General features: G+C 40.0%; 50 protein-coding genes, 1 pseudogene and 1 riboswitch (2 of these 52 running past the window's edge). Of the genes and pseudogenes, 44 read left to right on the top strand and 7 right to left on the bottom strand.

Going from position 1 to position 57671, the window contains the following annotated elements:
* The 7 genes from LIR34_RS01055 to LIR34_RS01025 form a co-directional block, all read left to right on the top strand.
* On the top strand, window positions 1-777 hold the 3' portion of the coding sequence (locus LIR34_RS01055) for an NAD(P)/FAD-dependent oxidoreductase (RefSeq protein ID WP_161286271.1). The gene continues 591 nt to the left of window position 1, outside the view; 777 of the gene's 1368 nt are visible here — the last part of the coding sequence; the start codon falls outside the window, past its left edge; its stop codon occupies window positions 775-777.
* Window positions 778-902: 125 nt separating this feature from the next.
* A complete protein-coding gene (gene recD2, locus LIR34_RS01050; RefSeq protein ID WP_173901527.1) occupies window positions 903-3557 on the top strand; it encodes an SF1B family DNA helicase RecD2 in 2655 nt (884 codons plus the stop codon).
* A gap of 103 nt (window positions 3558-3660) precedes the next feature.
* A riboswitch (FMN riboswitch) is annotated at window positions 3661-3775 on the top strand.
* Window positions 3776-4029: 254 nt separating this feature from the next.
* Complete coding sequence (ribD, locus tag LIR34_RS01045; RefSeq protein WP_173901528.1) at window positions 4030-5157, top strand: bifunctional diaminohydroxyphosphoribosylaminopyrimidine deaminase/5-amino-6-(5-phosphoribosylamino)uracil reductase RibD; 1128 nt, start codon at window positions 4030-4032, stop codon at window positions 5155-5157.
* Window positions 5139-5792 carry a riboflavin synthase gene (ribE, locus tag LIR34_RS01040; protein WP_173901529.1) on the top strand — a complete coding sequence of 218 codons (654 nt, stop codon included), beginning with the start codon at window positions 5139-5141 and terminating at the stop codon, window positions 5790-5792. The genes ribD and ribE overlap by 19 nt, the downstream gene beginning before the upstream one ends.
* Before the next feature lie 18 nt (window positions 5793-5810).
* Window positions 5811-7028: a bifunctional 3,4-dihydroxy-2-butanone-4-phosphate synthase/GTP cyclohydrolase II gene (locus LIR34_RS01035; protein ID WP_161286267.1), complete on the top strand. Its 1218-nt coding sequence runs from the start codon at window positions 5811-5813 to the stop codon at window positions 7026-7028.
* 26 nt (window positions 7029-7054) lie between these two features.
* Complete coding sequence (gene ribH / locus LIR34_RS01030; RefSeq protein WP_161286266.1) at window positions 7055-7528, top strand: 6,7-dimethyl-8-ribityllumazine synthase; 474 nt, start codon at window positions 7055-7057, stop codon at window positions 7526-7528.
* 188 nt (window positions 7529-7716) lie between these two features.
* Window positions 7717-7974 carry a hypothetical protein gene (locus LIR34_RS01025; RefSeq protein ID WP_173901506.1) on the top strand — a complete coding sequence of 86 codons (258 nt, stop codon included), beginning with the start codon at window positions 7717-7719 and terminating at the stop codon, window positions 7972-7974.
* Window positions 7975-8094: 120 nt separating this feature from the next.
* Here the strand turns inward: LIR34_RS01025 and LIR34_RS01020 are convergent.
* Window positions 8095-8625 (bottom strand): annotated as a pseudogene (locus LIR34_RS01020) (transposase); the annotation flags it as partial.
* 602 nt (window positions 8626-9227) lie between these two features.
* Between LIR34_RS01020 and LIR34_RS01015 the strand changes: the two are divergent.
* The 8 genes from LIR34_RS01015 to crcB all read left to right on the top strand — a co-directional run bounded on the left by LIR34_RS01015 (window position 9228) and on the right by crcB (window position 19796).
* Complete coding sequence (locus tag LIR34_RS01015; protein ID WP_161284990.1) at window positions 9228-11009, top strand: cache domain-containing sensor histidine kinase; 1782 nt, start codon at window positions 9228-9230, stop codon at window positions 11007-11009.
* Complete coding sequence (locus LIR34_RS01010) at window positions 10990-12525, top strand: response regulator (RefSeq protein WP_173901530.1); 1536 nt, start codon at window positions 10990-10992, stop codon at window positions 12523-12525. Before LIR34_RS01015 ends, LIR34_RS01010 begins: the two co-directional genes overlap by 20 nt.
* A 98-nt stretch (window positions 12526-12623) precedes the next feature.
* Complete coding sequence (locus tag LIR34_RS01005) at window positions 12624-14633, top strand: alpha-amylase family protein (protein ID WP_161284992.1); 2010 nt, start codon at window positions 12624-12626, stop codon at window positions 14631-14633.
* 27 nt (window positions 14634-14660) lie between these two features.
* Window positions 14661-15965, top strand: a complete 1305-nt coding sequence (locus LIR34_RS01000; protein ID WP_161284993.1) for an extracellular solute-binding protein — start codon at window positions 14661-14663, stop codon at window positions 15963-15965.
* A gap of 74 nt (window positions 15966-16039) precedes the next feature.
* Window positions 16040-16936 (top strand): carbohydrate ABC transporter permease, encoded by an 897-nt coding sequence (locus LIR34_RS00995; protein WP_161284994.1) that lies wholly within the window; start codon window positions 16040-16042, stop codon window positions 16934-16936.
* Between the two features lie 12 nt (window positions 16937-16948).
* The gene (locus tag LIR34_RS00990) at window positions 16949-17782 is read left to right on the top strand and encodes a carbohydrate ABC transporter permease (RefSeq protein WP_161284995.1); all 834 of its coding nucleotides are present in this window, start codon (window positions 16949-16951) and stop codon (window positions 17780-17782) included.
* Window positions 17783-17985: 203 nt separating this feature from the next.
* A complete protein-coding gene (locus LIR34_RS00985) occupies window positions 17986-19341 on the top strand; it encodes an MATE family efflux transporter (RefSeq protein ID WP_161284996.1) in 1356 nt (451 codons plus the stop codon).
* 89 nt (window positions 19342-19430) lie between these two features.
* Entirely contained in the window at window positions 19431-19796 is a 366-nt protein-coding gene (gene crcB, locus LIR34_RS00980) for a fluoride efflux transporter CrcB (RefSeq protein WP_161284997.1), read from the top strand.
* Window positions 19797-19900: 104 nt separating this feature from the next.
* On the opposite strand, the gene LIR34_RS00975 is transcribed toward crcB, so the two are convergent.
* Window positions 19901-21604: a carbon starvation CstA family protein gene (locus LIR34_RS00975; protein ID WP_161284998.1), complete on the bottom strand. Its 1704-nt coding sequence runs from the start codon at window positions 21602-21604 to the stop codon at window positions 19901-19903.
* A gap of 294 nt (window positions 21605-21898) precedes the next feature.
* Between LIR34_RS00975 and LIR34_RS00970 the strand changes: the two genes are divergently transcribed.
* The 9 genes from LIR34_RS00970 (at window position 21899) to LIR34_RS00930 (ending at window position 28978) form a co-directional block, all read left to right on the top strand.
* Window positions 21899-22369 carry a GNAT family N-acetyltransferase gene (locus LIR34_RS00970; protein WP_173901531.1) on the top strand — a complete coding sequence of 157 codons (471 nt, stop codon included), beginning with the start codon at window positions 21899-21901 and terminating at the stop codon, window positions 22367-22369.
* 154 nt (window positions 22370-22523) lie between these two features.
* Window positions 22524-23912 (top strand): alanine/glycine:cation symporter family protein, encoded by a 1389-nt coding sequence (locus LIR34_RS00965; RefSeq protein ID WP_161285000.1) that lies wholly within the window; start codon window positions 22524-22526, stop codon window positions 23910-23912.
* A 254-nt stretch (window positions 23913-24166) separates the two neighbouring features.
* A complete protein-coding gene (gene queD, locus LIR34_RS00960) occupies window positions 24167-24589 on the top strand; it encodes a 6-carboxytetrahydropterin synthase QueD (RefSeq protein WP_173901532.1) in 423 nt (140 codons plus the stop codon).
* On the top strand, window positions 24590-25240 hold the full coding sequence (gene queE, locus LIR34_RS00955) for a putative 7-carboxy-7-deazaguanine synthase QueE (protein WP_161285002.1): 651 nt from the start codon (window positions 24590-24592) through the stop codon (window positions 25238-25240).
* A 21-nt stretch (window positions 25241-25261) separates the two neighbouring features.
* Window positions 25262-25945 carry a 7-cyano-7-deazaguanine synthase QueC gene (gene queC, locus LIR34_RS00950; protein ID WP_173901533.1) on the top strand — a complete coding sequence of 228 codons (684 nt, stop codon included), beginning with the start codon at window positions 25262-25264 and terminating at the stop codon, window positions 25943-25945.
* A 15-nt stretch (window positions 25946-25960) separates the two neighbouring features.
* Window positions 25961-26443, top strand: a complete 483-nt coding sequence (gene queF, locus LIR34_RS00945) for a preQ(1) synthase (protein WP_173901534.1) — start codon at window positions 25961-25963, stop codon at window positions 26441-26443.
* 191 nt (window positions 26444-26634) lie between these two features.
* The gene (locus LIR34_RS00940) at window positions 26635-27534 is read left to right on the top strand and encodes a hypothetical protein (protein WP_173901638.1); all 900 of its coding nucleotides are present in this window, start codon (window positions 26635-26637) and stop codon (window positions 27532-27534) included.
* Between the two features lie 82 nt (window positions 27535-27616).
* On the top strand, window positions 27617-28552 hold the full coding sequence (locus tag LIR34_RS00935) for a D-2-hydroxyacid dehydrogenase (protein ID WP_173901535.1): 936 nt from the start codon (window positions 27617-27619) through the stop codon (window positions 28550-28552).
* Between the two features lie 237 nt (window positions 28553-28789).
* Window positions 28790-28978, top strand: a complete 189-nt coding sequence (locus LIR34_RS00930; RefSeq protein WP_330603573.1) for a hypothetical protein — start codon at window positions 28790-28792, stop codon at window positions 28976-28978.
* A 167-nt stretch (window positions 28979-29145) separates the two neighbouring features.
* Here the strand turns inward: LIR34_RS00930 and LIR34_RS00925 are convergent, their stop codons facing one another.
* Window positions 29146-29661, bottom strand: coding sequence for an XRE family transcriptional regulator (locus tag LIR34_RS00925; protein ID WP_173901537.1), 516 nt, complete (start codon window positions 29659-29661; stop codon window positions 29146-29148).
* Between the two features lie 310 nt (window positions 29662-29971).
* Here LIR34_RS00925 and LIR34_RS00920 point away from each other — a divergent pair, with 310 nt between their 5' ends.
* The 3 genes from LIR34_RS00920 to LIR34_RS00910 all read left to right on the top strand — a co-directional run bounded on the left by LIR34_RS00920 (window position 29972) and on the right by LIR34_RS00910 (window position 32176).
* On the top strand, window positions 29972-30991 hold the full coding sequence (locus LIR34_RS00920) for a DHH family phosphoesterase (protein WP_173901538.1): 1020 nt from the start codon (window positions 29972-29974) through the stop codon (window positions 30989-30991).
* A gap of 46 nt (window positions 30992-31037) precedes the next feature.
* On the top strand, window positions 31038-31634 hold the full coding sequence (locus LIR34_RS00915; protein WP_173901539.1) for an SAM-dependent methyltransferase: 597 nt from the start codon (window positions 31038-31040) through the stop codon (window positions 31632-31634).
* Window positions 31635-31834: 200 nt separating this feature from the next.
* Window positions 31835-32176 (top strand): hypothetical protein, encoded by a 342-nt coding sequence (locus tag LIR34_RS00910; RefSeq protein WP_173901540.1) that lies wholly within the window; start codon window positions 31835-31837, stop codon window positions 32174-32176.
* Window positions 32177-32292: 116 nt separating this feature from the next.
* Here the strand turns inward: LIR34_RS00910 and LIR34_RS00905 are convergent, their stop codons facing one another.
* Window positions 32293-33573 carry an O-acetylhomoserine aminocarboxypropyltransferase/cysteine synthase family protein gene (locus LIR34_RS00905; protein WP_161285011.1) on the bottom strand — a complete coding sequence of 427 codons (1281 nt, stop codon included), beginning with the start codon at window positions 33571-33573 and terminating at the stop codon, window positions 32293-32295.
* A 293-nt stretch (window positions 33574-33866) separates the two neighbouring features.
* Between LIR34_RS00905 and LIR34_RS00900 the strand changes: the two genes are divergently transcribed.
* From LIR34_RS00900 to LIR34_RS00865, 8 genes are all read left to right on the top strand, one after another.
* Window positions 33867-34088 (top strand): hypothetical protein, encoded by a 222-nt coding sequence (locus LIR34_RS00900; RefSeq protein ID WP_161285012.1) that lies wholly within the window; start codon window positions 33867-33869, stop codon window positions 34086-34088.
* A gap of 8 nt (window positions 34089-34096) precedes the next feature.
* Window positions 34097-34651 carry a hypothetical protein gene (locus LIR34_RS00895; protein ID WP_161285013.1) on the top strand — a complete coding sequence of 185 codons (555 nt, stop codon included), beginning with the start codon at window positions 34097-34099 and terminating at the stop codon, window positions 34649-34651.
* A gap of 704 nt (window positions 34652-35355) precedes the next feature.
* Complete coding sequence (locus tag LIR34_RS18090; protein ID WP_330659925.1) at window positions 35356-35583, top strand: MarR family transcriptional regulator; 228 nt, start codon at window positions 35356-35358, stop codon at window positions 35581-35583.
* 102 nt (window positions 35584-35685) lie between these two features.
* Window positions 35686-36219, top strand: coding sequence for a GNAT family N-acetyltransferase (locus LIR34_RS00885; RefSeq protein ID WP_173901541.1), 534 nt, complete (start codon window positions 35686-35688; stop codon window positions 36217-36219).
* An 81-nt stretch (window positions 36220-36300) separates the two neighbouring features.
* Complete coding sequence (locus LIR34_RS00880) at window positions 36301-36777, top strand: DUF2284 domain-containing protein (RefSeq protein WP_173901542.1); 477 nt, start codon at window positions 36301-36303, stop codon at window positions 36775-36777.
* A gap of 91 nt (window positions 36778-36868) precedes the next feature.
* A complete protein-coding gene (locus tag LIR34_RS00875; protein ID WP_173901543.1) occupies window positions 36869-37516 on the top strand; it encodes an L-rhamnose mutarotase in 648 nt (215 codons plus the stop codon).
* Window positions 37517-37850: 334 nt separating this feature from the next.
* Window positions 37851-39344, top strand: a complete 1494-nt coding sequence (locus tag LIR34_RS00870) for a S1C family serine protease (protein WP_173901544.1) — start codon at window positions 37851-37853, stop codon at window positions 39342-39344.
* Window positions 39345-39494: 150 nt separating this feature from the next.
* Window positions 39495-40454 (top strand): 3'-5' exonuclease, encoded by a 960-nt coding sequence (locus LIR34_RS00865; RefSeq protein WP_173901545.1) that lies wholly within the window; start codon window positions 39495-39497, stop codon window positions 40452-40454.
* Here the strand turns inward: LIR34_RS00865 and LIR34_RS00860 are convergent.
* Window positions 40437-41675, bottom strand: coding sequence for a D-alanyl-D-alanine carboxypeptidase family protein (locus LIR34_RS00860; RefSeq protein ID WP_173901546.1), 1239 nt, complete (start codon window positions 41673-41675; stop codon window positions 40437-40439). The two genes, LIR34_RS00865 and LIR34_RS00860, sit on opposite strands and share 18 nt — an antisense overlap.
* 550 nt (window positions 41676-42225) lie before the next feature.
* Here LIR34_RS00860 and ileS point away from each other — a divergent pair.
* Entirely contained in the window at window positions 42226-45378 is a 3153-nt protein-coding gene (gene ileS, locus LIR34_RS00855) for an isoleucine--tRNA ligase (protein WP_173901547.1), read from the top strand.
* Between the two features lie 115 nt (window positions 45379-45493).
* Window positions 45494-47950, top strand: coding sequence for a glycogen/starch/alpha-glucan phosphorylase (locus LIR34_RS00850; RefSeq protein ID WP_161285020.1), 2457 nt, complete (start codon window positions 45494-45496; stop codon window positions 47948-47950).
* Between the two features lie 106 nt (window positions 47951-48056).
* Here the strand turns inward: LIR34_RS00850 and LIR34_RS00845 are convergent, their stop codons facing one another.
* Window positions 48057-48941, bottom strand: a complete 885-nt coding sequence (locus LIR34_RS00845) for an AraC family transcriptional regulator (RefSeq protein WP_173901548.1) — start codon at window positions 48939-48941, stop codon at window positions 48057-48059.
* Between the two features lie 271 nt (window positions 48942-49212).
* Between LIR34_RS00845 and LIR34_RS00840 the strand changes: the two genes are divergently transcribed.
* Window positions 49213-50448 (top strand): galactokinase, encoded by a 1236-nt coding sequence (locus LIR34_RS00840; protein ID WP_173901549.1) that lies wholly within the window; start codon window positions 49213-49215, stop codon window positions 50446-50448.
* Window positions 50449-50498: 50 nt separating this feature from the next.
* Here the strand turns inward: LIR34_RS00840 and LIR34_RS00835 are convergent, their stop codons facing one another.
* Window positions 50499-51239: a lysophospholipid acyltransferase family protein gene (locus LIR34_RS00835; protein WP_173901550.1), complete on the bottom strand. Its 741-nt coding sequence runs from the start codon at window positions 51237-51239 to the stop codon at window positions 50499-50501.
* A 151-nt stretch (window positions 51240-51390) separates the two neighbouring features.
* On the opposite strand from LIR34_RS00835, the gene LIR34_RS00830 reads away from it, so the two are divergent.
* From LIR34_RS00830 to LIR34_RS00805, 6 genes are all read left to right on the top strand, one after another.
* Complete coding sequence (locus tag LIR34_RS00830; RefSeq protein ID WP_243149072.1) at window positions 51391-51840, top strand: protease complex subunit PrcB family protein; 450 nt, start codon at window positions 51391-51393, stop codon at window positions 51838-51840.
* 21 nt (window positions 51841-51861) lie between these two features.
* Complete coding sequence (locus LIR34_RS00825) at window positions 51862-53418, top strand: DUF3794 and LysM peptidoglycan-binding domain-containing protein (protein ID WP_173901551.1); 1557 nt, start codon at window positions 51862-51864, stop codon at window positions 53416-53418.
* A 98-nt stretch (window positions 53419-53516) separates the two neighbouring features.
* Complete coding sequence (ispE, locus tag LIR34_RS00820; RefSeq protein ID WP_161285025.1) at window positions 53517-54380, top strand: 4-(cytidine 5'-diphospho)-2-C-methyl-D-erythritol kinase; 864 nt, start codon at window positions 53517-53519, stop codon at window positions 54378-54380.
* 24 nt (window positions 54381-54404) lie between these two features.
* Window positions 54405-55088, top strand: coding sequence for a GntR family transcriptional regulator (locus tag LIR34_RS00815; RefSeq protein ID WP_173901552.1), 684 nt, complete (start codon window positions 54405-54407; stop codon window positions 55086-55088).
* Window positions 55089-55199: 111 nt separating this feature from the next.
* Complete coding sequence (locus LIR34_RS00810; protein ID WP_173901553.1) at window positions 55200-56744, top strand: spore germination protein; 1545 nt, start codon at window positions 55200-55202, stop codon at window positions 56742-56744.
* Window positions 56741-57671, top strand: the 5' portion of a protein-coding gene (locus LIR34_RS00805; RefSeq protein ID WP_173901554.1) for a GerAB/ArcD/ProY family transporter. It continues 731 nt past the right edge of the window; the window shows 931 of its 1662 coding nt (coding positions 1-931); the start codon lies at window positions 56741-56743; its stop codon lies off the right edge, out of view. Before LIR34_RS00810 ends, LIR34_RS00805 begins: the two co-directional genes overlap by 4 nt.

The following is a 57671-nucleotide window of genomic DNA, read 5'->3' as shown; positions in this document are numbered from 1 at the left end:
TCTGCAGGACGCAGCGGAAGTAAATGGATGGAAAAAATCTGTCAGGATCTGGATATTAATACGAATTCAAATCGCGTGGATATCGGAGTTCGAGTGGAGCTGCCAGCAGGTATTTTTGCTCATCTGACCGATGAATTATATGAAAGCAAGATTGTGTACAGAACCTCAAAATATGAAGATATGGTGCGTACATTCTGCATGAATCCAAAAGGTGAAGTCGTAAACGAAAATACAAATGGAATTGTTACTGTTAATGGCCACAGCTATGAGGATCCGGCTAAACAGACAAATAATACAAACTTTGCGTTACTGGTTGCAAAGCATTTTTCAGAACCTTTCAAAGATTCTAATGGATATGGTGAAAGTATTGCACGATTGAGCAATATGCTGGGTGGCGGCGTGATTGTCCAGCGTTTTGGAGATCTGATCAGAGGACGTAGAAGTACCGAAGAAAGAATCAGCGAATCTTTTACCGTTCCAACTTTAAATGCAGCAGCAGGTGACCTGAGTCTTGTACTTCCGAAACGTTTATTAGATGGCATTATTGAAATGATCTATGCCCTGGATAAAATTGCACCGGGAACTGCCAGTGATGATACCTTGCTGTATGGTGTAGAGGTAAAATTCTACAATATGGAAGTGGAACTGGACCATAATCTGATGACTCGTCATGAGGGACTTTATATCATCGGTGATGGCAGCGGTATTACCCATTCTCTGTCTCATGCTTCGGCAAGCGGAGTATATGTTGCGAGACAGATTGTCTCAAAAATGTAGGGGATTACCATGGTAAGAATATTTACCTCAGAAAGCTAATTTCAAGGGAGTGTTTCGCAATATTCTGAAAAAGGATATGATGTCGGACCAGAGTCAGGAATATTAAATCAGTAAAGGAGACGAACATGGAACATTTGCGTTGTGTAATTGAGAGAATTACATATCAGAATGCAGAAAATGGCTACACGGTTCTGAAATGTGCGGTAAAGAACTATAGTGATCTTGTCACGGTAGTTGGCACAATGCCGGATACCCATGTTGGCTCCGTGCTGTCCCTGGAAGGCATGTGGAAAATGGATGCCAAATATGGTCGGCAGTTTTCTGTAGAGAAGTTTGAAGAGACACTTCCTGCTACAGTATATGGAATTGAAAAATATCTTGGGTCTGGTTTGATCAAGGGTGTTGGTCCAAAGTTTGCGAAAAGGATTGTAGAAAAGTTTGGGAAGGATACGCTGGATGTAATCGAAGACACACCGGATGAACTGTTAAAAGTACCGGGGATAGGAAAGGTTCGTGTGGACCGTATAAAGACAAGCTGGCAGGAACAGAAAGAGATCAAAAATATCATGCTTTTTCTGCAGAGTCATGAGGTCAGTACTTCGCATGCGACAAAGATTTTTAAAACATATGGCAGTGAAAGCATTGCGATTGTAAAGGAGAATCCATACCGTCTTGCAGATGATATCTGGGGTATTGGATTTAAGACAGCGGATTCCATTGCGCAGAAGATGGGGATTGATAAAGGTAAATTCGTCCGTCTGCGCAGTGGTATTTTTTATACATTGAATAAGCTGGCGGAAGCAGGTCATTGTTATGCAACAAGAGAGCAGCTGATCGGAAAGGCAGGGGAACTTCTGGAAGTGGAAGAACCGGAGCTTAAGATCACACTGGATGAGATGATCCGTACAAATGATGTGATCCGGGATGTGGCCGGTGAGCAGGAAGCAATTTATCTTCCATCCTATTATTTTTCAGAAAGTGGTTGTGCAAAACGGCTGCTCCGGCTGATGACCTATGGAAAGAAAAAATCTGAGAATATAGAGGAAATATTAAAGAAAGTAGCTGCTTCGTCAGAAATTACCTATGATGAGATACAGTGGCAGGCGGTAAAAACTGCTATTTCTTCTAAGGTTATGGTGTTGACCGGTGGACCCGGAACCGGAAAGACCACAACAACTCTGGGGATTATTTCTGCATATAAGCAGGCGGGATGTCAGATTATTCTTGCCGCACCGACCGGAAGAGCAGCGAAGAGAATGTCCGAAGCAACTGGAATGGAGGCAAAAACAATTCACCGGTTATTAGAATATAAACCGCCGGAAGGTTATCAGAAGAATGAAGAACATTCGTTGGAAGGAGATGTGCTGATTCTGGATGAATGTTCCATGATCGATATCATGCTGATGTATAATCTTTTGAAAGCATTGCCGGAGCAGATGACCCTGATCCTGGTGGGTGATATTGATCAGCTTCCAAGTGTCGGGGCGGGTAATGTACTCAGAGATATTATCGATTCAGGATGTGTTCCTGTAGTACGCCTGACCAGGATTTTCCGCCAGGCACAGGGAAGTCGGATCATTATGAATGCACACCGGATCAATAAAGGGGAAGGCATTGATATCAGAGGCGGAAAAGATTCTGATTTTTTCTTTGCCACCAAAGAGAGCAATCAGGAAGTGGTGAATACCATCGTCCAGTATTGCAAGACGAACCTGCCGAGATATTATCATGTGGATCCACTGCGGGATATTCAGGTGCTGACTCCGATGCAGAGAGGTGAATGCGGTGCAGTAAATCTGAATCAGGTGCTGCAGGAAGCCATGAATCAGTCAAAGATCTTTTTGCGGAGAGGTGGGACACAGTACCGGCTGAAGGATAAGGTGATGCAGATCCGGAATGATTATGATAAGGAAGTATTCAATGGAGACATTGGAACCATCACGAAAGTAGATATGGAAGAGCGGGAACTGACAGTTTTGTTTGATGAACGGGAAGTGGTTTACGATGTGACGGAATTGGATGAGCTGACACTTGCCTATGCGGTGACGATTCACAAATCACAGGGAAGTGAATATCCAATCGTTGTCATGCCATTTACTATGAGTCATTTTGTCATGCTGCAGAGAAATCTCCTTTATACGGGTGTAACCAGGGCAAAAAAGATCCTGGTACTTGTCGGGGAGAAGAAAGCGGTGTATTATGCAATAAAAAATGAGATGACTACTGGAAGAAATACATGTCTGGCAAGACGTTTGCAGCCCGGCAGTAAAGAAGCACAGGAAGTGACGGCGCAGCTTTTAAAAGAGGCAGGGGATGAAAACAACAGCAATGCCTCGTTGAGTCAGCAGCAGAAGAAAGAGAAAATGATTGTCTACAAGGGCAGTATTCAGCCTTCTATGGTGTGTGAAACACCAGCCGTTTATGAAGGAAATCTATGGAAACGCCTGTCTCAGTCAAAGTTCAGAAGCAGCTTTTCCCTAAAAGCAAATGACAGGAGTTATGTATCAGAAAAGGGAATGGAGAAAGTGCGGGAGCATGCCTGTGATTTTATCAGAAAACGTCTTGCACCTGCAGAGATATCAAATGATGGAAAACAGACACCGATGAGAGGACATCCTGTTTTTGTGGCACAGCATGCTACAGCTACCTGTTGCAGAGGTTGTTTAGAAAAATGGCATCATATTCCGAAAGGACGGGAACTCACAGAAACAGAACAGGAATATGTTGTCGACGTGATCATGGAATGGATTAATCGTGAAATGAAAGGAAATGCATTTTGACCAAGTTACTGCGAACGGAGTGGACAGTAATGCTTGGACTGCCACAGGAAGAAGAAAAATTTCTGCTTTACAAATTACAGATAAAGTATTAGTATAAAGAAAAAGAAATCTTCAGGGCAGGGTGAGATTCCCTACCGGCGGTAAAGCCCGCGAGCCGAAAGGCATGATCCGGTGAGATTCCGGGGCCGACAGTACAGTCTGGATGAAAGAAGATGATAGTACAGTTGATTTTTGTATGAATGAATGTAGTATCAAAGCTCTGAGATGGTGATCCATTTCAGAGTTTTTTTTACTTTATAACAGTATGAAAAATAAGAAAATTCATTTATTAATCATATGTAACAGATCAAATTCCCTGCAGATATTTCTGCAGGTTTTTTTGTGTAACAGGATATTACTTTGTAAGGTTCTTATTACACAAAAACGCTTTGCGGGGATGTGTTCTAACAGGAATAAGAAAGAAGGGATAAAAGTGACAGATCAGGAATATATGCTTCGGGCGATTCAACTGGCAAAAAAAGGAGAAGGCTGGACGAATCCCAATCCGATGGTAGGGGCAGTGATTGTAAAGGATGGGCAGATCATCGGAGAAGGTTATCATAAAAAGTATGGAGAACTTCATGCAGAACGTAATGCGATTGCTTCACTTACCGAATCAGCAGAAGGTGCGGTACTTTATGTTACATTGGAACCTTGCTGCCATCATGGAAAGACGCCCCCATGTACGGAAGCAATTCTTGAACAAAAGATTCAAAAAGTGGTAATCGGTTCCAGAGATCCGAATCCGAAAGTGGCAGGAAAAGGTGCACAGATATTGAGGGAAGCAGGCATTACAGTGATTGAAGATTTTATGAGGGAAGAATGCGATCAGCTGAATCCGGTGTTTTTCCATTACATTACAACGAAGATGCCTTATGTAGTGATGAAGTATGCCATGACACTGGATGGGAAGATCGCAACGAAGACAGGAGCATCAAAATGGATTACCGGAGAAGCGGCAAGAAGAGAAGTGCAGCATATGAGGCATCAGTACATGGGAATTATGGCTGGCATTGGAACCGTGCTTGCAGATGATCCGATGTTAAATGTCCGGGTAGAAGGATGGAGAAGTCCTGTCAGGATTCTGTGTGACAGTAAGCTCAGAATTCCGCTGGACAGCCAGATTGTAAAAAGTGCAGAAAAATACCGGACAATCGTGGTTTATGCAGATCAGAAAAATACGGAAGAGAAAATAAAAATATTACATACCATGGGAGTTGAGACCATCTGCTGTCCGGATGAAAAAAACCAGATAGATCTTAAGAAACTGATGGTAAATCTTGGAAACAGAGGTATTGACAGTATTCTTCTGGAAGGCGGAGGTACGTTAAATGACAGTGCTCTGAAAGCGGGAATCGTACAAGAAGTACAGGTGTTCATGGCACCAAAGCTGTTTGGCGGTGTGGGCAGCAAGACACCGGTAGAAGGTATCGGAGTTGAATTTCCATCTGAAGCAGTGGAACTGAAATATACAGAGATCTGTCAGATCGGTGATGACATCAGGATAAGATGCCAGATATGCAAAAAGGAACAGGAGGAATTATGTTTACGGGAATCGTAGAAGAGAAAGGAAAAGTCCGTTATATACAGTTGACTGGAGAATCGGGGATGCTGGCAGTGAAAGCCAGGAAAGTGCTGGAAGGAACAAAGATTGGTGACAGCATTGCCGTGAATGGTGTGTGTCTGACAGTTACGTCGATCCAGCCGGACGGATTTACTGCAGATGTGATGGCAGAGACGATCAGAAGGAGTAGTCTTGGCAGCTGCAAAACAGGAAGTCAGGTGAACCTGGAACGTGCAATGGCTGCGGATGGCAGATTCGGAGGTCATATAGTAAGTGGACATATTGATGGAACTGGAGTGATTCGTTCCATGCTCCGCGAAGAGAATGCCATCTGGGTATCGATTGCGACATCACCGCAGATTTTGCATTTGATTGTGGAAAAGGGTTCTGTCTGCATTGATGGAATCAGCCTGACGGTTGCAAAGGTTGACGAAGCTGGTTTTCAGGTGTCAGTCATTCCACATACGGGAGAAGAAACCACACTTTTGAAAAAGGTACCGGGTGATCTTGTTAATCTGGAAAATGATGTGGTTGGAAAGTACATAGAAAAACTGCTTGGTATCAGAAAAAATGAAGAAGAGAAAACAGAATCCGGAATTACGATGGAGTTTCTTGAGGAATTCGGGTTTTAGAATAGGAGGATATACATTATGCCACAAAACTATCAGTACAACACAATTGAAGAGGCACTGAGGGATTTAAGAGAAGGAAAGATAGTTCTGGTTACGGATGATCCGGACAGAGAAAATGAGGGAGATCTGATATGTGCGGCAGAGTTTGCAACCCAGAAAAATATTAATTTTATGGCGACTTATGCAAAGGGACTCATCTGTACGCCGATGAGTGCGGAAATTGCAGCCAAATTGAATTTTCCGCCGATGGTCGCTGAAAACACGGATAATCACAGTACAGCATTTACTGTGGCAGTGGATCACAAAGATACAACGACCGGTATTTCAGCAGCAGAGCGCTCCTATACCATTATGAAGTGCGTGGATGATGAGGCAAAACCAGAGGATTTCAGAAGACCGGGACATGTATTTCCGCTTATAGCCAGAAAAGGAGGAGTTCTGGTGCGGAATGGTCATACAGAGGCAACCACGGACCTTATGAGACTGGCCGGACTGAAAGAATGTGGTGTGTGCTGTGAGGTTATGAAAGACGATGGAACCATGATGCGTACATCACAGTTATGGGAACTGGCAAAAGAGCATGGGCTTACATTTATTACGATCCGTGATCTGCAGGATTATATAAGAATACATGAAAAACATGTAAAAGAGGAAGCAGTCGCAGATCTTCCAACGCAATACGGCGATTTTAAAATGTATGGATATATCAATGACATTACAGGAGAGCATCATCTGGCACTGGTGAAAGGTGATATAGGAGATGGGGAAGATGTGCTTTGCCGGGTACATTCGGAGTGTCTGACCGGAGATGCATTTGGATCGCTCAGATGCGACTGTGGTCTGCAGCTGCAGACAGCAATGCGCCAGGTTGAAGCAGAAGGTAGAGGAATTATTCTTTATATGAGACAGGAAGGCAGAGGAATTGGCCTGATCAATAAGATTAAAGCATATGCACTTCAGGAGCAGGGATACGATACTGTGGAGGCTAATGTGAAGTTAGGATTTGCACCGGATCTCAGAGAGTACTGGATTGGGGCACAGATACTGGCAGATCTTGGTGTGAAATCATTAAGATTATTGACAAATAATCCGGACAAAATTTATGGACTTGGCGAATTTGGGCTGAAAATCAATAAGAGAGTGCCGTTGGAGATTCCACCACAAAAGTATGACCGAAAATATATGAAGACAAAACAGGAAAAGATGGGACATATTTTCCGGGAAATAAATGTCTGAAAAACAATCAATAAAAGGAGAAAAAAATGAGACAGATTAATTTAGTAGAAGGAAAAGTAGTAGCACCAGAGGGAATGAAAGTTGGTATTGTGGCAGCGAGATTCAACGAAATCATTGTAAATAAACTATTGGGAGGGGCAGTTGACGGATTAGTAAGACACGGGGTAGAAGAAGAAAATATTACTGCGGCATGGGTACCGGGAGCATTTGAGATTCCATTGGCAGCACAAAAAATGGCGCAGTCAGGCAAATATGATGCAGTTATCTGCGTGGGAGCGGTTATTCGTGGAGATACCTCACATTATGATCTGGTGTGCAACGAGTCTGCCAAAGGAATTGCACAGGTTGAACTTGCAACAGGAATCCCGGTCTTATTCGGTGTAATCACGACTGAGAATATTGAGCAGGCTATTGCACGCGCGGGAAGCAAAGCAGGGAACAAAGGTTATGACTGTGCATTATCAGCGATTGAGATGGTCAATCTCATGAAGCAGTTCTAAATAAATATATACTGAAAACGTTTTCAAAAAAAGGCTGATTTAGTTTCAAAATCAGTCTTTTTTGTGCCAAAATATACGTGAAACAGGGAAAAATATGGATTGTATGAGAACGTTTTCAAATGTATGGATGGTAATTCAGGGACTGTTTATGTAATATGATACCAAGATCAAAAATCCAGTAGAAAGGAATGAAAAATATGGAAGCAGTTGTTCTTGAAATCATAAAAAAAGAAGCAGCAGTTCTTGCAAAGAATGGACGGATTATAAAGCTTCAGCGGTCTGACTTGTGGCCGGGTGATATAATTGAAATTTCTGAGGCAGATTTACAGAAAAACGGGAGCAACAGAATCGACAGAACCAATCATTTCTACGAAAAAATAACACATTATGCAACAGCTGCAGTACGTGCACTGGTGCCCTGCAGTGCAATCGGATATAAAAAATAAAATTAAGAAATCGAATAAAACATCTTCAGGATATAACAGACAAAATAGTTTTCCAAGATGAAAAAACAGTCTAAAAGGGATATATTTATCATACAGGATTGTGATATAATGTGCCATTGACATCAGCAGCCAGTATCTTTGGATCCCTTTTGAGGAACGTATCTGGTAGGTATCCAGTGCCAGCCGGGTCTTACATTGTCTGAAAAAGACCTCAATCGGCCATCTGCACACATAGCAGGAAAGGATCTTCAGCGTTGATAATGCCACGTTTGTGCTGATAAAAGCCCGCAGTGCTTTGGGATTTCCAAATGCCTTTTCAGGATAACTTAAAAGAACAACCGCATTTTCGATACCATTCAGGTTTTCTTCATACCGGTACACATAATATTTTCGGTTTTTGACTGTCACAAGGTCAAATCCCTTCTCTGTTACCGATAATTCAGCAGCAAGTTCGCTGAGCTTCTTTTTCATTCCTGACGGGTACAGCAGGCGGTTTGTTTTTAAAGCTCCAATGGTATGGAACCTCTTCTGTACAAATGTGTTAATTAATTTTTCAGAAACATACCAGCAGCCACAAAGGAGATACGCATCTTCAATTGGATGCAGAGCCTGTGACGAAGGCTTTGTCTTTGAAGCTATGGTATCATCCACAATACAGAAAACAGGCTTTCCGGTGCGCTGTGCTTCTGAATAAATAATTTCAACTACGGAGGATTTTAAAGTATTTTCAAGTAAGGTATCATCCTATTTCCCGGAATTGAGGAAATGTGCGATGGTAGTTCTGTGACAGGAACTGTTTTGTGCAAAGTCGGTAGTCTTTCCATGGTAACCCGAGATAAAGATACTGCTCAGGATACTCATGAGATGACCGATCACTCTGTTCGAAAAAGATTTGCATAAACTTAATTTCTTAAACTGGTTGTATAAGAATATAGAATGATGTATAGTATTTGCGAGAGGCACCTTCTTTCGTAAATGTTGCAATGTTTATTTCGTCACTTTCATTATACAACACGAACGATTTAAGGTGTCTTTCTTTTTATGCAAAATCACGAACTTGCTCATTTATAGCATAAAAATTAAATAAGATATTGTATTTTGAAGAGAATTCTATTATTATGTTTATGTGAATTTAAAATGTGAATAAAATAATGCCTCAGATGTATTTGTATAGACACGAAAAGAGATATTTTTCGGTCTTTATAAGTGTAGCTGAGGCATTTTCTTTTATAAAACTAGGGGGAAACAATCAAATGAAGAAAAAATATCATGAAATATCACTTGCAAAAAAATTCTCTTTTACAAGTATAATTATTATATTTTTTACAATTTTATCATTAACGATTTTGATTCGCGTAATATATGAAAAATCGGTTTTGAATATTACAAGCGAAAGTTATAAAGAAAAATTTCAAATCATATCGGATAATAGCCAAAATGTTTTGGAAAATGCAGAGAAAATAGCGAAAGCTTTATTAACAGATGATGCGATTCAGAATTGGTTTTTGCTGGATTCAGAAGAGAATGCAGATCAGATAAAATACAAAATGCAAGTAGAAAGACGGTTGGACTATCTGGATGCTTTGTATTCAGATAAAGAATATAGCAGTATTTCGCTGTTTGATTCATATGGACATATTGTGAATTCTAACAGTATTCGTTCAGAGTCGCAAAAATATGAAAAATTTTTCTCTTTGGTTAAAGAGAATTATAATGTTAAATGGATTGATTTGTATAACCAGTGTATTGAAGGATATGAAAAAAAAGGGATTGGATACATAAGATATTACAGGGACTACGATACAGGTATTATAAAAGGGTATTTGATGATAGAATATCAGTCTCCGTTACTGATAAACAATTTTACCCATATTAAAAACGGAGAGCAAGGTAAATATATAATTGCGGATTTGGAAGGAAATACAAAGATTGAAAATGATAAAGATATATTTGAAAATATCGGTGATAAAGATTATTTTAAATGGGCAATTACAAATCAAAAAGGTGGAAAAGTATTTAATATAGATGAGGAGCGGTATCTTGTTACGACTTCAGAGATCCCTACCCTAAATTGGATAATGCTTGGCTTGACACCGGTCAGAGAATTAACCCGTGCAGGTAGAAATATTATACAAATCATATATATGGTCGGAATTATCGCAGTGTTGTTAAACATCATTTTTAGTCTGAGAGTTGCTTACAGTGTAACAAAACCATTAACAGAGCTGACTCGCACTATGTCGAGCTTTGGAAAAGGAAATCTGTCTGTAAAAGTACCAGTTTTGTATATGGATGAGATTGGTACTTTATCAGAGGCATTTAATAAAATGGCAGAAAAAATCCGACAATTGATAGAGCAGGTTTATCAGGAACAAAAGGCCAAAAGAAAACTTGAGTTGGCTGCATTACAGGCACAGATTAATCCACACTTTCTTTATAATACATTAAATAGTGTAAGCTCACTAATTCAAATGGAATGTCTGGATGATGCATTTGTAATGATACAGTCTATTGGCACTTTTTATAGAACGTCATTAAGCGATGGCAAAACCTTGATATCCATACAACAGGAAATGATTAATATTGAAAATTATATAAAAATACAAGAGTTCCGCTATGGTAATAAAATTATTTATAAAACTGATATAGAAGAAGAAATTCTGAAAGAATGGATTGTAAAATTAACATTGCAGCCATTAGTGGAAAATGCAATTTATCATGGCGTAAAAGAAAAACGTGGACAGGGTATCATTGAAATAAAAGGGTGGAAAGAAAATAATAAAGTATATATCACAGTATCAGATAATGGAACAGGTATTCCCAAAGAAAAACTAATAGATCTGTTTAGTATGGATACAAGAGAAAAAGAATCAGCATTTGGACTGTTTAATATTCAGCAAAGACTGCAGATTTATTTTGGAAAAGAATATGGACTTCATTTAGAAAGTAAGGAAGGACAGGGTACGATAGCAACAGTATGTTTGCCTGTAGGATTTAAGAAGGAGATTGAAAAAAATGAAAGCATTTCTGGTTGATGATGAGTTTCTCCAAAGAAAACTAGTTAAAAAATCTGTTGATTGGCAGAGTATCGGTATAGAACTCTGTGGAGAAGCAGAGGATGGAGAAGAAGCACTGGAAAAGATATTTATGCTGAAACCGGATATATTGATTATGGATATCAATATTCCTTATGTGAATGGTATTGAAGTGTCAAAAAAGGTAAAGAAAGTATTTCCGGAAACACAAGTGATTATTCTGAGTGCATATGGAGAATTTGAATATGCAAAAGAAGCGTTATCCTTTGGAGCATTAAGTTTCGTTCTGAAACCACTTAATCCGAAAGAACTGACCAGTGAGTTAATGAAATGTAAAGAAAAGATTCAAAAAATTCAACAACAGAAGCTCTCAGTAAAAAAAATGCAGGAAGCGATTACCCAGAATCAGAAAGAAAAAATCTTATTGGAACAGATTTCGGGAATAAATATATATGAAGACTCAAATGAAATATGGAATCAGTTGGGCATCTCTACAAAAAAACAAATTGTGGTACTCATTGCCAGATTTCAAGGGGGAAATAATGATAAAAGAGTCTTTGAAATAGAAGAAATGATACAGGATTATTATCCGGAATATGAAATGATAATAATAAATCAAAGGTATACGTTTGTTTTGTTTGGAGAAGCAGATATGGCTTATAAAACTCAAATGCTCTGCACTTACTTACAAGAGGTGATGAACAAAAACAGAACGTGGAATGGTGGTATCAGCAGAGTTCATGATAACATTAGAGACCTGAAAAGTGCATATCGTGAGGCATACTCAGCAGCGCAGAAGGGAAAGAAAGATAATCGTCTGTTAATATATGAGCCCGTAGATATTGTGGAGATGCTGCAAACATTAGATTATGATCCATCTGTGTTTCTGTACTATCTCAGAAAAAATGAACATGAAATGTTATATAAAGAAATAGAAATAATGTTTGATCAAATGGAAGAAAAGAACAGTAGTCTTTATGTAGTACATTATGTGGTAATGGATCTTTTTATACATATTTCTTTTTTTATGTCGGAGGCAGGAGTTGATTTCTCATGTGTAATAAAAAAGGAACAGCAGGAATTGACAAGTTTGCAGAATAATGGAAGTATCAAAGAAATTAAAAAGACATTGTTGGACATTCTTGAAAAATGTTTTGGATGTATGAAAACCAGAAAGATTCCGGTGACACAAAGAAAAGTTCAAGATGCAATAGATTTTATAGATGACAATTTTTATAAGAAAGATATGAGTTTGAATATGGTAGCTGGTGAAATCGGAGCAAATGCCAGTTATCTGAGCAGTATTTTTAAGAAAGAAAAAGGTTGTTCTTTAAGTAGATACCTTACTCAGGTACGCCTGGAACAGGCAAAGAAATATTTGATCGAATATCCAGATAAGACACTTATAGATATTTCTGAGTCGGTAGGATATAGTGATGTATATTATTTTAGTAAAAACTTTAAAAAGTACTATGGGATTTCTCCTTCAAAATATATGGAAGAAAGAAAAAACTAAATATCTAAAATTTTTCCCACGCATCTAAAAATAGTACATTCACGAATTGCCATAAAAATGATAATCTTACCTCATCAAAAAACAGGAGGGGAAAGGAAATGGCAGAAAAAGAAATTCCATTTAGACAGATCCATCTGGATTTCCATACCAGCGAGGCTATTCAGGGAGTGTGTTCTGAATTTGATGCAGAAGAATTTGCACAGACGCTGGAAGATGCACATGTCAATTCCATTACATTGTTTTCCTGCGGACATCATGGGAATTTGTATTATGATTCAAAAATATTTCCGGAAATGGTACATCCGGGATTGGCACACAGAGATCTCTTACGAGAACAGTCAGAAGCATGCAGAAGACACGGGATTCAGGTAAATCTGTATACAACCATACGTTGGAATAAGCGTATTGCAGATATGCATCCAGAGTGGATTTGCATCGATGAAAATGGTGCATTGCAGGATTACAAAGGAAAAGGATATTTTGAGGCGGGATTTTATAAAAATCTTTGTGTGAATACTCCGTACAGAGATTTTCTGAAAAAACAGTTCGGTGAAGTACTTGAAACGATTCCGGGAGACGGAGTCTGGTATGATGCCGCATTTATGAATGAGTGCTGCTGTCCATCTTGTCAGAAGCTTATGAGAGAGCAGGGATTAAACCCGGCAAAAAAAGAGGACAGGCAGGAATTTGCAAGATGGACTTATTATGACATGGTGAGAGACCTTACTGCATTTGCTAAAAAGTATAATCCGGATTTTCATGTATGTTATAATAAAGGACATTTGGGATATCTGGATAAACCAGTTAAAGAAGACTATTCTTATTTCTCTTTTGAATCACTTCCAGGTGTAGAGTGGGGATATCTTGATTTTCCGGTTTCTGCAAAATACATGAGAAATTTTGGAAAAGAATGTCTGGGACTTACAAGTCGATTCCATACCGAATGGGGAGATTTTCATGCTTTTCGTAATGAGGCGGCGATGGAGTATGAAGTGTTCTCTATGTTGGCACATGGATGCAAGTGCACAATTGGAGACCAGATGGACTACTGGGGAAAATTAAATACAGATATGTATAAGCAAATCGGAAGAGTATACAAATCTGTAGAAGAAAAAGAACCCTGGTGTGAAAATGCAAAACCGATTTCAGAAATTGGTGTATTTACTGCTGAAGAGTTTTATGCAACAGGTGTTGCAGGTCACATTCCAGGAGCGTCAGAAGGTGTAGCCAGATTGTTAATGGAATTAGGATATCAGTTTGATTTCATTGACAGTACGCTTGATTTTGACAAATACAGACTCTTAATACTTCCGGATGTAATCCCAGTAGATGAAGAATTAAGAGATAAATTAAGTACTTATCTGAAAAAAGGCGGCAAGCTTTTAGTGAGTTATCAGTCTGGCCTTGACAGAGCGCATCAGAAGTTTATGATTCCGGAACTTGCTGTTGTTTATAAGGGAGAGGCACCTTATAGTCCGGACTTCATCTGGCCAAAAGAACATTTATCTAAAGATTTAGCAGATGCTGAGCATGTTATGTATGATAAAGGTACTCTAGTAGAAGCCACAGATGAAGCAGTATTTGTACAGAAGGTAATTCCTCCGGTTTTCAATCGTACATATGAGCATTTTTGTTCTCATTTACACTCACCGTCAGGAAGAAAAGAAGCTTATCCGGGAATTGTTGAAACAGAAAATACAGCTTATTTTATTCATCCTATTTTTACGACTTATCAGAACTGGGCACCGGCATGGTTTAAGAAACTGTTTCGAAATGAGTTGGAGAGACTCCTTCCAGATCCAATCATACAGCATGATGGGCCATCAACTACGCAGGTCACAGTGCTTGAACAGAATCAGGAGAACAGAAAAATTGTTCATGTATTACATTATGTGCCAGTGAAAAAATGTAAGAACCTGGAGATCGTAGAAGATGTAATTCCATTGTACAATCTTAAAATTACGATGAATGAGGAACGTAAGGTCAGAGACATATATACAGTACCTGACAGACAGAAGATTGTCTATGAACAAAATGGAAGCGAACTTGACTTTACTGTAAAAGAAGTCAATGGACATCAAATGATTGCAATCTGTTATGAAAACTAAATTATAATGATTATCGGGAGGTATTTTATGAAAGGAAGAAAAGTTTTAGGAATCGTTTTAGCAGCAACGATGGCATTAACATCTGTTTCACCTGTACTTGCAGCAGATAAAGTAAAGATCAGTTTTATGAGCCGTGATAGTGGAGATACTCCAATGGCAAAAGTCTATGAGGATCAGATTGCAGCTTTTATGGAGGAAAATCCAGATATTGAGGTACAGAATGACTCAATTTATGAAGAATCTGCTTATAATAACAAGCTAAAAGTTGCTCTGTCTACAGGTGAAACTCCAAATATCTTCTATTATCCGGCTATTGCAGGATTAAAAGAATGGGCTCAGAATGGAGTACTTCTTGATCTTACAGAATCTCTTAATGCGGATGAAGACTGGAAGAACACTTTCCTGGATGGAGCATTGGATACATATGATCTGAGTGCATATGGAGCTGATGGAATTTATGCACTTCCAAATGAACTCAATGTAGATGCAATCTTTTATAATAAAGCTCTGTTTGAAAAAGCCGGAATTGAAAAAGTGCCAGAAACCATGGACGAGTTATATGATGCAATTGATAAACTGAATGCAGCAGGAATCACTCCATTTGGTGTGGGTGGTAAAAACACATGGGTAATGGGTCATATTTTTAACAACATTCTTGCAAAAAGAATTGGCCATGACGGAATTGTAAAACTCGGCATCGGCGAAAAGAAATGGACAGATGATGATGTGGTAGAATGCCTGCAGATTACAAAAGACCTGAAAGAAAAGGGTGCTTTTGCCGAGGGCTTTGAAGGAATGGACTATAATACACAGATGAATCAGTTCCTGACAGGAGAAGTAGCTATGATTTCTCACAGCAGTCCTATCATACCAGAAATGTTTAATTCTGAGTCGGAGATCCTGGATGATATTTCATTCTTTGCATTCCCATATTTTGAAGACAAACCAGAATTTAAAGATACACATGTTGTATATACTTCTGGATGGATGCTTTCCGGAACTATGTCTGATGAAGAAAAAGAAGCTACTTTAAAACTGATTAAGTATATGACATCAAAAGATTCTATTCAGGAACGAATGGATGCAGCAATGCGAGTAGCTCCTTATAAAGATATTACAGCACCGGACAGTGCTCCGCAGATCTTTAAAGATATGGTTGAATATACCGGAACGATAAGCGATTCAGTTGGAGAGTATTTTGATTATGACACATGCTCTACGCTGGTAGATACTTCACGAAACGGAATTTTGAACATGATGTTGTCTGATTCAGCTGAAGATACAGCACAGACTATTCAGGCAGATATTGATGCAAACCGTCCAGAAAGCTAAACTATGAAGCAAAAGGAAGGGACATAACGCACCCTTCCTTTTGTTTACTCAAAACAGGAATGAGGAGGGTGTTTATGGAGAAAATCAGAAGAAATAAAAAAGTGATCGCGGCATTTTTAATACCGGCGATTCTGATATATCTTTGTTTTGAATTGATTCCAGTAATTATGTCAATTTATTTTTCTTTTAATGATTGGCCTGGGATTCAGGCTGTAGCACTTAAATTTGTAGGTTTGAAAAATTACAGGAATATTTTTCATAATGCAGTTTTTCTTAAATCATTACAAAATGTTCTGATATACGTAGTAATCAGTGTGATTCTTCAGGTGCCGTTAGGATTTGGGCTGGGTCTTTTGATCCATCATTTTAAGAGAGGACAGAGATTTTTTAAAGCAGCCTTTTTCATACCTATGATCTTATCAGTAACAGCAGTTGCATTATTATGGAATTTTATTTATTTTCCAACTGAAAAGGGAATCCTTAATAGTTTGCTTATTAAAATTGGTCTTGCAAATTGTATGCAGCAATGGCTTGTAAATCCAAAAACATCACTGATGTGCTTGATTATAGTAAGTACATGGACAAGTGTTGGTTATTATATGATCATCTGTCTGGCGGGACTTACCTCGATTCCAAACTCAGTTTTGGAAGCTGGTGAGCTCGACGGTGCCACAGGATGGAAAAAAATCTGGAATATTTATATACCAATGTTATGGGAACCATTAAAAATGTCTACCATTATGGTAATAACAGGTGTACTTAAAATCTTTGATACTGTATATATTCTTACACCAACAGGTGGAACAAATAACTGTACGATTGTTCCTGCACTTCTGATGTACAACGAAGCATATCGATATGGACACTATGGAACCGGAAGTGCTATTGCAACTGTGATTTTTGTACTGAGTGCTGCAGTTTCTATTCTTAGTCTGACACTAATGAATAAAAAAGAATCTATAGAATATTAAGGGGGGAAAGAAATGAAATCAAAAAAACGTTCCGCAAGACAGTATATATGTTTTGTAATTTTCGTGATTGTGGCATTGATTAATATATATCCGCTGGTATTCTCAATTTTTTGTTCATTTAAAGGTAATCTGGAAATTTTTTCATCATTTACTTCACTGCCGAAAAGATTGAGATTTGAGAATTATATAACAGCATGGAAGGTTGGAAACATTGGCAGATATTTTCTTAACACAATTATTCTTTCAGTAGGAACTCTGGTAATTGCCGGACTTTTTGGTGCAATGGCATCATATGTTCTAGCAAAATTCAGATTTCGTGGAAAGTCAAAAATATATCTGTTATTTATATCGGGAATGATGATTCCTATTCAGGCAGTATTGATTCCATTGTCATACATATTTGGAAAATTAGGGATAATGAATAATTATCCAGTGTTGATACTGTTATATTCGGCTTTTTGTTTTCCAATGACGGTTCTGGTTTTGACTGGATTTATGAATGGAATTCCTACAGAACTGGAAGAAGCAATGGTTATAGATGGGGCAAGTATTTTTCAAGTATTTTTTAAGATGATATTGCCGTTATCCGTACCTGGAATTGTAAGCGTTTCAATTTTTAACTTTATTCAGGTCTGGAATAATCTTCTGTTTCCGCTTATTTTTATATCAGATAAAAATAAAGGAACAATTTCGATGGGATTACTTGCATTCTTTGGAGAATATAGCACCGATTACAGCTCTAGCATGGCAGGAATATGCCTTACTACAATACCAGTGATTATTGCATATGTATTTTTCCAGGAAAAAATAGAAAATGGTTTGATGAGTGGAGCTATAAAGGGCTGATATTTTTCGGGGTCTCAGATATAAAGAGATATAAGGAAAGGCTGATGCATAAGTGGTAATAGAAATCACCACTGCATCAGCTTTTTGAGTGTTCAGTTTTTTCAGAAAATAGATAAAAAAAATAATTCTAAAAGATATGTATTTATAATGCAATAATATGATACAATTGGTAAAGAATATTAAGAACTAAGGAAAAACCATGTATGCTAAATAAAAAAGATTTTCTAAAATATGCATCAAAACTAGCCTTTCCGATCATGCTCCAAAACCTGATCGGAACACTGGTAAACATTGCCGATACGGTTATGCTTGGATACGTAAGCCAGACTGCCATGTCGGCTTCATCTCTTGCGAATCAGTATACTTTTATTCTTTTCTGTTTATATTATGGTATGGCCGCGGGTACATCGGTCTTATGTTCCCAGTACTGGGGAAAAGGTGATAAAAAGACAGTAGAAAGGATTCTCGGCCTGGCGGAACGAATCTCGCTGATCATTTCTCTTGTATTTTTCGTGATTTCTTTCACAATGCCAACTACGATCATGAAGGTCTTTACAAACAGTCCTGATACGATTGCTGCCGGCAGTGAATATCTGAAAGTGATCTCATTTTCATTTATGTTTATGGGATTCTCTCAGATTTTTATGAGTGCTCTTCGAAGCATCGGAAAAATAATGCTGCCTTCGATCACGTACATTGTTTCGCTTGGCGTCAATGTACTTTGTAATGCCACCTTTATCTTTGGGCTGTTTGGACTTCCAAAGCTTGGCGTCACCGGTGTTGCACTTGGTACTGTTATTGCCAGAATCACAGAAGTACTGATCTGCCTCATCTACTCATTAAGAAGTTCTGATGTCAGATTCCGGATCAAATACTTCTTTGCAAAAGCAGGTATTCTGTTCCAGGATTTTATGAAAATTGCCACTCCGGCTATCGTGAATGATGTTGTCTGGAGTTTTGCTACATCAGCATTCGCAGCAATCCTCGGTCATATTGGTGATGATATGGTTGCTGCAAATGCGGTTGCTGTCATGGTGGTAAATATTGGTGCAATCGCCTGTCGTGGTTTTGCCAATGCTACTACCATCATTGTCAGCCAGGAACTGGGTAAAGATAACATTGATGCAGCCAGAGAATATGGCAAACGCATGCTCAGAATAACAATGATTGTAAGTCTGATCGGATGTGTCATCATTCTGGCACTGCGCCCTTTGATACTGGATTTCTATCGGGATAAATTGACGGAGACTGCCATTTATTATCTTGGTATTTTTATATTTATGACAACCTGGCGTCTTGTGGGAGAAGGTATTAACACCTGTCTTATATGCGGCTGCTTCAGAGGTGGTGGTGATTCCAGGTTTGGAATGATCATAGACTCTATATTTATGTGGCTTGTTGCAGTTCCTCTCACCTTCCTTGCAGCATATGTTTTAAAACTGCCGCCTGTCTGGGTATATTTTGTAATGACTCTGGATGAGTTCGAAAAAATGCCTGTGGTATTCATTCACTATTTCAGAGGTAAATGGCTTACAAATATTACCAGAGATTTTGACTGATCATGGGGCTGTCTGGAATCTTCAGAATTTGCTTATGAAGAACAACTTGAAGGCACCGAGGGTATGTGTAATCAGAGGAGAATTATAAAATGATGAATTGTATTATAGTTGGACTGGGAGGATTTCTTGGAGCTGTAGCTCGTTATCTGATAGGATTGATTCCGATAAACCCACAAAATGGCTTTCCGGTAAAGACATTATTAATTAATATTGCCGGAGCATTTGTGATAGGACTTGTTGTAGCGTTTGGTGCGAAGAAAGACTGGAATCCGCAATTGATTTTATTTTTGAAGGTTGGTATTTGCGGAGGATTTACGACATTTTCTTCTTTTGCCCTGGAAACGAATCAGCTAATGGAACGAGGCGCAGGCTGGTGGGCAATGTTCTATGTTGCATTGAGTGTAATAGGAGCATTGGCGGCAGTATATGCAGCACAGTATGCAGTCGTAAGATAAGATTCAGAGGGAATTCCGATACATCTCCTGGAAAAAGAAAAATCCGAAAAAACAGAGTCATTTCTGTCTTTTCGGATTTTTTGTCGTTTTTTATGCCATAATTATTATGCTCGTTCTGCTGCTTTTTTTGTCTCTGGTTTTTCCAGAAGTTTTTTAATACCCTGGATTGCTACCAGTACACCTAGTATTAACAGAAGTATTGCAAATATCAGCTGTAAAGAATTTCCAAGATCCAGACCGGTTGTTACAAATGCTTTGGAAAGTTTCACAATTGTCATGCCAAGTGCTGTGAAGGTAACTGCCATCATGAATACCATTGGAATCCAGAGCATACAGCCCTGACGTTTTGTCTTCTTTAAAAATACTGCACAGGCTACAAGGGCAAGTACTGATAACAGCTGGTTTGCAGAACCAAACAATGGCCATATTTCCGCGTAGCCCACTCTTGTAAGCAGATAGGCCAGTACAAGTGTAATGATTGTTGCAAAATATTTATTAGTCATTACCTTTAAAAATGGGTTCATGTTTTCCTCATCCGTATCAGAATCAAGGAAAAATTCCTGGAATGAAAGTCGTCCGACTCTGGCTACAGAGTCAAGAGATGTCAGTGCAAATGCAGATACAGCAAGGTTGATCAATGTAAATACCAGTGAATGGGGCAAACCGATCACAGAAAGGAAATTTGCAATCGCACCTGCAAAAATCTGAGGCTGGGTTGTCAGCCCCTGGGCTGCTGCCTCGCCATCTGCAAAAGATGCTACGGCAATCAATGCGATAATGGCAAGCATACTCTCCATCAGCATTGCACCAAATGAAACAGGGAGCATATTTTTTTCATTTTTAATCTGTTTGGATGCGGTACCTGAGGATACCAGGGAATGGAAGCCTGAAACCGCACCACAGGCGATGGTTACGAATAAGATCGGAAACATATATTGTCCGTCAACATTAAAGCTTGTAAAAGCTTTAAGATTACAGGAAGGGTTAGCTGCAAATACACCAATTACCGCACCAACGATCATAAAAATAAGCAGATAACTGTTCAGATAATCACGCGGCTGAAGTAATGCCCATACAGGTGTAACACTGGCTATCAGAATGTATGCAAATATAATAAGGTGCCAGGTTTCAAGACTTATGTATATCGGGAATTTAAGTCCCAGTGCAATTGCTGCTACAAGTAATACAATTGCAAAAATCGTATTGACCCATTTATTGAATTTTGTGTATTTCAGGAAAAATCCAAGTCCAACAGCTTCCACTATGAATAACATGGAAGTAGTTGCGACAGCTCCGTTTGCTACTACCTTTGTAACCTCTCCTGTGGTACCTGTGGCAAAACCATTAAAGGTCCCTGCTACTACATCTGCAAATGCTGCAACAACCAGAATACAGAATAACCAACAGAATAAAAGGAATAATTTTTTTCCTAGTTTTCCTATATATGCCTCGATGATATATCCGATTGTACGTCCTTTATTCTTTACAGATGCATACATGGAAGCAAAATCCTGAACAGCACCAAAGAATACACCGCCGATCAGAATCCACAGCATAACCGGAAGCCAGCCAAAAATTGCAGCCTGGATAGGTCCGTTGATCGGGCCTGCGCCTGCGATGGATGCAAACTGATGTCCAAATACCACATTGGTATCTGCCGGTACATAATCAACTCCGTCTTCCATCTCATATGCCGGAGTTTTTGCTTTTGGATCAATTCCCCATTTGTTCTGCAGGTAGCGGCCGTACAGAAGGTATGCACCGCCCAGAACTACAATGGCGATTACCATCATCATAATTCCACTCATAATCTTTCTCCTCGTCTTTCTTTGATATAAATATATATTAAAAACGCCTCTGTTATCCAATGGATAACAAAGGCGGAATTTCCGTGGTACTCAGGTTATCTTTTATGGCTTGACCTGTTCAATGCATTTTTCTTTAGTGATTATCTAATGTTTTACTACTTTTTCTATAAAATTTCAAGAAGTATTTTGTATGTGTGTTATATTTTTTTATTTTTCCGGACAGGTTGGTGTGGTATTATTATTCTTGAAGTATAAATCGATTCTTGACGGATTCATTATGTAAAGGAGCAAAAAATGACTATCAGAAAAGCAGAAGAAAAAGATATTCCGAGAATTACAGAACTGTTAGAACAGGTGCTGCAGATCCATGCAGACATAAGACCTGACATTTTTATTCCTGGCACGACAAAATATACGGTAGACGAGTTGACAGAGCTTTTGAAAAATGAAGAAAAACCGATATATGTTGCAGTGAACGAAGCGGATATCTGTGTAGGATATGCCTTCTGTCAACTGCAGGAACAGCCTTTTTCCAACAATATGGTGCCGTTTAAATCCCTTTTTATAGATGATCTGTGTGTTGATCAGCAGGCACGAGGACAGCATATAGGAGAAAGTCTGTTTGAATATGTAAAAAGTGAAGCAAAGTTCATGGGCTGCTATGAGGTGACGTTGAACGTATGGACAGGAAATACTTCGGCAGAAAGATTCTATGAAAAAATGGGAATGAAGACGAAAGAAAGACAGATGGAATATATCTTATGATACTGACACATTTCTTTTTGTTAAACACCTGCGAAGGAGAAAAGAATCTTGACAAAAAAATGAGTAGAAGTATATAATATAAACAGATTATACATTTACGCGAAGGAGCAATGTTGCTATAACATTGCTCCTTTTTGTTTTGAGGAGGGATAATATGGAACAGCTAAATGAAATTGTTACCAAAATCGACAATTTTGTATGGGGACCAGTGATGTTGATTCTTCTGGTTGGAACAGGTGTGTTTCTTACCGTTCGTACAAGATTTTTGACATGGAAGAATCTGGGATATGCGCTTAAGAGTACGCTTAGTAAAGAAGCTCGTACTAAAAGTCGTGGTGAAGGAGATGTTTCCCCTTTTTCTGCACTTACTACAGCGTTGGCTGCAACAATTGGTACAGGAAATATCGTTGGTGTTGCGACCGCAATGGTATCTGGTGGACCAGGAGCACTGGTATGGATGTGGATCTCAGCAGCATTTGGACTTACTTCAAAATTCAGCGAGTGTATGCTTGCAATCAAATATCGTGAGGTAAATGCCAAAGGCGAGATGAGTGGCGGACCGATGTACACCATGAAAAAAGGTCTGAAAAATAAGACTTTTGGTTCTGTTCTGGCATGGCTTTTTGCACTGTTTGCAGTGATTGCATCCTTTGGTATAGGTAACATGACACAGGGAAATTCAATTGCAGGTGCGCTTCATACTACTTTTGGCGTGCCAACAGGGATTACGGGCATTGTGATTACAGTGGTTTCTCTGCTGATCATTGTTGGAGGAATCAAATCTATTTCAAAAGTGTCTTCCGTAGTCGTTCCGGCAATGGCAATCTTTTATGTAATCTGTGGTATTATTGTTATTATTGGAAATATCTCAAATCTGCCGGCGGGTATTGCCATGATCTTTAAGATGGCATTTTCTGTAAAAGCGGTTGGCGGTGGACTTTGTGGATCAATTGTGGCCTCTATGATGAGTGCGATGCGATTTGGAGTTGCGCGAGGTGTCTTTTCTAATGAAGCAGGTATGGGTTCGGCTGCAATCACTGCGGCAGCAGCTACTACAGATAATCCGGTTCGTCAGGGTTATATAAATATGACAGGTACTTTCTGGGATACCATTGTTGTCTGTACGATCACAGGACTTGCGATAGCATCATCCGGAGTACTTGGAATGACAAATGCGGCAGGAGAGATGCTGACGGGTTCAGATATCACGATTGCAGCATTTGAAACAATCCTTGGTTCCGCAGGTGGATGGCTGGTAACAATTGGCATTACTTTATTTGCGTTTTCCACGATTCTTGGATGGGAGTATCATGGAGAGAAAGCATTTGAGTATCTTCTTGGAACACACAAATACAACATGATCTATCGAGTAGTATTTTCGCTTGTGGTATACTTTGGATGTACACAGACACTGAGTCTGGTATGGAATTTCTCAGATATTGCAAATGCACTTATGGCGATTCCGAACCTTATCTGTATGTTGCTCCTGAGTGGTGAGATTGCAAAGGATATCAAGGAATTTCAGTCTGAGATCAAAAAATAGATGCATGCATATATGATTTTGATATTCTTTTTTGTTGACGATTATATGTATCAGATAGTATAATATCTACGCTGTAGAAACAGCCGACAGTTCATTTGTACCTTCCTGTCGCAAAACAAAACCAGGGCTGACCAAGAAGATTTCAGGCTCTGCGTGCAAAAGTACGCGGAGCCTTTTTTAATGGATTTTATTATGTTTTTCAGTTGGCACTTGGCTAAAAGGTACATCCATTTCACTTACAGGAGAATTGAAACATGTATTATTTAAAGACAGAAGCCAGTTTTGATGCAGCACATTTTCTCTGGAAATACGAGGGAAAGTGCAGAAATATCCATGGACATCGTTGGAATGTTGCTGTGGAGATCAAAAGCCAGGTGTTAAAGCAAGAAGGACAGACACGGGGAATGATAGTGGATTTTGGTGATCTGAAAAAAGATCTGAAAGAGCTTTGTGATTTTTTTGATCACAGTCTGATCTATGAGAAGGGGTCTTTGAGAACAGAAACAGTTACTGCACTTTTGAATGAGAGTTTTCATCTGGAAGAAGTTTTATTTCGCCCCACTGCGGAAAATTTTGCTTATTATTTTTATAAAAAATTAATAGATCTGGGATACGGGGTTCACCGTGTCACAGTATACGAAACACCGAATAATTGTGCAGTTTATGAGGAAGAATAGATGAAGGTTGTAGAAAAATTTACCAGTATTAACGGGGAAGGAACACGTGCGGGAGAACTGGCCGTTTTTGTTCGCTTTAAAGGATGTAATCTTCGATGTAGTTATTGTGATACCATGTGGGCCAATGAAGCCGATTGTTCTTATGAAGAGGAAACGCCGGAAGAGATTACAAATTATGTTCTTGCAGCAGGAATCCGAAATGTGACACTTACAGGTGGAGAACCGTTGCTTCAAAAAGATATCAGGGAGTTAATACATCTTCTCCTACAAGCCGGACTGAGAGTTGAAATTGAGACAAATGGTGCAGTAAGGCTGTCTGAGTTTTGTGAGGAACGTCCGATATTTACGATGGATTACAAACTGCCCTCAAGTGGCTGTGAGGAACATATGATAGCAGAAAATATGGAATTGCTTGAAATAAATGATACTGTAAAATTTGTGTGTGGCAGCCAGGAGGATCTGGTGAAAGCACTGGAGGTGATTCAGACATATGATCTGACAAGTCGGTGTCATGTTTATTTCAGTCCTGTTTTTGGCTCTATAGAACCGGTACAGATGGTGGAATTTATGCTGGAACATCAGTTGAATGATGTGCGGCTGCAGATACAGATGCATAAAGTGATCTGGGACCCCAACGAGCGGGGAGTATAAATAATTGGTGAGGTGATTAAGATGAAAGCATTAGTTCTTTTTAGTGGAGGAATTGATTCAACAACAGCGTTAGGACTGGCAATTAAAAAATATGGGAAAGATCAGGTGACGGCTCTTTCTGTCTCTTATGGACAGAAACATGATAAGGAAATTAAGGCAGCAACAGCGGTCGCGGAATATTATGGTGTAGAGCATCTGTTCCTGGATTTGAGTAAGATATTTCAATATAGCAATTGTTCTCTGCTTCAGCAGTCTACGGAAGAAATTCCCGAGGAGAGTTATGCTGAGCAGATTTCAAAAATAAATGGTGATAAGCCGGTAAGCACTTATGTTCCATTCAGGAATGGATTATTTCTTTCTTCTGCGGCCAGTATTGCACTGAGCAAAGAATGTGAAGTGATTTATTATGGAGCACACGCAGATGATTCTGCTGGGTTTGCCTATCCGGACTGCTCACCGGTATTTAACAATGCTATGAATGAGGCAATCTGGGAAGGTTCCGGACATCAGCTTAAGATAGAAGCACCGTTTGTCAATATGTCAAAGGCTGAAGTGGTACGGATTGGATTAGAACTGAAAGTTCCTTATGAATTGACCTGGTCCTGTTATGAAGGTGGAGAGAAGCCGTGTGGAAAATGTGGAACATGTATTGACCGTGCGGCTGCCTTTCAGGCGAACAATGTGGAAGATCCGGCATTAAGATAGAAAGGAAAACGAGTGATGAGAGAGAAAGAAAACTTAACATTATTAGGAAACCAGCATACGGAATATTGTATGGATTATGATCCGTCTGTATTAGAGGCATTTCAGAATAAACATCCGGGAAATGATTATTTTGTCAAATTCAACTGTCCGGAATTTACAAGTCTGTGTCCGATTACAGGACAGCCGGATTTTGCAACAATCATAATTTCTTATGTTCCGGATGAACGTCTTGTGGAGAGTAAATCCCTGAAATTGTATCTGTTCTCATTTCGGAACCATGGAGATTTTCATGAAGATGTGATCAATATAATCATGAAAGATTTGATCCAGCTTCTTGAGCCTAAATATATTGAAGTCTGGGGAAAATTCCTTCCGCGTGGAGGGTTGTCTATCGATCCATACTGCAATTATGGAGAGCCTGGCACCAAGTGGGAACAGGTTGCATGGAATCGTATGAGTAATCATGATATGTTTCCGGAGAAGGTTGACAATCGGTAATATATTCATAAATAAGAATGATAATAATTCTAAAAATAATCACCTTCAGGATATAATAAAACAAATTATAGCCTGAAGGTGATTTTTATGGCAAAATACAAAAAGAAACCGGAGAATTAAAAATATGGATTTTCTGTAAAAATTGAGGAAACTTTTACATAGGACAAGACAAAATGAAAGCGAGAAATATGATGAAAAAGCAAGCGTATTACCATCTGCCGGGATTATTTGAGTTTTATGAATTATATCGAATCTTTCTGCCTTTGTTTCGGGAGCACAGAGAGTATTTTTATGACTGGTGCGAAATTGGTTCAATATACGGAGCTCCATCAGATTGTATATGGGGTGGTGGTCGAACTTCCTTAGGAGAGGCGGATTCACGGAAAGTACTGGCACTGATGCAGGAATATAAGATATCAGCCCGGCTGACATTCAGTAATTCACTTCTTCGAGAAGAACACTTACAGGATCAAAAATGTAATGCACTTTGTGCATTATTCGAAGAAAATAAGGGAGTGCAAAATGGAGTGATCATTCATTCAGATCTACTGCTGGATTATCTGCAAAAAAAGTATCCGGGACTCTATCTGGTTTCTTCGACCACAAAGGTGCTGACGAATTTCAGAGAATTTCTGGAGGAAACAGACAGAGAAGAATTCTGTTATGTAGTGCCGGATTTTCGTCTCAACAAAAGATTTGAACAATTAAATCAGATGAATGCACAGCAAAAAGCAAAGGTGGAATTTTTGTGTAACGAATGCTGCTGGTTTGGCTGTAAAGACAGAAAAGTCTGTTATGAAACAGTCAGCCGAAAAAATCTGGGAGAAGACTGCAGGGAGCATATCTGTACTGCACCTGGGGCGGAGGATGGATATCTTTTTTCAAAGGCAATGACAAATCCGGGATTTATCAGTGTGAAAGATATTAAAGATGTTTATCTGCCGATGGGATTTTCTAATTTCAAGATTGAAGGACGGGGGTTGGGAAGTGCGCTGATCCTGGAATTTCTGTTGTATTATATGACTCGGCCGGAGTATCAGATCAATGTCAGGGAAAAGATATATCTGGACAATATGCTGGATCTTTTATAATATATTTATAACTATTCGGTACCTTCACAGTGATTACTGAATAGTTACACATATTCATTGCATTAACAAAGGAGAGACCGATATGAAGATTGTATTTCTGGATGCAAAAACAATTGGAGAGGATATTGATTTATCTGTATATGATGCTCTCGGAGAAGTAGTAAAATATGGATTTTCTACTCCGGAAGAGGTTTTAGAGCGAGTAAAAGATGCAGATGTCCTGGTTATCAATAAAATCGAAATTAATGAAAGAACGATTGGAACCGCTCAAAATTTAAAACTGGTATGTGTGACAGCTACAGGAACAAATAATCTGGATAAAGAATATCTGGAGAAACGTGGAATCGCATGGAGAAATGTAGCAGGATATTCAACAGAGTCAGTCGCACAGCATACATTTGCGTTACTATTTTATCTGTTAGAGAAAATGCGTTATTATGATGAATATGTAAAAGACGAAAAATATGTAAATGATACGGTATTTACTCATTTTGCAGAGCACTTTAATGAGATTAGCGGAAAGACATGGGGAATTATCGGACTTGGAACTATAGGAAGACGAGTTGCTGACATTGCGAAAGCGTTTGGTGCACGTGTGATTTATTACTCTGCTTCGGGAAGAGCAGCGCAGGAAGGATATGAGCAGGTCGATTTTGAGACGTTGCTTTCCACATCGGATATTGTATCTGTGCATGCTCCATTAAATGAATATACAAAAAACTTAATGAATCAGGAAGCATTTGCAAAAATGAAAAAGACAGCAATTTTCCTGAATCTTGGACGTGGACCGATTGTAGTAGAACAGGATTTATATGAAGCATTAAAAACAGGAGAGATTGCGGCAGCCGGTCTTGATGTGTTATGTGAAGAACCGATGAGTGAAACCAATCCTCTTGTAAAAATAAAAGACAGCAAAAAGCTTATCATTACTCCACATATTGCATGGGCAAGTGTGGAAGCAAGAAACCGACTGATGCAGATCATCGTAGGACAGATCAGAGAATTTTTTGATATGTAAAATGAGATACTTCTGCCAGATCCGCAAAAAATTAAGTTCCATTATATTATTTCTCAAAATCAGAGGATTGGATGTTCATAATTCCCTATATAAGACGTTTATTTTGAATGATAATTCATCTATACTGGCACTATCAAGAAGATAGACGAGGTAATCAGATAAATGCAACACAGAGAATGTTATGCAGCTAAAAGGCAGAAGGAGTAGACGATGTTATCATTATTATTTGCATTTTGTATGATTTGGTTTATTGGGAAATTTCTTATATTTGGCGTGAAGGCATCCTGGGGAATTATGAAATTGCTTTGTACAGTAGTATTCTTTCCGGTGATTCTTATAGGACTGGTTGTTGGAGGACTGCTGTATATTGCTTTTCCATTGTTGATCGTAGTAGGAATCATAGCACTGGCAGCATCACGTTCATAGTATTCAGTAACTATTCAGAAGGGAGTATTCCGCGAGGCATTCTAACTCGTAACTGTGAGGGTACTGAACAGTTACAGTATTCTAAAAATCAGACATAATGAATTGCGCATAGATAAATGAAAGGCAGTGAACCAAGAATCGGTTCACTGTCTTTCATTTTATGTAGATTATCTTAATTTGTCTTTTTCTCTGTGCAGAAGTTCGAGGTTCAGTTTCTGCTCGCTGGCAGTCTTATCGACCCAGAGATTCAGGGAATCTATTGCCAGTGAGATTTCATTCAGTTTTTTACTGATATATGCAAAATCTTTCATCTCATCATCACTGATCTTACCATCACGGGCAATCTGAATCAAGCGTCCTGTCAGAGGATTAATCTCGTTCAGACTGGCAATTGTTTCCAGAATAATATTTGACAGATCAGTTACTTTCACTTCCGGAACATAACGATGACCGATTTCACATTTGTGAGAACAATAATAATTGCAGAGATCTGGTCTTTTGTAGGCATCGGCCATCTGGATGATATCATAAGGAGTAGGATCCTGCAGTTCATATTCGAACTTTTCGAGCCTGGAATCGGAAACAGCGTCCATCTTATCACATGCTTCTGATCTGGTGAGACCTGCCTCTTCGCGACAAATCTGATAAATTGTTTTGTTTTTTCTGGTTGACTGTTTTCCCATGAAAGAATAACCTCCTGCATAGCAAAAAATATGAGAATTATCTGGCTTTACCAAGTATAATCTATTATACTGGAAACATCAGGAAACAACAAGAGTCTGGCAGAGATGTCTATAGAATTGTTTCACGTGAAACATATCTGACAAAACAAACTTCTTAAAGAGTCAGGGAGACAGAAGTGATTCTGAGAAGAATATATGTTACCTGTGAACAGTTACGAATATATTAGCTTATGCTGACCAGTATCCCGCACCAAGTCTCATATGCGTTTGACATGAATTCAGATTCAGTAGAAAAGGATAGAGGTACAAAATGATATTTGATTTTGATAAAGAATTTCAGAATATGATGCAGAAGCACAGTTTAAACACAGTGATCCTTCTGGGTCATCTGAATCCCGATGGTGATGCGGCCGGCTCAGTGATGGGCCTGGCACATTATATAAAAGTAAATTATCCGCAATACAGAGTAATTCCGTACCTGGAGGATACTTTGGACAAAGGTCCGAAGAAACAAGTGAAGGCAGACAGAGTATTTGATCCTTTGACAAAGCCGGATATCACAGATGAGAGATACGCAGTTATCGTATGTGATACCGCAGTTTTATCTCGGCTGATTGGAAAAGAATACTATGAATGCGCAGAGACTTCTATGGTGATCGATCATCATGCTTCCAATGAAGGATATGGAGATATAAATTATACAAAGATATCGGAGGCCTGTGCAGAGAATGTGTATTATATTCTTGACCAGGCGAAGCTTAAGAAAACGATGATTTCAGAGATGAAACCAACAGCAGCTGATTATATTTACATGGGCATTCTTCATGATACGGGATGTCTTTCCAGAGCAAAGATGAGTACGATGCAGGCAGTGACCGGATTATTGGAACTGGGAGTAGAGCATAGTTATGTGATGCAGACGATGCACAATGACACTCTGGAAAGCTTGCAGACAAGAGCTGGATTGCTTGAGCGGGCGGAACGTCTGCTGGATGGAAAGATAGCCTGTGTATGTGTCAGTCGTGCAGAGAGTGAAGCAGAAGGAATCGGCTACGAGGATATTCATCCAATCAGTGGAATTCTCAGAGACTGCGAAGACATAGAACTTGGATTTACAATGTATGAGGAAGAGGAGAACCGTTGGCGTTGCTCATTCAGATCTGACGGAAAGTGGATTAATGTTAATGAACTTCTGAAGAAATTCGGTGGTGGTGGACATGCCGCGGCGGCTGGAGTTCGCAAGCGGACAAATAACATGGAAAAATTCAGGCAGGATATATTGGAAGAGATCATTATGATGCGAAAAAATATAAAGAAAGAACGAGCATAAACACAGGAGTTACCTGTCATCAGAAATCAGAGGAAGAATAAAACAAATGAATCAGAATGAGACACAATGGGATAAATTACTGAAAATAAAGACAACCGGCCGGGATGATTCACACTCAGATCAATATCGGTATCCGTATGAACCAACATCTTACATGGTATTGGAACGACTGGCAAACAGTGGACTGATCAGGAAAAATAATACCCTGTTGGATTATGGAACTGGAAAAGGGAGGGTGTGTTTCTATCTTTCTTATCAGACCAGATGCAGAGCAATTGGTATAGAGTATGATGAGGCTATCTATCAGAAAGCAATAGCAAATAAGGAAACAGCAGTAGCTGGGAATCGGTCTTCATTTATTTTATGTGGAGCAGAAAACTATGAAGTTCCTGTGGATGTGGATCGGTGTTATTTTTTTAATCCGTTTTCTGTGGAGATTTTTCACACAGTCCTTGCAAAATTGTATGAATCATATTATGAAAAACCAAGAGAGCTACTGCTGTTTTTTTACTATCCTTCAGAAGATTATATAAGCAGTCTGATGACGCAGGAACAATTGATGTTTTATGACGAGATAGATACATCAGATTTGTTCCCGGGTGATGATAACAGAGAGCGGATTATGATTTTTAGAGTAATCTGAAAGTAACTGTTCACAGGTAATATTCTGCGAGGTGTTTTGCCGTGAATATGGCAAAATCCCTGGTTGTATTTATTCTCGAAAAACAAAGGTGTGTATGTTATACTGAATGTATATTTACCATGATTTGAAATGTATTTTGGCTCATAGCAGTAAGGGTACTGAACAATTATGAGTGAGTAAAGATGAACAGGAGGTGTTCCATGAGTAAAAAAATCGAAAAAATGAGATGGGCGGCAGAGGACAAAATTTATCGCAGAGATGAATGGATCAGACAGGACAATGAAGAACTTCTTATGTTGGAGAAGAGACTGAATGATCTGGACTTGTCCGAAAGGGATCGGAAGGTTGTGGATGATTATGCAGCATGCATGGAATCTAAACAGGATCGAATGGGATATCTTTTATATGAGGCAGGAATGAAGGATGCAAAGAGAAGAATACGGATTCGCAAAATGATCGGTAGGCTCTCAATTGCGGCTGTAGCGGTCACAATTCTGGTGTTCTGGCATGAGAAAATCTTAAACCAAGTCAGGCACAGGTAAGAATCAGTATATGATTCGAAACTGCATAAGCGAATATATAGGTCTGATAAAAAAAGCGGAATCACTTTAGTCAACGTCACTAAAGTGATTCCGTTTTTTGATTAAAACTTAGAAAATCAGATTGCGTCCAGTGCCTGTGCAATGTCGGCAATTAAATCGTTTTTGTCTTCGAGTCCGCAGGAAATGCGAATCAGTCCGGCAGGAACTCCGGCAGCAGCGAGCTGCTCATCATTCATCTGTCTGTGTGTGGAAGTAGCCGGATTCAGACAACATGTTTTGGCATCGGCAACGTGGGTTTCGATTGCAGCAAGCTTAAGGTTCTTCATAAATTTCTCCGCAGCAGCACGTCCGCCCTTTAATTCAAAGGATACAACACCGCATCCACCGGAAGGGAGGTATTTCTTTGCGGTTTCATAGTATTTGTTGGAAGGAAGTGTAGGATAATTTACGAATTCTACTTTATCATGTTGTTCCAGAAATTCAGCGACAGCCTGTCCGTTTTCTACGTGTCTTGGCATACGTACGTGAAGAGATTCCAGACCAAGATTCAGGATAAATGCACTCTGTGGTGACTGTGCACAGCCGAGATCTCTCATCAGCTGGGAAGTACATTTGGTGATAAAAGCACCTTCTTTGCCAAATTTCTCGGCATATGTAACCCCATGATAAGAATCATCCGGGGTGCAGAGTCCTGGGAATTTTTCAGCATGTGCCATCCAGTCGAATTTACCTCCGTCAATGATCGCACCGCCAAGAGCAGCACCATGTCCATCCATATATTTTGTGGTTGAATGTGTGACAATATCAGCACCCCATTCAATTGGACGTAAATTGATCGGGGTTGGGAATGTGTTGTCTACAATAAGAGGTACTCCGTGAGCATGAGCAGCTTTTGCAAATTTTTCTATATCTAAGACAGTAAGAGCCGGGTTCGCGATAGATTCACCAAATACGGCTTTTGTATTATCCTTGAATGCAGCATTTAATTCTTCGTCCGTACAGTCTGGATTAACAAAAGTTACATCCACACCCATTTTTTTCATGGTAACAGCAATTAAATTATAGGTTCCGCCATAGATGGAGGAAGAGGAAACAATGTGGCTTCCTGCCTCGCAGATATTGAACAGAGCAAAGAAGTTTGCTGCCTGTCCGGAAGATGTCAGCATTCCAGAGGCTCCACCTTCCAGAGCTGTGATTTTGGCTGCAACATAATCATTGGTCGGGTTCTGAAGTCTTGAATAGAAATAACCGCTTGCCTCCAGATCAAAGAGTTTGCCCATATCTTCACTGGTATCATATTTATAGGTGGTTGACTGATAAATAGGAATCTGTCTCGGTTCTCCGTTTCCTGGTGTGTAGCCTGCCTGTACACATTTCGTGTTAATAGAATAGTCCATAATTTGTGTTCCTGCCTTTACGTTTATAGTATCTTTGGTTGCTGTGAATTGAGTGAACAGTAACTATCTTTTATGTTATACTCTTTTTGAGAGTATGTAAAGAGCAAATACATACTTAGCAGGTATGAGAACTGCTATAGAAATTGCCTGCAGGGGAGTATGCTGTGAGGTGCTTTGTCATGAATGTGGCAAAATCCTGGGATATACAGGACAAAATACTGCGATAAAATACAGGTACCGTGCGGGCAGCGAAGCGGCTACAGAACAAAAACAAAGAGAAAAGGAGACAAAGCATGGGAAAAGTAATAAGAATTAATGGAGCAGGAGCAAAGGAGGAAAGTTTAAAGGATATTTTTGAAAATTTACATATGCTTAAGAGAACGCTTGCCGGTGTGGTGGCTGAGTATGAAGAAAATGAAGCGGAAGAAAAGAAAACAGATCTTCTGACAGAAGCATTAGACGCTCTGGAGGATGCATATGATGCCATTAACGAAGTTCTGCTGGATGAAAGGTAGGTATAACTATGGAGAGTTATATTACAACCTATACGCACAGACATTTTGATCCTACTGATCCAGATCCGGAGTTGATTTTGATTGAGGATATTGCACATGCACTTTCAATGCTTTGCAGAGGAAATGGGCATGTCAGTTCATTTTGGTCGGTAGGCGAACATTGCATTTGCTGTGCGAAGGAGGCGGCAGGCAGAGGGCTTTCCAAAAAGGTTGTTTTGGCATGTCTTTTACATGATGCCAGCGAATGTTATATGTCGGATGTTCCGAGACCGTTAAAACAGAATATGAAAGATTATAAGCAGCAGGAATCCAGCCTGTTGGATGTGATATACAGAAAGTTTCTGGGGGAAGCTCTTACAGAAGAAGAGGAAAAACAGATCAAAGCAATCGATGATGATCTCTTGCGGTATGATTTGGAGATGCTTTTGGGAGAAAAGCAGGATAGAGAGAAACCGGAACTTCATATAAGGCTGGATTATAAAGTACGACCGTTTGATATGGTGGAAAGAGAATATTTGGATTTTTTCAGAGAATTAAGCTCTGAATTGGAAAACAAAGTATGACCAAATGTTTCACGTGAAACATTTGGGGAAAATATTTTATGGAATGAATCTGAGATGCAAGTTGACAGAGACGCATCTCAGATTTTTTTGCTTTACGGAGAGCTGCTTTATAATGTTCTGATAAAGCCAAAAACTCTCCGCGAGGATGCGGCCAGATATATGTGGAATATGTCTGCTAAAGCAGAATGTATTTGGTGCACAAAGCGTAATAAGTGTTACTGATTATTCCGTTCACAGCAACTTGGCTAAAATCCATCTCCAATTCCTTCCAGCAATCAGAATAAACGACGGTGAATCGTGAAAAAACCAGAAGAGTGAAAGAAGGATGATGCACAGAATTAGTTTTAGGTGAAACATAGGATGACAGTTTAAGAAAAACGCGATAATGTACAATAAATAGTAGTATAAAATATTATATGTACTATAAACGGTATATAATATAAAAAATTATATAATAAAATCAAGAAAACGGAAGAAGTGCAATATATTGCACGAAAGAATAAGGACGGGCAAATAAGGGTTTGAATTTCCTGAAAGAAGAAAGATATCTTAGGTTCACGGGCGTAACTGTTCACAGGTAATATCCCGCGAGGTGTTTTGCCATGAACATGGCGAAATCCCGAGATATACGGGGGTGTTGATATCTATATTTTATGCGGGAAATGGTTGAATTATGACATGGATTGTGTATAATTAGTTCAAAATTGAAGCATTTTACAGATGGATTAAATCTGTTAGGAAAAGTGGCATTTGATATTCTGTTGTTTCTGGCGAATAATCCAGAGTATAAAACGGCAAGCGATATCGTGGAATATCGTGGGATCAAGGCAAATCTGGTATCGGTTAATGTGGATAAATTGGTTCATGACAGATATCTGAAATGGAGAAAAAACCGGATAAGATTTTACAGGGAGAGAAATAATATATGGTAGTAATGCTGTTTTCAGTGTTGTCATAGGCACGATAATGTTATAGTATAAAGAAAAAAAGAGGTATATCATATATGCATAAATATAAATAGGAGAGCTATAAAAATGTCAAAGGAAAACACAGATAAAAAAATGTTTGAAAGATATGAATTTCGAAATATCCATATGGAAGAAATATCTCAGGCAGCAGAAATTGAGAAAATCTGTTTCCCTCCAAATGAAGCCTGTACATATAAACATATGGAAGAACGGATAAAGAAGGCGAAGGAACTTTTTCTTGTTGCAGTGGACAGAGATACAGGAAAAATTGTCGGATTTCTTAATGGGCTGGCAACGAATAGGGAACATCTGACTGATGATTTTTTTGAAGATGCAGATGTACATGAAGCGGAGGGCAGGAATATTATGCTGCTGGGACTGGATGTACTTCCAGAATATCGGTGTCAGGGTCTTGCACGTGAGCTTATGAGGCAGTATCTGGAGAGAGAAAAACAAAAAGGACGCAAAAGAGTTGTTCTTACCTGTCTTCCGGATAAGGTTAGGATGTATGAGAAGTTTGGATTTGAAGATCATGGTATTGGAGAATCTGTATGGGGCGGCGAAGCCTGGTATGAAATGAGTATTATATTAAATGAATAAGATGATCTGGAATGCATGTTGCCTTGTAACTGTGAGGGTACGGAACAGTTGCGAAGCGAGAAGAAAAGGAGTGAGATTTTTATGGATTTGATGCAGGAAGCAATTTTAATGGGATTTTCGGGAGCAGCAGTTATGGATACAAAAGAACTTGTTTTTGTTCCGGAATACAGGACATTTTGTGAAGAAAATTTATGTGGTTGTTATAATTTGAATCCTGCCTGTCCACCTGCAAGTGGAACGGTGGAAGAAATGAAACAGCGAGCACTGAGTTATGAAAAAACTCTGGTGCTGCAGACAACACAGGAGGATCTGCATGATCCGGTTGAATATAAAAAGGAAAAACTTTTTCATAACAAAATGACGGAAGAGCTTGCAGAGAAAATGAGGGCAGAGGGAAAGACAGATATTCTGATCATGAGTGCCGGACCATACAAGAAAAATTCCTGTATGTCAGCATATTGTGTAGATGCACAGAAGATGGCAGATGCGGCAGGAATGCTCTGCTGGACAGATGATGGAAATATCCGATATTTTTCACAGATTTTATTTCATGAATAATTTGTATTACAGGGACAAACGTGCTAAAATTACTAACAGACATAATTGTTCACAAGGTACATAGTTACTGGCAGACGGGAGGTTCTGACTTATGGAAAGACACGCATTTGCAATGAAAGTAAAAAAAGGAAAAATGAATGACTATCGACGCAAGCTTGGTGAGATATGGCCGGAGTTGACAGCATTTCTTGACCGTAATAAGGTAAGTAATTTCAGTATCTGGAATGCAGAGGATCTGATCTTTGGTTATTATGAGAATGAGGATGGAGCAGTCCTGAGTGCAGAGGAAGATGTTGCAAAGAATGTAATTACTGCAAAGATTCAGGATACTTTTGACTGGATTTCCACACCTGGTAAGGATATGCGTCTGATGTATCATAATTTTGGTGTTGTAAGAGAAAATAAAGAACTGATCCGTCACAGAATGTTTATGACGAAGCTTAAAGATGGCTGTGAGGAAGAATATAAGAGGCGTCACGATGGACTGATCGCACAGAGAGGCGATTCAGTGGATCCGGGTCCGGACAGTAATTTCAGTATCTGGAGTGCCGGAGGATATATCTTTGGTTACGATGAGATTGATATAACTATGGAAGTAGAAGAAACAACGGAAGCAAGAGAACAGACGGTTGAATGGGAAATGCGTCAGCTTGGAATCATGGACTGGATCACAAATGATGTAGACTGGATGACAGGTGATGTTCATGCAGATGTAAAGCGTCTTGCATGGCATAACTGAGTTGGATAACAAAATATAAAGCAAAGGTAACTATTCAGAAGGTAGTATCCCGCGAGGTGATTTGGAATGCATTTTGACTCGTAACTGTGAGGGTACTGAACAGTTACAAGCAGAGAATAAAGTGTGTACGAGAGTATGCACTTTATTTATATAAGAGGATGCGACCAGATGCATGTGGAAGCTGTGAGAGCGGAGTGAGAACATCCGTCTGACGGACTTTTTTTTCTGAATTAACAGTTTCGTCACATATTTCCCACAAAGTCAACACAAATACCACCTATACTTCTAGACATAAAAGAAATGAAACAACAGAGATTCCAAGGAGGGGATTTTGATGACAGATATGAACAATAAATTTATGAATGATAATGATGAACATAGAGATAATGATCCGAAAGAAAGAATGAGAAAAAAAGTAAAGAAAGCAGCAGGTATTGCATTATGTGCAGTTCTTGCAGGCGGACTTGCAGCAGGTTCCTTTGAGGGAGTGAATGCAGTTACCGGATGGAACAGCAGCAAAGTAGAAGCAGCTTCTTCTGAAAAAGAAAACACAACACTTCTTCAGACAAAGTCCAAAGAGAAGGACAAATCAGACAGTAAGGATGACAGCAAGTCTGAGAAAGCAAAGGGAAGTCTGGATGTATCTGATATTGCTGCAGAAGGTATGAAGTCTGTTGTGGCTATCACAACGAAATCTGTTCAGGATGTACAGAATTATCTTGGATATTATGGATTTGGCGGAAGTCAGGGATACACAACCCAGCAGGAAGTTGAGGGAAGTGGTTCAGGTATCATCGTTGGGAAAAATGATGATAACCTTCTGATCGCGACAAACTATCACGTAGTAGAAGGTGCGGATACGGTATCTGTTACCTGTATTGATGGAGAAACTTACGAAGCAACGGTAAATGGTTATGATGAAGACAAAGATCTTGCAGTTGTTTCTGTAGCACTGTCCGATATTTCGGATGATACGATGGATCAGATTCAGGTTGCAACCATGGGAAGCTCCGATGATCTTAAGGTTGGTGAGCAGGTAGTTGCTATTGGTAATGCACTTGGATATGGACAGTCTGTCACAACAGGTATTGTAAGTGCCAAAAACCGTAAGCTTAACTCAGACGGTTCCGAAGGCGATGAAGATTCAGATGCAGTTAATCTGATTCAGACAGATGCAGCAATTAATCCTGGAAACAGTGGTGGAGCACTTCTGAATATGAATGGTGAAGTAATCGGAATCAATTCAGCAAAGCTTGCTTCCACAGAAGTTGAGGGCATGGGTTATGCGATTGCGATTTCTGATGTTACAGACACTCTGGAAAATCTGATGAATGAAACACCGAGAGATAAGGTTGATAATCACGGTGTACTTGGAATCACAGGTATGTCTGTAAGCGAAGAGGCTGTCAAGTACTATGGAGTTCCAGAGGGCGTTCTTGTCTCAGAGGTTACGGATGGAGGTGCTGCAGATAAGGCCGGCATTAAAGAAAAAACTATCATTACAGAATTTGATGGCAAGAGAATACGTAGTATTGAGGAATTGGTAAGTCGTCTTGAGTATTATGAGCCAGGCGAGGAAGTAGATGTTACTATTGAAGTCGCAGACGGTGATTCCTATAAAGAAAAAACAGTTACAGTAACTCTTGGTGAAAACTCAGAGAAGAATCAGGATTCCGATGATGATTCAAAAGAGAAACCAGATCAGGAGGAACCAGATGATCAGGACAATGATGTACAGGATGGAGAAGACGATGGAAGTACAGACAGTCTCCTGAGAGATTTCCTTGAAAATGGCATGTCCTATGAACATTATCATAACGTCTGGTAAAAGTTTTTGTCGGGCAGCAATATATAATTATTATAAACAGGAAGGGAACTGGTGCAGTTGCATCGGTTCCTTTCTTTTGTTATACTAAAAAAGTCAAAAAGCAGAAATACCTCAGGTATTTTACGGAATAGAAAGAAAAGGAAACACGGTATGAACTATATTGTTTTTGATCTGGAATGGAATCAGAGTCCAGGCGGAAAAAAATATTCGAACAGTCGCCTGCCTTTTGAAATCATAGAGATCGGTGCTGTGAAGATGAACGAAGAAAGAGAGACGGTAGATGTCTTTCAGAGACTGATAAAACCACAGGTATATAATTGGATCCATGACAGTATCCATGAAGTGATCCATGTGGATTATAAAGATCTTGAGAATGGAAGTCCTTTTTCAGAGGTGATAAGAGAATTTCTGAACTGGTGTGGAGATGATTTTGCATTCTTTACCTGGGGAAATCAGGATGTAATGGAATTGCAGAGAAATATGAAGTATTATGGGATGCTGTCTTTGCTTCCGGGGCCGGTGAAATATTATGATGTCCAGAAGGTTTTTGGAATGTGCTGTGAGGAGGCTGGCGGTCGGAGAAGTCTGGAATTTGCGATCGATCAGCTTGCTATTCCAAAGGAACAGACATTTCACAGGGCACTTACAGATGCACGTTACACGGCAATGGTACTTAAATGGGTGGATGAGAAAAAATTATTTGCGAATTATTCTGTAGATGTATATCAGAATCCGAAAAAAAAGAAAGATGAACTTTTTCTGTCCTATCCGGATCATGATCAGTATGTGTCGAGAGAATTTACAGACAGAGATAAAATTATGCGGGACAGGGAAGTAGCAAGCACAAAATGTCCGATTTGTCATTTGCCTGCAAAGCGAAAGATTCGCTGGTTTATGAATAATTCCAGAGCGTATGAGAGCGTTTCTTTCTGTCAGAAGCATGGATATGTAAAAGGTAAGATAAGAATCCGGCATACAGAAGAAGACAGGTATTACGTGATTAAAACGCTTAAGAATGTTGGAGATGAAAAAGCGGAAGAAATCCGTGAAAAAAGGGATTCCCTCCGCAAAAAGAGACAGGTCAAAAGACAATCAGAGAAGCAGATCTGAGATTGAGTTTTTTGGATAGTATCTGGCGGTTCCAACCTGGTGACCATTGAAGATATAATTGATGGTCAGAAGGGGACGACCTGCCGGATTTTTTTGTATAGAGTAATTTTTCTTAACAGATGCAGTATCTGCATCGTTTGGAAGAGCTACAGAAGGTGTTTTCATTGAATAAAAAAGAACACATTTCCTGTAGTCTTTGATCAGATATTTTTCTGCCGGAAGACAGGAAAAACAGATTTCTTTTTTTGCTTTTATTGCAGACCTGGAAAAATTGTTAAATCCATAGTCTAAAAGAGATTTTGTATCGGAATATGCACCGTTGATGGACTGCATTACAACAGATACAAGATACATATTTCCCCGGCGGGCAAAGGTGACAAGTGTATTTCCGGCAGCTTCTGTGTAACCGGTCTTGCCGCCAAAAACGCCGTCATAGGCATATGCCTGTCCGCTCATCATTTTATGGTGATTCAGAAGGTAGCGTGTTTCACTGAATTTATTGGTTGCCGGAATTTCATAGTAACCGGTGGTACAGTATTTACGAAAGGTAGGATTAAACCAGGCAGCACGGGCGATTTTTGCCATGTCGTTTGCTGTTGTATAATGCTTTTCATCCGGAAGACCGTTAGGATTGTTGAAATGCGTATTTGTACATCCAAGCTGACGTGCCTTCAGATTCATAAGCTCAACAAATTTCTTGACGGATCCGGAAGTCTGTTCAGCTATGGCAAGAGTCATTTCGTTAGCTGATTGGAGCATAACTGCCATGAGAGCCTGTTCTACGGTGAATTCTTCGCCGGTATCTGCGTAAATACTGGAACTTTGTGTATCTGTGATTCCGTGGGCTGCTGTTTCTGACATGGAAAATTTATCTGTTGCTTTCAGACTTTCACTGCCGAGCAGAGCAGTCATGATTTTGGTAATGCTGGCAGGATACTGAGCCTTATCTGCGTTCTTGGAATAGAGGATGGTGCCAGTTGTCATGTCCATCAGTACCGCGGATTCGCCCTCAATCTGTGGACCCTGTACCCATCCCTCTATAGAATCTGTGTCTGCAGGCTGTTTATAGTAATCCGTATGATAAACCTCCTCTGGAACAGGTGTTGCTGTTACAATTGGGTCGCCGTATTCATCTGTAGCGAGAACGGGAAGAGTCTGGCAGACAATAAATGCAGCACAGAGCAGACCGCTCAGAATACGTTTGAATTTTTTGTTTTTCATTAGAATACCTTTCTTTATTTCCTGGAATCTTTATAGTATATCATTCTTTTATAATTATACTGTAATCATTTTTTGCATACAAGGGGAGATTTGTGAAGTGAAAATCAAAAGAAAAAAAAGGACTCGTGAAAAAACCTTGAATCCCTGAAAATATCGCAAAAAGACCTTGACATATAGAAAATCATAACCGTATAATGAAACAGCAAATATAATAAAGTAAAAACTGTGATGGAGACAGTACATCGACAGGAAGACCGCAGAGAGCCGGGATGAGGTGGGAGCCTGGTGTTAGTAGTTTCGATGGAAGATCACTCTGGAGTTTCTTTTCTGAAATTCTGATAAAGTAGGGAAGGACGGTGTTTCCGCCGTTAGAGGGAACATGTATCGGCATTTATTATTACTGCCAGCCCGTACAATGTAACAGGTGGTGCGAATGTGGAATTACTTTCGTCCTTTTACAGGATGGAGGTTTTTTTTATATTAACAGGATATTTATCCTGTTATATAACGCTCCGTGATTATTTTTTTACAATAAAAGGAGGAACTAGTTGTGTACCAGAAGGTAGATACGAATCTGAATTTTGTAGATCGTGAAAAACAAGTAGAGAAGTTCTGGAAAGAGAACCATATTTTTGAAAAGAGTATGGAAGACCGTAAAGATGATCCTACTTATATGTTTTATGACGGACCGCCGACAGCAAACGGCAAACCGCATATTGGTCATGTACTGACCCGTGTTATTAAGGATATGATTCCGAGATACCGTACTATGAAAGGATATATGGTACCTCGTAAGGCCGGATGGGATACCCATGGACTTCCGGTTGAACTGGAAGTTGAGAAGAAACTTGGTCTGGATGGCAAAGAACAGATCGAGGAATATGGTATGGAGCCATTTATCCAGCAGTGTAAAGAGAGTGTATGGAAATACAAAGGAATGTGGGAAGATTTTTCCTCAACAGTTGGATTCTGGGCTGATATGGAGAACCCATATGTTACCTATCATGATGACTATATTGAGTCTGAATGGTGGGCACTGAAAGAAATCTGGAATAAGAAGCTTCTGTACAAAGGATTTAAGATTGTTCCTTACTGTCCGCGTTGTGGAACACCACTTTCTGCCCAGGAAGTTTCACAGGGATATAAAACGGTCAAGGAACGTTCAGCGATCGTTCGTTTTAAGGTTGTTGGAGAAGATGCATATTTCCTGGCATGGACTACAACACCGTGGACCCTGCCATCTAACGTTGCACTCTGTGTAAACCCGACAGAGGTTTATTGCAAGGTAAAAGCAGCAGATGGATACACATACTATATGGCAGAAGCTCTGCTTGACAAAGTTCTTGGTAAACTTGGCTCTGAGGAGACCCCGGCATACGAGGTTCTTGAGAAGTATGTTGGTAAGGATCTGGAATACAAAGCATATGAGCCACTGTTTGAGTGCACGGGAGCTGAAGCTGCAAGACAGAAAAAGAAAGCTCATTATGTTACAGCCGATAACTATGTAACTATGAGTGATGGTACAGGTATTGTTCATATCGCACCGGCATTTGGTGAGGATGACAGCCGTGTAGGCCGTGAATATGATCTTCCGTTTGTACAGTTTGTAGACGGTAAGGGTGATATGACTGCAGAGACTCCATATGCAGGAGTGTTTGTTAAGAAAGCGGATCCGCTGGTACTTCAGGATCTTGATAAAGAAGGCAAGCTTTTTGATGCTCCGAAATTTGAGCATGACTATCCACATTGCTGGAGATGCGATACACCACTGATCTACTATGCACGTGAATCCTGGTTTATCAAAATGACAGCAGTTAAAGATGACCTGATCCGCAATAATAATACAATCAACTGGATTCCGGAGAGCATCGGTAAGGGACGTTTCGGTGACTGGCTGGAGAATGTTCAGGACTGGGGAATTTCCCGTAACCGTTACTGGGGAACACCACTGAACATCTGGCAGTGTGAATGTGGACATATGCATTCTGTCGGAAGCCGTCAGGAACTCTTTGAGATGAGCGGTGATGAAAAAGCCAAAACAGTAGAACTTCATCGTCCATACATTGATGAGATCACACTGAAATGCCCGGAATGTGGCGGAACCATGCATCGTGTACCGGAGGTTATTGACTGCTGGTTTGACTCAGGAGCAATGCCTTTTGCACAGCATCATTATCCATTTGAAAACAAAGATCTCTTTGAAAAACAGTTCCCGGCAGACTTTATTTCTGAAGCTGTTGACCAGACAAGAGGATGGTTCTATTCTCTGCTTGCTGAGTCTACGATCCTGTTCAACCAGGCTCCATATAAGAATGTTATCGTTCTTGGACATGTACAGGATGAAAACGGACAGAAGATGAGTAAATCCAAGGGAAATGCAGTGGATCCGTTTGATGCTCTGGAGAAGTACGGTGCGGATGCAATCCGCTGGTATTTCTATATTAACAGTGCTCCGTGGCTGCCGAATCGTTTCCACGGCAAGGCTGTTCAGGAAGGACAGCGTAAGTTCATGGGTACTCTGTGGAACACTTATGCGTTCTTTGTTCTTTATGCAAACATTGACAATTTTGATGCAACAAAATATACTTTAGATTATGACAATCTTCCAGTTATGGATAAGTGGCTTTTAAGTAAGCTGAATTCCGTAGTGAAGACTGTCGATGACTGCCTTGCAAACTACAAGATTCCGGAAAGTGCAAGAGCTCTTCAGGAATTTGTAGATGAGATGAGTAACTGGTATGTAAGAAGAAGCCGTGAACGTTTCTGGGCTAAGGGCATGGAGCAGGATAAGATCAATGCTTATATGACTCTGTATACTGCTCTGGTGACAATTTCCAAAGCAGCAGCTCCGATGATCCCGTTCATGACAGAAGAAATCTATCAGAACCTCGTAAGAAGCATTGATAAAGATGCAATTGAGAGTATTCATCTCTGCGATTTCCCGGAAGTCAGAGAAGAGTGGATCAACAAAGAACTGGAAGATGATATGGAAGAACTTCTTAAGATTGTTGTTCTTGGACGTGCAGCAAGAAATACTGCAAATATCAAGAACCGTCAGCCGATCGGCACCATGTATGTAAAAGCTGACAAAGAAATGGGTCAGTTCTACACAGACATTATTGCAGACGAGCTGAACGTCAAAGAAGTGAAATTCGCCAGTGATGTAGAATCTTTCGTTTCCTACAGCTTCAAGCCACAGCTTCGTACTGTAGGCCCGAAATACGGTAAGCTTCTGAATGGTATCCGTACAGCACTTGCTGAAATCAATGGAACAGAAGCTATGAACGAACTGAAATCTACAGGACTTCTTACTCTGGATATCGATGGAAACAAGGTAGAACTTTCTGAGGAAGATTTATTGATCGAGACCGCACAGACAGAAGGTTATGTAACAGAAGCAGATGGTGATATCTCTGTAGTTCTTGATACAAATCTGACACCTGAACTGATTGAAGAGGGATTCGTCCGCGAGATCGTCAGCAAAGTGCAGACTATGAGAAAAGAAGCCGGTTTTGAAGTTATGGATAAGATCCATATCTATGCAAAAGATAATGACAGGATTCTTGAACTCATGAAGAACCACAAAGAAGAAATCATGTCCGAAGTACTTGCAGAGGATATGACTCTGGGCACAACCGATGGTTATGTAAAAGAATGGAACATCAATAAAGAACCAGTTGTTCTTGGTGTTGCAAAAATGTAAGTAGCTCATGCCCGGTAATATATATACCGGGCATGATTTATAAAAGGTCACTGTTTACAGGTAATATTATGAGGAGTGAACAGTAACATAAAAGGATAAATGAGGAGGAAACACGATGATTAACGAGCAGTTCAAAAAAGAAGCTTTTAAGAAGAGTGTAAAAGAGAATGTAAAATTTCTTTATCGTAAGAAACTGGAAGAGGCTACACAGGAGCAGATCTTTCAGGCTGTATGCTATACGGTAAAAGATGTTATTATTGATAACTGGCTGGAAACACAGAATGCATATAAAGAGCAGGATCCTAAGACAGTTTACTATATGTCCATGGAGTTCCTTATGGGACGTGCTCTTGGAAATAACCTGCTCAATCTGACTGCATACAAAGAAGTAAAAGATGCTCTGGATGAGCTTGGTCTGGATCTTAATGTGATTGAAGATCAGGAACCGGATCCGGCACTTGGAAATGGTGGTCTGGGACGTCTGGCAGCATGCTTTTTGGATTCTCTTGCAACACTGAACTACAGTGCATATGGATGTGGTATCCGTTATCGTTATGGTATGTTCAAACAGCAGATCAAAGACGGATATCAGGTAGAGGTTCCGGATAACTGGCTGAAAGACGGATATCCATTTGAACTTCGCCGTCCGGAGTACGCAAAAGAAGTTCATTTTGGCGGATATGTAGATGTTGAGTACGATCCGGCAACAGGAAGTAATAAATTCGTACACAAGGGATATCAGGCAGTAAAAGCTGTTCCGTTTGATATGCCGATCGTAGGATACAACAATAATATCGTAAATACTTTAAGAATCTGGGATGCAGAGCCGATCGTAGACTTCGAGCTGGATTCCTTTGATAAAGGTGATTACAAGAAAGCAGTTGAGCAGGAAAACCTTGCCCGCAATATCGTGGAAGTTCTTTATCCGAACGATAATCATATGGCTGGTAAAGAGCTGCGTCTGAAACAGCAGTACTTCTTCGTATCTGCAAGTCTTCAGGCTGCAATCGAAAAATACAAAAAAGATCATAAAGATATCATGAAGCTTTATGAGAAAGTTACTTTCCAGATGAATGATACTCATCCGACAGTTGCTGTAGCAGAGCTTATGCGTATCCTTATGGATGAAGAAGGTCTTGGCTGGGATGATGCATGGTCTGTAACAACAAAATGTGTTGCTTACACAAACCATACAATCATGGCAGAAGCTCTCGAGAAATGGCCGGTTGAGCTGTTCTCCAGACTGCTTCCACGTGTATACCAGATCATCGAAGAGATCAACCGTCGTTTCATCCTTGATATTCAGGCTAAATATCCTGGAAACTATGAAAAGATCAAGAAGATGGCAATCCTCTATGATGGACAGGTAAAAATGGCTCATCTTGCAATCGTTGCAGGTTACTCTGTAAACGGTGTTGCCAAACTTCATACAGAAATCCTTAAGAAACAGGAACTGAAAGACTTCTATGAAATGATGCCGGAGAAATTCAACAACAAGACAAACGGTATCACTCAGAGACGTTTCCTGCTTCACGGAAACCAGCTCCTTGCAGACTGGGTAACAGATCATATCGGACCGGAATGGATCACAGATCTTTCTCAGATTGGCAAACTGAAAGTTTATGTTGATGATGAAAAAGCACAGCAGGAATTCATGAACATTAAGTATCAGAACAAGGTTCGTCTGGCTAAATACATTCTTGAGCACAACGGAGTAGAAGTAAATCCACGTTCTATCTTCGACGTTCAGGTTAAGAGACTTCATGAGTACAAACGTCAGCTTCTGAACATCCTGCACGTTATCTATCTGTATGATCAGATTAAGAAACATCCGGAAATGGATTTCTATCCAAGAACATTCATTTTTGGTGCAAAGGCATCTGCAGGTTATGCTCGTGCCAAGAAGATTATCAAACTGATCAATTCTGTTGCAGATGTTGTAAACAACGATGCTTCTATTAATGGCAAGCTGAAAGTTGTATTCATTGAGAACTATCGTGTATCCAACGCTGAGATGATCTTTGCAGCAGCAGATGTTTCTGAGCAGATTTCTACTGCAAGTAAAGAAGCTTCCGGTACAGGTAACATGAAGTTTATGCTGAATGGTGCACCGACTCTGGGAACTATGGATGGTGCCAACGTAGAGATCGTAGATGAAGTTGGTAAGGAAAATGCATTCATCTTCGGTCTGAGTGCAGATGAAGTTATCAATTATGAAAACAATGGCGGATATGATCCGAGAGTTATCTACAATACAGATGATGAAATCCGTCAGGTACTGACAGAGCTTGTTAACGGAACCTTCTCTTCTGATACAGAACTGTTCCGTGATCTGTATAATTCTCTTCTGGATCAGAATGGTGGAGAGAAAGCAGACCAGTACTTTATCCTTGCTGATTTCCGTTCTTATGCAGCAGCACAGAAGAAAGTGGAAGAAGCATACAAAGATGAAAAAGGCTGGGCTCGTATGGCCATGATGAACACAGCATGTGCAGGTAAGTTTACATCTGACAGAACTATTCAGGAATATGTGGATGATATCTGGCATCTGGACAAGGTTTTTGTTAAATAATAGATTCGCAGCGATTGTGGATAAAAAGGATCTGGCTTATGAAAGTCAGGTCCTTTTTGCAGTAGAAAATGTGGCTCAGTTCCAGGTATATCCTGAAGCTGGATTGTCATTCTTTTAAAGCTTTTCGGTATTCTCGTGGGCTGCAGCCTTTGATTTTGCTGAATACTTTGGAATAGTAGTTAGAGTCGGAAAATCCGGTTTTTTCGGCTATGGCGCTGATGGATTCTTTGGTATTCAGGTATTCCAGACTGCGTTCGATTCTGTATTCCTGCAGGAATGCAAAAAGAGTAGTGTTCATGTGCCGTTTGAACAGACGGGTACATTCACTTTCACATAGATGAAGGCTCTCAGAAATATCTGTCAGAGTGATACGATTCATGTAATTCTGTTCTATGTAGGAAAGGATTTTTCGGATTCGCTCGTATTCGGTGAGGTCAGAGGCAGTGGTTACTGGTTGATGAGGAAGATGTTCTGCAAGCAGTCTCCACATAATCTGCATTCGTATGGAAATATCCAGTTCATAAAAATCAGGACGATCTTTATCAAGTGAAATCACTTTCAGCATCTGTTCACGAAAGTCTTTGTGCCATTCTCTGCTGTAATCGATATGCATGGCACAGATGGAAAGGTTCTGGATAATAGGATCCACATATTTTGTGCAGATGGTACTTCGAAAAAAACCATAGATCAGTTTGGGGTCAAAAGTGACAGGAATATAAGAACAATCTTTCTGATCTATCATTTCACCGGAATGCAGGGCGTTGGAATTGCAGAAAATGATCTCACCTTCTTTTAAGTGAAAGGAACGGTTATTTATCCGATAATGCATGGCCCCCTTTTTTATATAAGTGATTTCAATTTCCGGGTGACAGTGCCACATAAAAGAGTTGGAGTCATATTCTGACAGATTATGATGGCTGACCAGAAACGGAAAATGGTCATTGCCATGTTTTTTTAATTCTTTTTGGAACTGATTTGTGACGATCTGCATAAGAATCTCCTTTAAAAGAAATATTGTAACTGTTCAGTATCTTCACTGTTACGGAATGTTCGTGTGATGCAGTAAAGTTTAAACGCAGGAAATTACGGTTATTTTCCTTTTATTATAGACATAATTACCTAAAAAACGCAAGATATTACTGTTTTTTCGCAGATTAATCAAGGTATTTTATCCAGAATGCAGTATAATGAACTTATCAGATATGCAGAGAAAGAACAGTTACGAATTTTATTAAAATAAAATCTAAAAGGAGAACAGGAGAATGAACTTACCAGAAACAGCAAAACTTCAGGAAATCTATGGGGAAACAGAAATTTGCGGTGCTCGTTTCAAGAAACTCGCAGACAATTTTGCAGAAACCTATAAACAGGACAAAGCAGAATATTTTACATCTCCAGGAAGAACTGAGATTATCGGAAATCATACAGACCATAACGGTGGTAAAGTAATCGCAGGAAGCATTAATCTGGATACAATAGGAGCAGCTTACCCAAATGGGACACAGGTTATCCGTATTACCAGTGAAGGCTACAGAGATGAGATTGTAGTAGATCTTACTAAGCTCAGCAAAGCAACTTACAAAAAAGGAACACCGGCACTTGTTGCAGGTATGATGGAAGGTGCACAGAAGAATGGATTTAAGGCAGCAGGTTTTGATGCATATGTAAGCACAAATGTTATTGCAGCAGCCGGTGTCAGTTCCTCTGCTTCCTTTGAAATGCTGATCTGTACAATCATCGATCACTTCTTTAATGAGGGCAAAATGACTTATAATGACTATGCAAAGATCGGTCAGTATGCAGAGAATGTATATTGGGATAAAGCTTCTGGAATGATGGATCAGATGGCATGTGCAGTAGGCGGCCCGGTACTGTTTGATTTTGCAGACAGAGATAACCTGAAATACAGTAAGCTGAATTTCTCCTTTGGAAAATTTGGATACAGACTTGTTATTGTAAATACAGGAAAAGGTCATGCGGATCTGAGTCAGGAATACTCTGAGATTCCGGGAGAGATGAAGGCTGTTGCCAAAGTACTTGGTGTAGAACTTCTTCATGAGACGAATGTAGAGGCACTTCTTGAGCACTGCAATGAAATTGAAGATGACAGAGCTGTTCTTCGTGCACTTCACTTCTTTGGAGAAACTTCCCGTGTAGAAGAGGCAGCAGATGCAATCCATCATGATGATTATGATAAATTCCTGAAGCTTATAGATGAATCCGGAACTTCCTCCTGGGAACTTCTTCAGAACTGTTATACAATGAAAGATTTCCATGAGCAGAAAATTACCAGAACTCTTGCACTTACTCAGCTGTTCCTTAAGAAGATCGGTGCAGGTGTATGCCGAGTTCATGGAGGCGGATTCGCCGGTGTTATTGCAGCAATCGTTCCGGAAAAGGAACAGGATAACTATGTAGAATATATTTCCAGATTTGTTGGAAAAGAAAATGTATATCCGATGGATATCCGTGCAGTCGGAGCAGCACATATCGGATAAACAACCAGTGTCGGTTAAAAACAAATATTACATAAAAATAAACCTCTGGATTATACCAGGGGTTTATTTTTTTCGAGCATGTCATGAAGGATGTTCTGGGTATATGCACCGAGATGTTTCTGATCTTCTCTGGAAAGATCTTTGACATAAATCGGTTCTCCATACTCCAAAACGACATGAGTTGATTTGATTTTGGGAAAATGTGCCTCGAAGATTTCAACTGTGTTGTTGAGTGCCATAGGAATGATTGCACATCCTGTCTTGGAAGCAATCTTGAAGCTTCCATCATGGAAAGGAAGAAGATCCAGATCATCAGCATTTTTGTTACGTGTTCCCTCCGGGAAGATGCAGATGGAAATTCCGGATTTTATTTTGTCTATGGCAGCAAGGATAGTCTTTAATCCCTGCTTGATATCCTTGCGGTCAAGGAACAGGCAGTGAAGATATCTCATCCAGTTAGAAAGAAGAGGATAGCGTTCCATTTCTTTCTTGGCAATATAACCGGTGCGGATCGGGCATCGGCTGTAGGTAAGCAGGATATCAAAATAGCTTCGGTGGTTGCCGATGTAAAGAACCGGGGTATCCTTTGGAACATTTTCTTCGCCGATTACAGTGATATTGGTGCCGGCTTCCCAGAGAATAAATTTAAAGACTGTCTGAATAATACGTAAAGAGCTGATCTCCTTGGCTTTTGGGGAGAATTTTCCGATGATCCATTCGATCAGAAGAATAGGAATGGAAAGGATCAGAAACCCGATGACTGTAATGGCGACAATGATGAAACGAATCATAACGAATTCCTCTTTCTGCTTATATTTGGTCAGGTTTTATATGATGAAAACCATAGTACCAGTATAAGGGATATTTGAAATAGTTGCAATAAATCTTTTGGATCGGGCATAGAATACATATTGAAAAAGAGCGGGCAGGAGAATTGTGCTTATGCAGATACCGCTGTCTGCGAAGACTGGAAGAAATCAGTCAAAACAGAATACGATAGCTGTCGGATGTATGCTGTTGATCTTTTTACTGATGGCAGGAGGGTGCAGTCTGGTAAAAATAGAAGAAGGAGAAAGAACACCGCTGGCATACACTGTGGTGGAAACAGCAGAGCTTCCTTCGAGTGCACAGGAGATGATTCAGGAAAAGAAAGACAGAGATTTTCAGATGACTTATCAAAAAGGAGATACGGTGTATCTGATCAGAGGATACGGAAAGAAAATGAGTGGAGGCTACAGTATTCAGGTAGCGGAATTGTCTGTTTCATCTACGGCAGTTTTTTTTAAAACAAGGCTGATTGGACCGGAAAAGGAAAATCAAAGCGGAGCACCGTCTTATCCGTATATTGCAGTGAAGACGGAATACAGGGAAGAGCCGGTGATATTTGAATGATCATGAGAGGAGCGGTCAGAAATGGAATTAAAAAGAGAAGATATTCAGGTATTACGGACGAAGAGCAGGGCAACAAGCCAGGTGACATTTGATGTGGATTACAATGTACCTGATGTAAAGCCTGACATAGGAAGAATGATTCAGAATAAAGGAAATGTTTCTGTAGAAGAGGTTCGCTTAAATGACGGTCATGCATTTTTGAAAGGAAATTTGCAGGTGGATCTGCTTTATGTGGGAGAGGAAGAAGGAAGGGTGAACAGTCTTTCGGCGAAACTCCCGATGGAAGAGACCATGAATCTTGAAGGAATCGTGAGTGGAGATAAGCTGTGTCTTCAGTGGGAAATTGAAGATCTTAGTATTCATCTGATCCATTCAAGAAAACTGAATATCAAGGCAGTTGTAACTTTTTATGCAGCGGTAGATGAGCTTTCCGGAATTCGTCTTCCGGTATACCTGGAAGATGAAAACATCTCTGTTCAGAAAAAAACGATGAGACTTCTTGATCTGGCCATACATAAAAAGGATACTTTGCGGCTCAAAGAAGAAGTAGAGCTGGTTTCAAATAAGCCCAATATTGTGGAACTTCTCTGGTACAGCCTGGAGGTTCGGGGACTGGACTTAAGACCGGAAGAAAATGTGGTGAAGGCGAAAGGAGAACTGTTTTTATTTGCTTTGTACAGGGGAGATAATGAGGGAGAAACGGTGCAGTGGCTGGAAAATTCGATTCCGTTTTCCAGTGAAGTGGAATGCAATGGATGTACTTCTGACATGATTCCGAATTTCGCATCCTCCATTATAAATCAGAGCGTAGAGGTAAAGCCGGACTCTGACGGAGAGGAGCGGATTTTGGTAACAGATCTGGTACTTGAACTGGATATACGTCTTTACAGAGAGGAAAATTTTGATGTCATTATGGACGTCTATACGCCGTTTTGCCAATGTATTCCGAAGTGCAGAAATGAAGTGCTGGAGAGTCTTCTGGTCCGTAATTTTTCAAAATGCAGAGTATCGGACCGGATTGAGATCAAAGAAATGCAGGGAAAAATTCTTCAGATCTGTCACAGCCAGGGAAAAGTAAAAATAGATAAGACAAAGATCGTAAAAAACGGGATTCAGGTAGATGGCATTGTTCAGATGAAGGTTCTTTACATTATGGGGAATGATGATATGCCTTTTTATTCAACGGAAGTAATGATGCCGTTCAGCCATATGGTAGAGGCACAGGGGATTAGAGATGACAGTGTTTATTATTTCCATACAGAGCTGGAACAACTGGCAACGAGTATGATAGACAGTAATGAGATTGAAGTCAGGGCTGTGGTGAGCCTTAATGCACTTGTGCTCCAGTGCAGGGAAGAAAAAATCATAGAGACTATAGAAGAACAGCCGCTTGACATGGAAAAAATCCGCAGTATGCCGGGAATCACTGTGTATATGGTGAAGCAGGGAGATACTCTGTGGGATATTGCAAAAAAGTTCTATACAACGATGGAAGAGATCATTTCCATGAATGATCTTGAGGATGATCAGGTAAGTTCCGGACAGCCGTTGATTTTAGTAAAAAAAGTTGAGAGCTGATACTTGAAATCCCGAAAAAAATCATTTAATATAATAGAATCATATTTGTATACAAAGTACATGAAAAACAAAAAATACGAAGGACAGAGGGTGTATTTATGCGTTTGCGAGCAATGGCGAAAATTAATCTGGGACTGGATATCCTGGGCAAAAGAGAAGATGGTTATCATGAAGTTCGTATGCTGATGCAGACGATCCAGATGTATGATCTTCTGGATATCCGGAAGAAATCTTCACCGGGTATCACATTGACTACCAATCTTCTTTATGTTCCATCAGACGAAAGAAATCTGGTATATAAAGCAGCAAAGCTTCTTATGGATGAATTTGATATTCAGGAGGGAATTTCCATGAAGCTTACCAAATCCATTCCGGTGGCAGCCGGAATGGCAGGAGGCAGTTCAGATGCAGCTGCGGCGTTTGTTGGTGTCAATAAGATGTTTCAGCTGGGATTAAGCGAAGAAGAGCTCATGAAACGTGCAGTACAGATTGGAGCAGATGTGCCATATTGCATTATGAGGGGAACTGCACTGGCAGAGGGCATCGGAGAAAAACTGACAAGGCTCCCTCAACTCCCAAAATGTTATATTTTGATCGGTAAACCGGGAGTAAATGTTTCTACCAAGCTTGCCTATGAAAATCTGGATCTTGGAAATCTGGGGGCACGTCCGGACATTGATGGCATGATCGCGGATATTGAGAACGGAGATATTTACAGTATGATTTCCCGCATGGGGAATGTGTTTGAACCAGGAATTATTGCTAAATATCCGGTAATCCAGGAGATCAAAGATCTTATGGAGAAGCATGGCGCACTTAAAGCTATGATGAGTGGAAGCGGCCCTACTGTTTTTGGTATTTTTGATGATAAGAATAAGATGAAGACAGCTGCCAGAATTTTAAGAAGCAGTCATCTGGCCAGGACAGTGTTTGCGACGGAAGTTTTTAACCGCAGGAACTGAGAATTTTTTTTGCAGGAGGTACTTATGATGAATGATTTTTCTGTTGACATGAATGAATATCTGCCATTGAGAGATGTTGTGTTTAACACACTGCGTAAGGCAATTTTGAAGGGAGAACTCAAACCCGGAGAAAGACTGATGGAAATCGCACTGGCAGAACGACTTGGGGTCAGCAGGACTCCTGTTCGTGAAGCTATGCGTAAGCTGGAACTGGAGGGACTGGTTGTGATGATTCCACGTCGTGGTGCACAGGTGGCAAACATCACTGAAAAAGATCTGAATGATGTGCTGGAAGTTCGCATGGCTTTGGAGAATCTGTCCATTGAGAATGCATGTGCACGAATGACAGAAGAGCAGCTGGACGAACTCTGGAAGGCTGCCAGAAATTTTGAAGACACGATGTCAGAAGGTAATCTGGTCAGACTTGCAGAGGCAGATGTGGCTTTTCACGAGGTGATCTACAAGTCTTCTGATAATCGCAGGCTGAATCAGGTGCTTAACAATCTTCGCGAACAGATTTACAGATATCGTGTGGAATATCTCAAGGATGAAGAGACAAGAAATCTTCTGGTCAAAGAACATGAGGAGATTTATGAGGCCATTAAGAACCGCGATCTTAAGAAGGCACAGGAGATCACTTATCAGCATATTGAAAATCAGAGAGAGGCGATCATCCGATCTATCAGAGAGGAAAACCAGGATCGCTGATTTGTTGTATATTCTCGACTGAGATAAATAAAATTGCATAATCTGGTTATTCTAAAAGAGATACATAAATAAATATGTGTCTCTTTTTTATGTTTATGGCAGGAGGATGCAATGGAGCAAAAAATAAAAATCTACAGTGAACTGAGAAAGAATGAAAACTATATCAGAGACAAATTTAAAAATTGTGCGGATATTCTGATTCGACCAATGCGTCTGGGAAATGAAAGTAAAGTGGACTGTCTGATTGTCTATATTGAAGTCGCTGTGTCCAATATGATGCTTGATGATTCTGCACTGGGAAAAATGATAAATCATTTCTGGGAAAGTTCTTCCTATCAGATACAGGAATTTGTAAAAAATAACAGTCTGGGTATTGCAGATGTACGAAAACTTGAAAATATGAAAGACGTACTGTCAGCAATTCTGGCAGGAAATGCCGTTTTCTTTATAGACGGATACGACAAGGCAATGAAAATATCCAGCAAAGGTTATCCGAATCTGGGTGTTTCAGAAGTGGAATCGGAAAAAGTTCTGAGAGGTTCCAAAGAAGGATTTTCTGACTCTGTAAAAACAAATTCCGCGTTGGTCAGAAAAAGAATCAGGGACAGCAGAATGAAGGTTGAGGAAAAAACGACAGGTGTCCGATCCAAAACCATGCTGCAGATTCTCTATATGGAGGATCTGGTTCAGGAGGAGCTTTTGGAGAATATAAAAAACAGTCTGGACGAATATAGAATAGATGGTATTTTTGACAGTGGTATGCTGGAACAGCTGACAGATAAAACCTGGTATTCTCCGTTTCCTCAGTATCAGACAACGGAACGGCCAGATCGTGCAGCAATGGAGATCTTGAACGGAAAGATTGTTCTTCTCTGTGACAATTCTCCGACAGCATTGATTCTTCCGAGTTCCTTTAATGGATTTATGGAGAGCAGTGAAGACTGGTTTCATCATTTTGAAATGACTTCTTTTCTGAGAATTCTAAGATATCTTGCACTGCTTGTGGCAACGCTGCTTCCGGGGCTTTATCTGGCTGTGATACGTTTTCATACACAGATTCTTCCTGCAAATCTGATCTTGTCCTTTGCAAAAGCCAGGGAGGGTGTACCATTTTCCAGTGTGACGGAACTGATTTTTCTGGAATTGTCTTTTGAACTGATCCGGGAGGCGGGAGTGCGTGTTCCGGGAGCATTAGGAAATGCTATTGGAATCGTGGGTGGTCTGATCATCGGTCAGGCAGCAGTCAGTGCGAATCTGGTCAGTCCGATCGTTGTTATGATCGTTGCTCTTACTGCACTGGGTTCCATGGTGATTCCGGAGGAAGAGTTTGCATCAGCTTTTCGATTATTGAAATATATCTTTTTGTTCCTGGGGGGATATCTTGGTATTTTTGGTATTGTTCTGGGAATTTATCTCACGATCTCGCATCTTTGCGGACTTTTGAGTTTTGGCATGCCATATATGCTTCCGTTTATAAAAAAAGTTCCTCGTTGTGATACCGGTGAGGGAATCCTGAGGATCCCATTTCAAAAGAGATGGCAGAGACCACTTTATGCCAGATGGGAACAGAAAATCCGCCTGCGAAAGACTTCGGCCGGAGAGGATGAGAGCAGAGATTTGAAAGAAGGGCAGAAACAGGAGGAGAAGAATTCATGAAATTTGCAGAGAACAACAGAATTTCTCACAGACAGCTTTACAGACAGATGATACTGACCTTTCTGGCACCTTTTCTTGTCTGTCTGCCGGGAAAAAATGGAATTCAGGGAATGAATGGATTCTGGGGTATTGTGCTGGCAGTATCTGTGCTGATACTCTATGTTTTTATACTTTTGCGAGTGACCAGCGGATATTCGGATATGGTACGTTTCCTTGGAAGTTTCTGGGGGCGGATAGCAGGGGTCTTTTTTCTTGTTTATATCATTTTTACCGCAGTATATATTCTGAAAATACTGGAACAGATCATACCGAGATGGCTGCTTATGGGAATTCCGTCAGGGTGGATTTCTTTTCTTGTGATAGTTGTGTGCAGTATAGGAACAGAAAAGGGAATTCAGAGAAGAGGACGGATGGCGGAGATATCAGGAGGCCTGCTTCTGGCAGGTGTTCTTCTTATGATGGTGCTGTGTCTGGGGCAGATACGGGTTGACTATTTACAGGAGATGGCTGAAGCGGAACGAATAAGCGGGGCGGCAGTTGTTCAGGGTGGATATCTTTTTTTGTGTGGATTCTCCGGGGTGGGCCTGCTTCCGTTTATCATGCGTGATGTGGTGAGACCGGGAAGTGTGGGCAAAACGATTATAGGCGCGATTCTTACAGTGGGTGGAATTTTGGCAGGAGTGCTTGTTCTGCTTCCGGCAGTATTTGGATGGAACAGGCTTCTGACAGAAGAGTCTCCAATTCTGCCACTGCTTGCCGGTGCAGCTCTTCCGGGAAACATTCTTGCAAGATTCGATGTACTTTGGATGGGATTTCTCTTATATGGATTGCTGTTTGCACTGGGCAGCCTTTTTTACTATGGACATCAGGTCGTGGAAAAATGCCATCTGGGAACAGCAAAGTACTGGATGGCGGCACTGGTGTTTG

Source organism: Blautia sp. MSK17_66 (assembly GCF_020538025.1).
Taxonomy (GTDB): Bacteria; Bacillota; Clostridia; order Lachnospirales; family Lachnospiraceae; genus Blautia_A.
This window is presented reverse-complemented; position numbering and strand designations above follow the sequence as displayed.

Excerpts from the sequence above, each read along its gene's own strand:
- LIR34_RS01005 (WP_161284992.1), top strand. The coding sequence starts at position 12,624 with ATGGCAGAAAAAGAAATTCCATTTAGACAGATCCATCTGGATTTCCAT.
- LIR34_RS00830 (WP_243149072.1), top strand. The coding sequence starts at position 51,391 with ATGCAGATACCGCTGTCTGCGAAGACTGGAAGAAATCAGTCAAAACAG.
- LIR34_RS00850 (WP_161285020.1), top strand. The coding sequence starts at position 45,494 with ATGATTAACGAGCAGTTCAAAAAAGAAGCTTTTAAGAAGAGTGTAAAA.
- LIR34_RS00985 (WP_161284996.1), top strand. The coding sequence starts at position 17,986 with ATGCTAAATAAAAAAGATTTTCTAAAATATGCATCAAAACTAGCCTTT.
- LIR34_RS00990 (WP_161284995.1), top strand. The coding sequence starts at position 16,949 with ATGAAATCAAAAAAACGTTCCGCAAGACAGTATATATGTTTTGTAATT.
- LIR34_RS00920 (WP_173901538.1), top strand. The coding sequence starts at position 29,972 with ATGATATTTGATTTTGATAAAGAATTTCAGAATATGATGCAGAAGCAC.
- queD (WP_173901532.1), top strand. The coding sequence starts at position 24,167 with ATGTATTATTTAAAGACAGAAGCCAGTTTTGATGCAGCACATTTTCTC.
- LIR34_RS00895 (WP_161285013.1), top strand. The coding sequence starts at position 34,097 with ATGGAGAGTTATATTACAACCTATACGCACAGACATTTTGATCCTACT.
- LIR34_RS01000 (WP_161284993.1), top strand. The coding sequence starts at position 14,661 with ATGAAAGGAAGAAAAGTTTTAGGAATCGTTTTAGCAGCAACGATGGCA.
- LIR34_RS00900 (WP_161285012.1), top strand. The coding sequence starts at position 33,867 with ATGGGAAAAGTAATAAGAATTAATGGAGCAGGAGCAAAGGAGGAAAGT.
- LIR34_RS00840 (WP_173901549.1), top strand. The coding sequence starts at position 49,213 with ATGAACTTACCAGAAACAGCAAAACTTCAGGAAATCTATGGGGAAACA.
- LIR34_RS00865 (WP_173901545.1), top strand. The coding sequence starts at position 39,495 with ATGAACTATATTGTTTTTGATCTGGAATGGAATCAGAGTCCAGGCGGA.
- LIR34_RS01010 (WP_173901530.1), top strand. The coding sequence starts at position 10,990 with ATGAAAGCATTTCTGGTTGATGATGAGTTTCTCCAAAGAAAACTAGTT.
- ribH (WP_161286266.1), top strand. The coding sequence starts at position 7,055 with ATGAGACAGATTAATTTAGTAGAAGGAAAAGTAGTAGCACCAGAGGGA.
- LIR34_RS00845 (WP_173901548.1), bottom strand. The coding sequence starts at position 48,941 with ATGCAGATCGTCACAAATCAGTTCCAAAAAGAATTAAAAAAACATGGC.
- crcB (WP_161284997.1), top strand. The coding sequence starts at position 19,431 with ATGATGAATTGTATTATAGTTGGACTGGGAGGATTTCTTGGAGCTGTA.
- LIR34_RS00810 (WP_173901553.1), top strand. The coding sequence starts at position 55,200 with ATGGAGCAAAAAATAAAAATCTACAGTGAACTGAGAAAGAATGAAAAC.
- LIR34_RS01025 (WP_173901506.1), top strand. The coding sequence starts at position 7,717 with ATGAAAAATATGGAAGCAGTTGTTCTTGAAATCATAAAAAAAGAAGCA.
- queC (WP_173901533.1), top strand. The coding sequence starts at position 25,262 with ATGAAAGCATTAGTTCTTTTTAGTGGAGGAATTGATTCAACAACAGCG.
- recD2 (WP_173901527.1), top strand. The coding sequence starts at position 903 with ATGGAACATTTGCGTTGTGTAATTGAGAGAATTACATATCAGAATGCA.
- LIR34_RS00935 (WP_173901535.1), top strand. The coding sequence starts at position 27,617 with ATGAAGATTGTATTTCTGGATGCAAAAACAATTGGAGAGGATATTGAT.
- LIR34_RS00815 (WP_173901552.1), top strand. The coding sequence starts at position 54,405 with ATGATGAATGATTTTTCTGTTGACATGAATGAATATCTGCCATTGAGA.
- LIR34_RS00910 (WP_173901540.1), top strand. The coding sequence starts at position 31,835 with ATGAGTAAAAAAATCGAAAAAATGAGATGGGCGGCAGAGGACAAAATT.
- LIR34_RS00825 (WP_173901551.1), top strand. The coding sequence starts at position 51,862 with ATGGAATTAAAAAGAGAAGATATTCAGGTATTACGGACGAAGAGCAGG.
- LIR34_RS00970 (WP_173901531.1), top strand. The coding sequence starts at position 21,899 with ATGACTATCAGAAAAGCAGAAGAAAAAGATATTCCGAGAATTACAGAA.
- LIR34_RS00880 (WP_173901542.1), top strand. The coding sequence starts at position 36,301 with ATGGATTTGATGCAGGAAGCAATTTTAATGGGATTTTCGGGAGCAGCA.
- LIR34_RS01035 (WP_161286267.1), top strand. The coding sequence starts at position 5,811 with ATGCCACAAAACTATCAGTACAACACAATTGAAGAGGCACTGAGGGAT.
- LIR34_RS00930 (WP_330603573.1), top strand. The coding sequence starts at position 28,790 with ATGATTTGGTTTATTGGGAAATTTCTTATATTTGGCGTGAAGGCATCC.
- LIR34_RS00925 (WP_173901537.1), bottom strand. The coding sequence starts at position 29,661 with ATGGGAAAACAGTCAACCAGAAAAAACAAAACAATTTATCAGATTTGT.
- LIR34_RS00940 (WP_173901638.1), top strand. The coding sequence starts at position 26,635 with ATGAAAAAGCAAGCGTATTACCATCTGCCGGGATTATTTGAGTTTTAT.
- LIR34_RS00975 (WP_161284998.1), bottom strand. The coding sequence starts at position 21,604 with ATGAGTGGAATTATGATGATGGTAATCGCCATTGTAGTTCTGGGCGGT.
- LIR34_RS00875 (WP_173901543.1), top strand. The coding sequence starts at position 36,869 with ATGGAAAGACACGCATTTGCAATGAAAGTAAAAAAAGGAAAAATGAAT.
- LIR34_RS01015 (WP_161284990.1), top strand. The coding sequence starts at position 9,228 with ATGAAGAAAAAATATCATGAAATATCACTTGCAAAAAAATTCTCTTTT.
- ispE (WP_161285025.1), top strand. The coding sequence starts at position 53,517 with ATGCGTTTGCGAGCAATGGCGAAAATTAATCTGGGACTGGATATCCTG.
- LIR34_RS00915 (WP_173901539.1), top strand. The coding sequence starts at position 31,038 with ATGAATCAGAATGAGACACAATGGGATAAATTACTGAAAATAAAGACA.
- queF (WP_173901534.1), top strand. The coding sequence starts at position 25,961 with ATGAGAGAGAAAGAAAACTTAACATTATTAGGAAACCAGCATACGGAA.
- ribE (WP_173901529.1), top strand. The coding sequence starts at position 5,139 with ATGTTTACGGGAATCGTAGAAGAGAAAGGAAAAGTCCGTTATATACAG.
- LIR34_RS00860 (WP_173901546.1), bottom strand. The coding sequence starts at position 41,675 with ATGAAAAACAAAAAATTCAAACGTATTCTGAGCGGTCTGCTCTGTGCT.
- LIR34_RS00995 (WP_161284994.1), top strand. The coding sequence starts at position 16,040 with ATGGAGAAAATCAGAAGAAATAAAAAAGTGATCGCGGCATTTTTAATA.
- LIR34_RS00885 (WP_173901541.1), top strand. The coding sequence starts at position 35,686 with ATGTCAAAGGAAAACACAGATAAAAAAATGTTTGAAAGATATGAATTT.
- LIR34_RS00835 (WP_173901550.1), bottom strand. The coding sequence starts at position 51,239 with ATGATTCGTTTCATCATTGTCGCCATTACAGTCATCGGGTTTCTGATC.
- LIR34_RS00965 (WP_161285000.1), top strand. The coding sequence starts at position 22,524 with ATGGAACAGCTAAATGAAATTGTTACCAAAATCGACAATTTTGTATGG.
- LIR34_RS00870 (WP_173901544.1), top strand. The coding sequence starts at position 37,851 with ATGACAGATATGAACAATAAATTTATGAATGATAATGATGAACATAGA.
- LIR34_RS00905 (WP_161285011.1), bottom strand. The coding sequence starts at position 33,573 with ATGGACTATTCTATTAACACGAAATGTGTACAGGCAGGCTACACACCA.
- queE (WP_161285002.1), top strand. The coding sequence starts at position 24,590 with ATGAAGGTTGTAGAAAAATTTACCAGTATTAACGGGGAAGGAACACGT.